This is a genomic window from Pseudomonas sp. CM27 (assembly GCF_013179515.1).
Taxonomy (GTDB): Bacteria; Pseudomonadota; Gammaproteobacteria; order Pseudomonadales; family Pseudomonadaceae; genus Aquipseudomonas.
On sequence record NZ_JABMCN010000002.1, the window covers coordinates 1 to 57,671 of the forward strand.

The window sequence follows — 57,671 nt, forward strand, 5'->3', positions numbered from 1 at the left end:
GGTCATGATCGGGTTCCAGTAACCCAGGAACATGTCCAGGCGTTTGTCGCGGATACCGGCAAAGATGATCTGCTGCGAAGCGCTGGTCTGTTTGGTCTGGTAGCCCAGGCCGTCGAGCAGCACCTGGGCCATGGCGCTGGTGGCAATGACGTCGGTCCAGTTGACCACCCCCAGGCGCACGTTCTTGCAGGCCGCAGGCTCTGCGGCAAAAAGCGGTGAGGTGGCGATGCTGCTCAGGGCAAGGGTCAACAGGCTGCGGCGGATCAAGCTGTGCATGGTGGCTCTCCATCGGCAGTGCATATTGTTATGGGTTTCGATCTCTGTGGATCGTGTGAACACGCTACGCTGCTGGCAGGGTGAAAAATCGCACCCTGGCGACCAACACTTGCACGGAGGCGACCACCTTTGCCGTGGAGCATTCAATGCCGCAAATCATTCATTTCCTGCTGCTGCCCGGGTTCTCCGCCATGGGCTTCATCAGTGCCCTGGAACCTCTGCGCGTGGCCAACCGGTTCAAGGGGCCGTCGTACCGCTGGCAGGTGCTGAGCCTGGATGGCGGCGCGGTGCAGGCCAGCAATGGCATGTCGGTGAACGCCGACGCGGCGCTGGCCGCAGCCGATCCGGGTGGCATCCTGCTGATCGTGGCCGGCTTCGAGCCGCTGGCCTGCTATGGGCCGGCGCTGCAGCAGGCGTTGCGCCGGCTGGACCATGACGGGGTGATTCTGGGTGGCATCGATACCGGCGCGGTGGTACTGGCCGAGGCCGGCCTGCTCGACGGCCACCGCGCCACCGTGCACTGGGAAGCGCTGGAGGCGTTCAAGGAAAACTACCCGGGCCTGCAGGTGACCCAGGAGTTGTTCGAAATCGACCGACGGCGCATTACCTGTGCCGGTGGCACGGCTTCGATCGACCTGATGCTCGACCTGATTGCCCAGGCCCACGGCGGCGAGCTGGCGGTGCAGGTGTCGGAGCAGTTCGTGCTCGGTCGCATCCGGCCACGTCAGGATCACCAGCGGATGCAGATTGCCTCTCGTTATGGCATCAGCAACCGCAAGCTGGTGCAGGTGATCGGTGAAATGGAAAAGCATACCGAGCCACCGCTGAGCACATTGGAGCTGGCAGCCCGCGCCAAGGTGACCCGGCGTCAATTGGAGCGCTTGTTTCGTTTGTATCTGAATGACACGCCGAGTGGGTTTTACCTTGGCTTGCGTCTGGACAAGGCGCGGCAGCTGCTGTGCCAGACGCAGATGAGCATCACACAGGTCAGCGTGGCGTGCGGTTTCGAGCTGCCGTCGTACTTCACGCGCTGCTACAAACGGCGTTTCGGCCATTGCCCGAGGGCAGAGCGACAGGCACTCAAGCCTCAGTTGGCTGATCAGATCTGATCGAGGTCTGACAGTGCCCTGAGCCGGGCCTCGATGCGTACGCGCTGGACCTCGAAGGCCTGGGGCAAGAGTCTGGCACCCAAGTGATCCAGGTGCAGGGTCAGGCGCGTTCGTGGGGTGTCTGCAGCAGTCGTACACCACAGGTGGAATACAAGCGCCACCGGGCTGTCAGGGTCATCATGGTCAAAACCGATGCGCATATGCGAGCTGGTTGATGTACTGCACAGGAGTGCAAGGTCAGGCTGCCGCAAGCCGTTGAGCACATCGCTTGCCACCCGCCTGAAGCTTTGGTTGCGGCTCTGAGGTGGTGGAATCCAGCCGGCGAAGACCTCCTCAAACACAGCATCCGTTGGGGTGCAGTTGAAGCTCTTGGTTGTTCGTTCGAACAGTTCGACACCGCAGTCTTCCAGGGTTTTCAGAAAAAAGCTGAACCACTGCTGGCCGTGTTGCTGACGGTCGTGGGCCAGGTTGGCATCCATTTGTGCCAGGCGCAGGCAGTCGTGAAGGTCTTCGAGGTGTTGGGGGGCAGGTGATGCGGGCATGGTTCAGGCCATTGTGTGTATGTAAATACCCGAAGATGGCGCCGCAGGCGGCGCCAAATCTGGCTTAGATGTCCAGTGCCAGGATGTCGGCCGCTTGACTGGCCAGCTTCAACCTGACGGCTTCGCGCATGGCACCGAAGTGGCGAACACTGAACGAACCTTGTTGCGAGGCTCGGTAGACACGGGTGTTCGATTTGTCGAGGATGCGGCCGGACGAGCCTGCGGCCTTCTCGGCTTTGTCATAGCTCAACTGAACACTGGTCATGTGCATGATCGGCAGGCCCTGTGGCGTCATTTCGCAGGCCGAAATCTGCACGGTGCTGGATTTACCCGAAACGCTCACGCTGCTTTCTTCAAGCAGTTGCTGTGCCTTTGGCGTTTTCACGATCACTTCGAAAGAGCGTCTGACACAGCGGCTCAGACGATGGTTATGGCCGATCTGGACGGTGACAATTTCAGGGGCCAGGGTTGCCAGCGTGTGAGTGTCCTTGTCCAGCGCCTCTTCGACGTGAGCGGCGCCGGTCAGTGTCCAGCCGAATTTGCCCAGGCCATCGTTGTAGAAGTTGTACCATTCGCGCTGCTGGGTTTCTTTGTCGAACTTCTTGTTTGCCGACAGGTTCATCAGGCGCATGCCATCCAGCACGTCTTCGGCAACTGTGGCCGGTACATCCGGGGCGAAAATGCAGACGGTGTTGGCGACCATTACAGCGCGTTCTTCGCCTTCTTTCTTCAGCGCGGCAATGGCGCTGTCCATGTCGGTTTTGCTGATGTTGGAAGTCATGTCTTGGTTTCCTTCAGTACAGTGCGACGCCTCGGCTGAGGCGTCTGGCGTGCACTGTGTTTCGGATTGCCAAGTCAGATAAGTTGCAAGCTTTTCCTAACGGGGTAACGTGTCTATTGCTGCCCAATCGCCTGCAAATACTCCGAGCGGTCATCACTGCGCTGCGCCACGCAGGTGTCCCACGCCGCCTGGAACGCTTTGCTGCCGGGCTTCTCGGCATAGGTCTCGACCTTGCAGTCGGCATCGCGCAGCTGCGTCCACAGCTGCTCTGCCGCATCCAGACGCGCGATCAGGGCCGTGGTCTGGTCACCCTCGTCGGCGTACTGGTCGCGGATGCGCTGGATCAGGTCGTCATAGGCCGCTTTCAACTCGCGCTCGGCGGTCTGCTTGTTGAACGCAGCGCAGGCGTAGGACTGCTGGTCGGTGTCGACGTTGTCGCACGGGGTGCTTTCTTCCTCGCCGGCCTGGGCGCCCGATACGACTGTCATCAATACCAGCCATGCCATTGATCTCATCCGCTTTCTCCTCAACAGGCTGACGAATGGCAGGGATTCTCGCTCAGCTTACGGCAAGGTGGTAGGTCCCTGACGAAATGTTCATGAAACGGCCGGATATGTCGTTATCGAGACTGTCTCTCATCGCCAGGCAGCATGCCAGAGGGCGCGATGTCGCGCATTGACGCTTTCGGCAAACCCCCTGTCGTTTTTGCATCGGGGCGCCTTTGGGCACAGGCATATGCTGGCCCCAAAGCGCCGGCAGAAGATTCGGCGCGGCCCAAATCAACAAAAGGGGACAGCCTGATGAGCCCAGCCGAACTTCACGCCGACAGCATCGTCATCGACGGCCTGATCATTGCCAAATGGAACCGTGAGCTGTTCGAGGACATGCGCAAAGGCGGGCTGACTGCGGCCAACTGCACGGTGTCGGTCTGGGAAGGTTTCAAGGCTACCGTCGACCAGATCGCCGCCAGCCAGAAGCTGATCCGCGACAACAGCGACCTGGTCATGCCGGTGCGCACCACCGCCGACATTCGCAAGGCCAAGGAGCTGGGCAAGACCGGCATCCTGTTCGGCTTCCAGAACGCCCATGCCTTCGAAGACCAGATCGCCTACGTCGACGTGTTCAAGCAGCTGGGCGTGGGCATCGTGCAGATGTGCTACAACACCCAGAATCTGGTGGGCACCGGTTGCTACGAGCGTGATGGCGGGCTGTCGGGCTTCGGCCGCGAGATCGTGGCGGAAATGAACCGTGTCGGCATCATGTGCGACCTGTCTCACGTCGGCTCGAAAACTTCCGAAGAAGTCATCCTCGAATCGAAAAAGCCGGTGTGCTACTCGCACTGCCTGCCGTCGGGCCTTAAAGAGCACCCGCGCAACAAGTCGGACGAAGAGCTCAAGTTCATCGCCGATCATGGCGGCTTCGTCGGCGTGACCATGTTCGCGCCATTCCTGGCCAAGGGCATCGATTCGACCATCGACGACTACGCCGAAGCCATCGAGTACACCATGAATATCGTCGGCGAAGACGCTATCGGTATCGGTACCGACTTTACCCAGGGCCACGGCCAGGACTTCTTCGAGTACCTGACCCACGACAAGGGCTACGCCCGCCGCCTGACCAGCTTCGGCAAGATCATCAACCCGCTGGGCATCCGCACCGTGGGCGAATTCCCCAACCTCACCGAGACCTTGCTCAAGCGCGGCCACTCCGAACGCGTGGTGCGCAAGATCATGGGCGAGAACTGGGTCAACGTCCTCAAGGACGTGTGGGGCGAGTAAGCCGCTCTCCAAGCCTGAAGCCCCTGCCAGCAACGCCGGGGCACCCAAACAAAAATTTTATGGAGTTGAGTTTCCATGGCCAAGATCGCCCCGCAATTGCCAATCGAAGTCGACAGCGAAACCGGTGTCTGGACCAGCGACGCCTTGCCGATGCTGTATGTGCCGCGCCATTTCTTCGTCAACAACCACATCGGCATCGAGGAAGTGCTGGGCGCCGACGCCTATGCCGAGATCCTCTACAAGGCCGGCTACAAGTCGGCCTGGCACTGGTGTGAAAAAGAAGCCGAGTGCCATGGCCTGGAAGGTGTGGCGGTGTTCGAGCACTACATGAAGCGCCTGAGCCAGCGTGGCTGGGGCTTGTTCGAAATCCAGGACATCGACCTGGACAAAGGCACCTGCAGCGTCAAGCTCAAGCATTCCGCGTTCGTGTACGTGTACGGCAAGGTCGGCCGCAAGGTCGACTACATGTTCACCGGCTGGTTCGCCGGCGCAATGGACCAGATTCTCGCTGCCCGCGGCAGCTCGATCCGCACCGTGGCCGAACAGGTCTACGGCGGGTCAGAAGAAGGCCACGAAGATGGCCTGTTCGTTACAAAGCCGTTGTAAGCCGGAGATAGCGTCATGGCATTCGAAGCAATGTTCCAGCCGATTCAGATCGGCAAGCTGACCATCCGCAACCGTGTGCTCAGCACCGCGCACGCCGAGGTCTACGCCACTGACGGCGGCATGACGACCGACCGCTACGTGAAGTACTACGAAGAAAAGGCCAAGGGCGGCATCGGCCTGGCGATCTGCGGCGGCTCGTCGGTGGTGGCCATCGACAGCCCGCAGGAATGGTGGGCGTCGGTCAACCTGTCGACCGACCGCATCATCCCGCACTTCCAGAACCTGGCCGACGCCATGCACAAGCATGGCGCCAAGATCATGATCCAGATTACCCACATGGGCCGTCGCTCGCGCTGGGACGGCTTCAACTGGCCGACCCTGATGTCGCCGTCGGGCATCCGTGAACCGGTCCACCGCGCCACCTGCAAGACCATCGAGGTGGAAGAGATCTGGCGGGTGATCGGCAACTACGCGCAGGCTGCGCGGCGGGCCAAGGAAGGTGGCCTGGACGGCGTGGAGCTGTCGGCCGTGCACCAGCACATGATCGACCAGTTCTGGAGCCCGCGGGTCAACAAGCGTACCGACGAATGGGGCGGCAGCTTCGAAGGCCGCATGAAGTTCGGCCTGGAAGTGCTTAAAGCCGTGCGTGCCGAGGTCGGTGACGACTTCTGCGTGGGCATGCGTATCTGTGGCGACGAGTTCCACCCCGATGGCCTCAGCCACGAGGACATGAAGCAGATCGCCGCGTACTACGACGCCACCGGTATGCTCGACTTCCTTGGTGTGGTCGGCTCGGGCTGCGACACCCACAACACCCTGGCCAACGTCATCCCCAACATGAGCTACCCGCCGGAGCCGTTCCTGCACCTGGCGGCCGGTATCAAGGAAGTGGTCAAGATCCCGGTGCTGCACGCGCAGAACATCAAGGACCCGAACCAGGCCACGCGCATCCTCGAAGGCGGCTACGTCGACATGGTCGGCATGACCCGCGCGCACATGGCTGACCCGCACTTGATCGCCAAGATCAAGATGGGCCAGATCGACCAGATCAAGCAGTGCGTCGGTGCCAACTACTGCATCGACCGTCAGTACCAGGGCCTGGATGTGCTGTGCATCCAGAACGCCGCCACCTCCCGTGAATACATGGGTGTGCCGCACATCATCGAGAAGACCACCGGCGTCAAACGCAAGGTCGTGGTGGTGGGGGCAGGCCCTGCCGGCATGGAAGCGGCCCGTGTGGCCGCCGAACGTGGCCACGACGTGACCCTGTTCGAGAAGAAAGACCAGATCGGCGGGCAGATCACCATTGCCGCCAAGGCGCCGCAGCGCGACCAGATTGCCGGCATCACCCGTTGGTACCAACTGGAACTTGCGCGGCTGAAAGTTGACCTGCGCCTGGGTACGGCAGCCAGCGTGGACGCCATCCAGGACCTGCGCCCGGATGTCATCGTGCTGGCGGTGGGCGGCCATCCATTCGTCGAGCAGAACGAGCACTGGGGCGCAGCCGAAGGGCTGGTGGTCAGCAGCTGGGACGTCCTCGACGGCAAGGTGGCACCGGGCAAGAACGTGCTGGTGTACGACACCATCTGCGAATTCACCGGCATGTCGGCGGCGGACTACATCGCCGACAAGGGCAGCCAGGTGGAGATCGTCACCGACGATATCAAGCCGGGCGTGGCCATGGGCGGTACCACCTTCCCCACCTACTACCGCAGCATGTACCCGAAAGAAGTGATCATGACCGGCGACATGATGCTGGAAAAGGTCTACCGCGAAGGCGACAAGCTGGTGGCGGTGCTGGAGAACGAATACACCGGCGCCAAGGAAGAACGCGTGGTCGACCAGGTAGTGGTGGAAAACGGCGTGCGTCCTGACGAAGAGCTGTATTACGCACTGAAGGAAGGTTCGCGCAACAAGGGCCAGATCGACGTGGAGGCGCTGTTTGCCATCCAGCCACAGCCGATCCTCAGCCAGCCGGGCGAAGGCTACCTGCTGTACCGCATCGGCGACTGCGTGGCCCAGCGCAACGTGCATGCGGCGATCTACGACGCCTTGCGCCTGTGCAAGGACTTCTGATCGAAACAAATCGTCGCCACCGGGCGTGGTCCCTGTGGGAGCGGGTTCACCCGCGAATGCGTCAGCGCTGACAACGCCGTTGCCTGACCGGGCGCATTCGCGGGTAAACCCGCTCCCACAGGGGCCAATCCCAGCTTCAGAGTGGTGCAAGAATCCAGCTGTTGTGGGAGCCTCCCATGTTGAACACCCTTCTACCCATCCTGCTGTTCGCTGCCCTTGGCCTGGCAGTGCTCGGCGCCCTGCGCCGGGTGCGCATGTGGCGTCGTGGCCGGGCCGCCAAGGTCGATCTGATCGGCGGCCTGCTGGCCATGCCGCGCCGTTACCTGGTGGACCTGCACCATGTGGTCGAGCGCGACAAGTACATGTCCAACACCCACGTGGCCACTGCCGGTGGCTTCGTGCTGTCGGCCGCGCTGGCGATCCTGGTGCATGGCTTCGGCCTGCAGAGCAAGATTCTTGGCTACGCGTTACTGGTGGCCACGCTAATCATGTTCACCGGTGCCTTGTTCGTCTTCAAGCGCCGCCTCAACCCGCCCTCGCGCCTGTCCAAGGGCCCATGGATGCGCTTGCCGAAAAGCCTGCTGGCATTCGCCGTGAGCTTCTTCATTGCCACCTTGCCGGTCGCCGGCATCCTGCCCGCGAACACCGGCGGCTGGGTCATGGTCGGTATCCTTGGCCTGGGCGTGCTGTGGGGCGTGTCGGAGCTGTTCTTCGGCATGACCTGGGGCGGCCCGATGAAACACGCCTTCGCCGGTGCCCTGCACCTGGCCTGGCACCGCCGCGCCGAGCGCTTCGGCGGTGGCCGTTCCACCGGCCTGAAACCGCTGGACCTGGAAGACCCGAACGCGCCGCTGGGCGTGGAAAAACCGGTGGACTTCACCTGGAACCAGCTGCTGGGCTTCGATGCCTGCGTGCAGTGCGGTAAATGTGAAGCGATGTGCCCGGCATTTGCCGCCGGCCAGCCGCTGAACCCGAAAAAACTCATCCAGGACATGGTCATCGGCCTGGCCGGTGGCACCGATGCCAAGTTCGCCGGCAGCCCGTACCCGGGCAAGCCAGTCGGCGAGCACGGCGGGCACCCGCACCAGCCGATCGTCAATGGCCTGGTCGACGCCGAAACGCTGTGGTCGTGCACCACCTGCCGTGCCTGCGTCGAGGAATGCCCGATGATGATCGAGCACGTCGATGCCATCGTCGACATGCGCCGCCACCTCACCCTGGAAAAAGGCGCGACCCCGAACAAGGGCGCCGAGGTGCTGGACAACCTGATCGCCACCGACAACCCCGGCGGCTTCGCCCCTGGCGGGCGGATGAACTGGGCCGCCGACCTCAACCTGCAACTGCTGTCCGAGGTGAACACCACCGAGGTGCTGTTCTGGGTGGGTGACGGTGCCTTCGACATGCGTAACCAGCGCACCCTGCGCTCGTTCGTCAAGGTGCTGAAGGCCTCGGGCGTGGACTTTGCCGTGCTCGGTCTGGAAGAGCGCGACAGCGGCGACGTGGCACGCCGCCTCGGCGACGAAGCGACCTTCCAGCAGCTGGCCAAGCGCAATATCCAGACCCTGGCCAAGTACAAGTTCCAGCGCATCGTCACCTGTGACCCGCACAGCTTCCACGTGCTGAAGAACGAGTACGGCGAGCTGGGCGGTGACTACCAGGTGCAGCACCACAGCACCTACATCGCCGAGCTGATCGCCGCGAAAAAACTCAACCTCGGTCAGCACAAGGGCGGCAGTGTCACCTACCACGACCCGTGCTACCTGGGTCGTTACAACGGCGAGTACGAAGCACCGCGCGAAGTCCTCAAGGCACTCGGTATCGAAGTGCGCGAAATGCAGCGCTCGGGCTTCCGTTCCCGCTGCTGCGGCGGTGGCGGCGGTGCGCCGATCACTGACATCCCCGGCAAGCAGCGGATTCCGGACATGCGCATGGACGACATCCGCGAAACCGAGGCCGAACTGGTGGCCGTGGGTTGCCCGCAGTGCACTGCGATGCTCGAAGGCGTGGTCGAACCGCGCCCACAGATCAAGGACTTGGCAGAGTTGGTGGCTGACGTGCTGATCGAAGAGGACGCGCCTGCCACCGCAAAGCCGCAAACGGCCAAACGTGAACCTGCGGAGGTGCACTGATGAGCGACATTATCCGCCGCGACCCACGCGCCGAGTGGATCGCCCGTAACCGCCTGCACCCGCTGCACGCGGCCATGCAGACACAGCAGACCAGCTGGATGGGGCCCAATGGCCTCATCCGCAAGAACCCCCATGCGATTGCCGCAGGCTTTATCGGCCCCGCGGGCATCAAGCGCATCGACCGCAGCGGCGCCCAGCAGGGCACCGGTGTGGGCGGGCGGCGTACGGCGGCGACCGAGGTCAAGCTGCCGCTGCACCAGGTGCCGGAGCCGGCGTTCTACATTGCCGTGGTGCCGGACATGGTCGGTGGCCGCCTGAGCAGCCACGACCGCGACCTGCTGGGCCTGGCTCACAGCCTGGCTGGCAGCGACGGTGCTGTGCTGGCGGTGGTGTTTGGCGAGCACAAGGAAAACAACTTTTCCACAGCCGGCGTCGACAGGCTGTTGGTCATCGAAGGGGAGGCCTTCGAAGGTTATGTACCGGAGCAGCTGGTACAGGGCCTGCGGGCTGTGGATAACCAGTTCACGCCACGCCACTGGTTGCTGCCAGACAGCCGCACCGGCGGCGGCGAACTGGGCCGGCGCCTCGGCGCAGCGCTGGGCGAGCGCCCGGCCACGCGGGTATGGCAAGTCAAGGATGGCCAGTGCGTAGGCCGCGCTGGCGCTGGCCAGCAAGACCTGCAACGCGCCGTGCCGCGTCTGATCCTGGCGGCGGCTGAGTGCGCCGAACCGGTCAGCGAAACCCGTCACGAAGCCTTGCCGGTGGAGTTGTCCACAAGCGTGGCGCGCAGCCTGTCGCGCATCGAAGACCTTGGTTCGGTGGCCGTGGACCCGGCCACCATTGCCATGGCCGAGGCCGAGTTCATCGTCTCGGGCGGCAACGGGGTCAAGGACTGGGACCTGTACCACCAGGCGACTGCGACGCTGGGCGCCACAGAAGGCGCCTCGCGGGTGGCGGTGGACGACGGCTTCATGCCGCGCAACCGCCAGGTGGGTGCGACCGGTACCTGGGTGACCGCGCGGGTCTACGTGGCTGTGGGTATCTCGGGGGCGATCCAGCACCTGCAGGGCATTGGCGCCTGCGACAAGGTGGTGGCGATCAATATGGACCCGGGCTGCGACATGATCAAACGGGCTGACCTGTCGGTGATTGGCGACAGCTCGGCGATTCTCAAGGCACTGATCGAAGCTGTGGACAACTACCGCAGCGGCGGCCAGCGCGACGCGGCATAAGGGCACGAGCATGAGTACGAAAGTGATCAGCCTGGTTTCCATCGGTGCCCACCCAAGCTCCGGTCGCGCTCGCCGCGCCGAGCAGGATGCTCGCGCCGTCGAACTGGGCTTGCAACTGGCTGGGGATAACTTGCAGGTGGTGCATGCCGGCGACCCGCAGGAAGAGGCGCTGCGTGCCTACCTGGGCATGGGGCTGGACCATCTGGATGTGCTGGAGCAGCCGGCCGGCGCCGATGTGCTGGGTGTGCTGGGCGATTACCTGCGCGATGCCGGCGCGCAACTGGTGCTGACCGGGAGCCAGGCGGAAACGGGCGAGGGGTCGGGCATGTTGCCGTTCCTGCTGGCTGAAAAACTCGGTTGGCCGTTGATTGTAGGGTTGGCCGAGGTGGAGTCGATCGACAACGGCACCGCCCAGGTATTGCAGGCGCTGCCGCGTGGTCAGCGGCGTCGGTTGAAAGTGCGCCTGCCGTTGCTGGCGACTGTGGATAACGCTGCGCCGAAACCGCGTCAGAGCGCCTTCGGCCCCGCACGCCGGGGAGTGCTGGCGGCGCGCAATGTGGCCATAGTCGACGACGAGCTGTTGGCCGATGCCGAGTTGCAACCGGCCCGTCCTCGGCCCAAGCGGTTGAAGGTGATCAAGGCCAAGAGCGGTGCTGACCGGATGAAGGCGGCGACGGCCAAGGCCAGTGGCGGCGGCGGCAAGGTGCTGAAGGATGTTTCTCCACAGGAAGGCGCCGAGGCGATTCTCAAGCTGTTGGTGGAAGAGGGCGTGCTCCGCTGACACTTGTACCGGCCTCAACGCCGGCAAGCCAGCTCTCACAGGGTCACCACTGCCTCCGGGGTCAGTGCAATACCTGTGGGAGCTGGCTTGCCGGTGATTGGCCCTGACAGGCTAATGATGCCCGCTGGCCACATTGAACGCCTAGGAGCCCAATCCCCCGCCCTCCATCGAACCACTTTACGGTTCCCTCTTGGCGCTGTGCATAAGTCACTTCTGAGTAATGCCAAAGTAGTGGTCATTACCCCATCACTTTTCTTCATTTCACGATACTGGCACAAATGTCGGGTGCGCCTCTGTTTTGCCCACCGAATCTGTTCGCCAAGGTGTGGATAAAGTGTTTGTGCTTCGCTGGAGGCCGCGTGGTTTACGGGCTTCATTGGTTTGATCAAAAAACAATCAATCCCCCCTCGGTCAGCGGTGGTGCTTTTTCAGGTTTCCCACAATTGCTGTTGGCCAGCCTGTGGGTAACATGTTCGTGCTCGCCTGTGAGGCCCGGGGCTCATGGGCTTGAAGCTATTGAGCAAATTATGAGCATTAGCGACTGAATGCATTGGAACTGTGATGCTGTCCCTCGCTGCACCATACAAACATGTGGATAAGTTGTGGGTACAAGCCACGCCGTGATCTGCGCAGGTAGGCGATGGAAGGAAAAAATCGGGCTGGTGGGCCTATCAGTTTTACCAGTATCTGAACCTGTCGGTCAGCGTTAATGTCGTCTTCAAAATCCTGTGTCAGAGCACTAACAGATGACGCGAGCCTCCTCACTCATTACAGATGCGCAGCGCTCGGTGAATACGGGATCACGCGATCAAAGATCCTCTGAAAGGACGTACACCTGTTATGGGCACTCGCCATCTGGCCCTGGTCCTCTGCCAGCGTTCGCAAGCGAGCGTCATGACCAGGTGACGGCCTGTTACCACCTTGGCAACGGGTACAGGCTCTATAGCCCCTCTCTGATGCGTTTTCTCAATCCCGATCGGTTGAGCCCCTTCGGCCGGGGCGGAATCAATAAGTATGCCTACTGTGCTGGAGACCCCATCAACAGAATCGACCCATCAGGTAGATTCTGGGAAGTGCTGACCTCCATCGAAGTTACCAGAGCGACGACAGTTGCTGCCTATACCGGTCTGAATATTGCCGCGTTGACGAGCAGAATTCAGAACCGCTCCGGAATTTGGGGCAATTGGCAACTCTTGGTTGAGTCGGCGCTGGTACTGACGGGAACGACTTTATTATTCACTGGCTCGGAAAGGCTGCAACCCGTCGCTTTAGGCATGATGAGTGTTGGCAACGTAACTTCCATTGCCAAGTCTGCCGTAACAATCGCCAGCAACCTGACCGGCGGCTTCAGGGGGGCTGCAGACGCAGCGTGGCAGAATATGCGTCTTATGACCGGTTATGCACAGTTGGGTGAGCAGGTACAGGTGTCGCCTTCTCAGCAAGCTTCGGGATCTGTCGTGATCAATATCAATCCGGGAGTGGTTAACATAAACATGGATTCATCATCATCACCATCACCTGCTGCAGCGCTCAAAAAAGTCAGAAGGAACTCCACAGGGTCCATCGAGGCTACTCGCCTATGATTCGGCACGGCCATCCACGTGGTTTCACCGCATATGGCGCCTCTAATGGGCTATCTGGGTCACGCTTGGCATTCTGCGGAGAGTACCGCGACTCAATGACAGGCCACTATCATCTTGGCAATGGCCATCGCACCTATAACCCGATACTCATGAGATTCCATGGTGCCGATGCGCTGAGCCCGTTCGGTATGGGTGGGATCAATACCTATACCTATTGCACAGGCGATCCAATTAATCGGGTCGATCGCAATGGCGGATTCTCCATGCCTAATGCGATTTTCCTGACCGGTTTGTTAGAAGGTGCACTGAATATTGTCGACGGCGTCTTGTCTGCGTTCAACCTGGTCGTTCAACGTAGGGGGGAGGCTGGTTCTTCGATTTCTTTTGCCAAGCAATTCCAGGTATGGGCCAAGACTCACAAGGGGACTTTGAAAGTTGCTGCCGCTGCTGTTGTCTGGAGTGAGCAGGGGGGACCATCGATGCCGTCCGTAACCGACAGTGTCGTGATAGGGGCGGCGGCAACAAGCCTCGGTATCACGGAGCGTTCATTGAACATCCAGCATCACGCGACTGAGGTGGGGGCCTACTTGACGCAGAATCCGGCCGAGATACCCGGTGTGGTCATGGAAACAGTGGGAATTCTGTCAGGAGTCACTCCGGTGCTGACGTTAGGCTGGGATGTTGTGCAGAAGATTCGTGGCGACTCGGTGCGGCCAAACGTTCATGCATGAAGTCAAGAACCGGGCAACCAATCGCTTGCCTGCCCGGTTCATCATTGATTACTGCGCCTGCACTTCCTTCAGATAAGGTGCCGGCTCCGCCCCCAGGTTCTCAAGAACCCGCTGGCTATACCAGTCAATGAAGTTGACCACACCAAACTCGTAAGTCTTCGAGTACGGGCCCGGCTGGTAAGCGGTAGAGTTGATCCCGCGCTGGTTCTCTTCCGCCAGGCGACGGTCCTGGTCGTTGGTAGCGTCCCACACTTTGCGCATGCGCTCAGGGTCGTAGTCCACGCCTTCCACGGCATCCTTGTGCACCAGCCACTTGGTGGTGACCATGGTTTCCTGGGCGCTGATCGGCCACACGGTGAAGACGATGATGTGGTCACCCATGCAGTGGTTCCACGAGTGCGGCAGGTGCAGGATGCGCATCGAACCCAGGTCCGGGTTCTTGATGCGGCCCATCAGCTTCTGGCAGGCCTGCTTGCCGTCCATGGTCATCGACACGGTGCCCTTGAGCAGCGGCATGCGCACGATGCGGTTACGCAGGCCGTGGCTTTTGTGCAGGTAAGGGATTTTCTCGGCTTCCCAGGCGGCGGCAGAGCTGGCCACGTGGTCCTTGAATTCCTGGCTGGCGCGCGGGTCGTTGGTGTCGTCCCACTCCAGCAGGGTTTGCAGCAGTTCCGGGTGCGAACCGCTACAGTGGTAGCACTCGCGGTTGTTTTCCAGCACCAGTTTCCAGTTGGCCTTTTCCATCAAGGTGGTGTGCACGGCCACCTTGGTGTTCTCCATGTCGTACGGTTCCATGTAGTGCTCGAGGGTGCCCAGGAACTCGTCGATGGCAGGCGGGTTTTCCGCCAGGCTGATGAAGATGTATCCGCCGGAAACCTTCACGTGTACCGGTTTCAGGCCGTACTCCTTCATGTCGAAGTCGGCGCCCATTTCGGTGCCGGCGAACAGCAGGCGGCCGTCCAGCTCATAGGTCCACTGGTGGTAGTGGCAGACCAGCTTGGCCACTTTGCCCTTGTCGCTCACGCACAGCCGCGAACCGCGGTGGCGGCATACGTTGTGGAAGGCATGCACCTTGCCTTCGGCACCGCGCACCACCAGGATCGGGTTCTTGCCGATCTGCAGGGTGATGTAGTTGCCTTTTGCCGGGATTTCGCAAGTCATGCCGGCGATCAGCCATTCTTTCTGGAAGATCTCCTGCATGTCGATCTGGAACAGACGCTCGTCGGTGTAGAAAGGCTGGGGCAGCGAGTAGGTGCGCTCGCGGGTCTGCAACATCTCGGCGGTGGCCTTGCGTGCAGGTTCCAGTGGATCGCCCAGGCTCAGGGTTGCGGTGACGTCCATCGTGTATTCCTCGGGGCCGTGTGCGGCCGGCAAAAGGTGGCTAATCGTTGTTGTGGTGCCGCAAGGTTGCTCTTGAAAAGCAGCTAGTTGTTTTGCCGTGGAGTGTGCGTCCGAAGACGCCGCGAACCGTATCCATGGACGACATGGCCGATTTGAATAACGACGCCCCAGCCCTTGTATTGCGGGGCTGGTCGCGATAAGCACGCCGATGTCGCTGGCAGGAATGTACGTCGCTCACGGGTTGAGCATTATCGGAGCCATGAAAAGGGCCATAGTCGGCCGCTGGAGATGAACATGTCCGATACCTTCCTCAATCCGGTCACCACCCAGACCTGGGCCAACGGCCGCCACATCGTGCGCTGCGTCAAGGTCATCCAGGAGACCTGGGACGTGCGCACCTTCTGCTTCATGGCAGACCAGCCGATCATGTTCTTCTTCAAGCCGGGGCAGTTCGTCACCCTCGAGCTGGAAATCGAAGGCAAGCCGGTGATGCGCTCGTACACCATCTCCAGTTCGCCGTCGGTGCCCTACAGCTTCTCGATCACCGTCAAGCGCGTGCCGGGCGGCCAGGTGTCCAACTTCCTGCACGACACCATGCACGAGGGCGCCGAGCTGCCAGTGCATGGCCCGGTGGGGTTGTTCAACGCCATCGACTTCCCGGCCGGCAAGGCGTTGTACCTGTCCGGTGGTGTCGGTATCACCCCGGTCATGTCGATGGCGCGCTGGTTCTACGACACCAACGCCAATGTCGACATGGTGTTCGTGCACAGCGCGCGTTCGCCGAAGGACATCATCTACCACCGCGAGCTTGAACAGATGGCCTCGCGCATTCCCAACTTCAGCCTGCACATCATTTGCGAGAAGCATGGGCTGGGCGAGCCGTGGGCCGGCTATCGCGGTTACCTGAACCAGCGGTTGATGGAGCTGATCGCGCCGGACTACATGGAGCGTGTGGTGTTCTGCTGCGGCCCGACGCCGTACATGACCGCCGTCAAGCGCATGCTCGAGGCGGTTGGCTTCGACATGAAGAATTACCACGAAGAATCGTTCGGTGCGACCCCGGCGGAGGCCAAGGCCGATGCGGTTGAGCATGCCGAGCAGGCGGCCGATGCGCCGGAGCTGGATGTTTCCGACCTGAACCTGGTGGAGTTCATCGGCAGCGAGAAGAGCATTCGCATTGCCCCGGGCGAGACCGTGCATGCGGCGGCGGCCAAGGTCGGGCTGATGATCCCGAAAGCGTGCGGCATGGGCATTTGCGGTACGTGCAAGGTGCTGAAGCTGGGCGGCGAGGTGGAAATGGACCACAACGGCGGCATTACCGAAGAGGACGAAGCCGAGGGCTACATCCTGTCGTGCTGCAGTGTGCCGAAAGGGGATGTGCGGATCGATTACTGATCTGAAGTTGCTGGGGCTGCTTCGCAGCCCATCGACGCGGTTCGTCGCCACGACAAGCGCGGCTCCCACAGGTACTGCACAAGCCAGGAGAGTTGCGCGGTCGGTGTGGGAGCTGGCTTGCCGGCGATGGGCCGCAAAGCGGCCCCGGCTTTTAGAAGTCAGGTACGGAAACGGGCTACCAGACCATTAAGGTCAACAGCCAGACGCGACAGCTCGGCGCTAGCCGCGCTGGTCTGATGCGCCCCGGTAGCACTCTGCACCGACAGGTCATTGATATTCACCAGGTTGCGGTCCACCTCCCGCGCCACTTGGGCCTGTTCTTCTGCCGCGCTGGCGATCACCAGGTTACGCTCGTTGATCTGCGCCACGGCACCGGCAATGGTATCCAGCGCCATGCCCGCACCACGGGCGATGTTCAGCGTCGATTCGGCGCGTTCGGTGCTGGTGCGCATCGACTCCACCGCTTCCTCCGTACCGCCCTGAATACTGCCGATCATCCGCTCGATTTCGCTGGTCGACTGCTGGGTACGGTGGGCCAGCGCCCGCACTTCATCGGCCACTACGGCAAAACCACGGCCCGCCTCACCCGCACGCGCGGCTTCGATAGCAGCGTTAAGCGCCAGCAGGTTGGTTTGATCGGCCAGGCCACGGATCACGTCCAGCACCTTGCCGATATCACGCGACTGCTCGGCCAGGTGGGTGATCAGCTTGGCAGTGGCTTGCACATCACCACTCATGCGGTCGATGGCGCCCACGGTTTCCATCACCAGGTCACGACCGTCACCGGTCGAGCGGCTGGCTTCACTGGACGCTTCGGAGGTGCTTACGGCATTACGTGCCACTTCTTCCACCGCACTGGTCATTTCCGTAACGGCAGTGGCTGCCTGTTCGATTTCGTTGTTCTGTTGTTGCAGGCCACGGGCACTTTCATCAGTGACTGCATTCAGCTCTTCGGCAGCCGACGCCAACTGGGTGGCGGAACCGGCGATCTGTTGCAAGGTGTCGCGCAGCTTGTCCTGCATGCGGGCCATGGCGCGCAGCAGTCGGGCGGCTTCGTCGGTGCCTTCGGCGCGAATGACGTGGGTCAGGTCACCGTCGGCAACCTGTTCGGCCGACTTCAGTGCCTCTTCAATGGGCCTGACGATGCTGCGCGTCAGCAGGAATGCGCAAAGGAAGGTCAGCACCGTGGCTGCAATCAGCAGCCCGATCACCAGGGCGAAGGCGGCGGCATACTGGCTGGCGGCTTTCGCGTTGGTGGCGCGGGTCTGGTCGGTGTTGATGCGCACCAGGGTGTCCATGACCTTGTTGATCTGCTCGGAGTTGGCCAGCAGGTCGCGGTTCAGCAGGTCGCGCAGCTCATCAAGGCGGTCGGCCTGGCTCAGGCTGCGCATGCGCGATTCCAGCTGGCGGTACTGGCTGAGCAATTGGCCGTACTGGTCGAACGCGGCCTGCTCGTCGGCGGCACCGATCATCGGCAGGTAAGCCTGGCGCGCTCGGTCGATCTGGGTGTTGCGCTGATCCAGCAGGTTGAGGGTATCGCGCTGGGTCTCTGGCTCGCGGTTGAGCAGCAGGCGGTAGGAAAGGGTGCGCATGCGCAGGTTCAGCGCGGTGAGTTCGTCGAGAATCTTGATACTCGGCACGCTGACCTGTTCGATGGCGACGCCGGCCTGGCGAATGTTGCCCATTTGTATCAGCGAGAAGATACCGAGGCCGAGCATCAGCACGCCGATGAGCGCAAAGCCGAGCAACGCGCGCGGGGCGATATTCATGTTGCGTAGAGACATGGAAGGGAGGATCCAGGCAAGGGAGAAAGAGTGCGCAAAAGTGCGACAAAACAAGACTTGCCGGGCTATCGGTCGTGACCGGTGAGTCTTGAGTGCGACAGGGTCAATTTTGTGAGGTGGCTATCTTTTTCCTGACCGGCGGTTGATCCAGATCGGAACAAGGGGGCAGATACCCTGTCAATCTGCGGGTTAGACACCTTATGAATCTGATATTTAATGGCGATGGGCCGTACTTTTCTTTATCGTGTGCGCCCCTCGCAACAACCTGAGATAGACCCATGCTGGAAGCATCCCTGAATCAAATCGAGCAACTGGTCAGCGACCTGATGCAGAAAAACGCTCAACTCACCGAGCAGAACTCCGCCCTTGGCCAGGAACTGGCCCAGGCCAAGGAAGAAAACGAAACCCTGCAGCTGTCGCTGATGGAGCAGGAAGAAAAGAACGGTGCTACGGCTGCACGCATCCAGGCTCTGGTTGAGCGTGCCAGCGCGGGTGTCGTCGGCGCATGAGACTGCAAGAGCAGCCGATCAATGTGGTGTCGATCCTCGGCATCGATTATTCGATCAAGGCACCCGAAGGCCAGGAAGAGACGCTTGCCCAGGCGGTGCGGATGCTCAACACCGCCTTGAACGAAACCAAGCGCCAGTATCCGACCTTGATCGGCGACAAGCTGCTGGTGCTGGCCGCTCTGAACCTGTGTTCCAAGCAGGTTGACCTGCAGAATGAACACCGCAAGACGCTTGAGCGCACCCAGGCGCAGATCGACGCTACCGTCGATGCCATCGTTCGGACCATCGCAGAGTTCTGATCGATAGCCGGGGGCGCCTGTGGGAGCGGGTTCATCGGTGCGCCGAACCCGCTCCTACAGGGCGCGCCTGATTGTCTTGGATCACTGGATTAACTGGATACGCAAGTGTATACACTTTCCGCACAACAATAATGTGCAGGGGAGTAGGCATGGGTATCTGGCGTAGAAGCATCCAGTGGCAGTTGATCACCAGCATGGGCGCCGCCCTGCTGGCGAGCATCCTGGTGGTAGTCATTATCTTCACGGTGGCGCTCAACCGCCTTACCGAGCGCTACCTGGTCGACACCGCGCTCCCGGCCAGCATCGAAGCTATCCGCAACGACATCGAGCGGATGCTCGGCCAGCCGCTCACGGCGGCGGCGGACATTGCCGGCAATACCCTGCTGCGCGACTGGCTTGCGACCGGTGAAGACCCCGCCCAGGCCCCTCATTTTCTCGAATACCTGCAAGCTGCCAAGCAGCGCAATCACGCCTTCACCACGCTGTTTGTGTCGACCGGAACCGGTCACTACTACAACGAGAACGGCCTGGATCGCACCCTCAGCCGCAGTAACCCCAAAGACAAGTGGTTCTATGGCTACATCGACAGCGGCGCCGAGCGCCTGATCAACATCGACATCGACGGTGCCACCGGTGAGCTGGCGCTGTTCATCGACTACCGCGTGGAAAAAAACGGCCAGCTTGTCGGCGTGGCTGGCATGGGTCTGCTGATGACCGAGCTGTCCAGGCTGATTCACGACTTCAGCTTCGGCGAGCACGGCAAGGTTTTTCTGGTGCGTAACGATGGCTTGATCCAGGTTCACCCGGACAACGCCTTCAGCGGCAAGCGCCAACTCACCGAGCAGCTTGGTGCGGATGCGGCCAAGGCCGTGATGACCGGCGGTGAAGGCCTGCGCAGTAGCCGTTTCAGCCGAGATGGCGAGCCCTTCCTGGCGCTTGGCCTGCCTTTGCGCGATCTTGACTGGACCCTGGTGGCCGAGGTGCCGGAGTCGGAAATCTACGCACAGATGCATCAGGCGGTGTGGCTGACCAGTCTGGTCGGTGGTGTCGTGGCTTTGGTGTCGCTGCTGCTGGTGGTGCTTCTGGCCCGTGGCCTGGTGAGGCCGTTACGCCGTGTCACCGCTGCGCTGGTGCAGATCGGCAGCGGCGCGGGTGACCTCAGCCACCGGCTGGATGATGCACGTCAGGATGAACTGGGCGACCTGGCCCGTGGTTTCAACCGCTTCCTCGACAGCCAGCGCGGCCTGATCAGTGAAGTGTTGAGTACCTCTGACCGGCTGCACCGTGCCGTGGAGCAGGTGACTCAGGTTGTGGACAACACCGCAGAGCGTTCCGGGCGGCAGCAGGAAATGACCGAAATGGTCGCCACCGCCGTACATGAAATGGGCCTGACCGTGCAGGACATCGCCCGCAATGCCGGCGACGCGGCGCAGGCTTCGCAGTCGGCGCGGGATGAGGCGTTGCAGGCGCGTGAAGTCGTACAGCGCTCGATCCGTGGTATCGAGGGTATGTCGGGCGATATTGGCAAAGCAGCCGATGCGGTCAGCCAGTTGGCCGATGAAGTCGCTTCGATCGATGAAGTTCTGGCGGTAATTCGCAGTATTTCCGAGCAGACCAACCTGTTGGCGTTGAACGCTGCCATCGAGGCTGCGCGTGCAGGCGAGATGGGCCGTGGGTTTGCCGTGGTGGCCGATGAGGTACGCACCCTCGCCCGGCGCACCCAGCTGTCCACTGATGAGGTACAGCAGATGATCCAGCGCTTGAAGCAGGGTGCGGGTTCGGCGGTGAGTTCGATGCAGGCGGGGCAGCAGGCGACCGGCAGCGGGGTGGAGTCGAGCCAGCGCACCGGGGCGTCGCTGGGCGCGATTACCGATCAGGTGGAACACATCAGCGACATGAACCATCAGGTGGCCACGGCGACCGAGGAGCAGTCGGCGGTGACCGAGGAGATCAACCGGACGGTGCAGGGGATTTCCGACCTGGCGCGGGAAACGGCCGCAGAAGTGCAGGGGTGCCGGGAGGAATGCCAGGCTTTGCGTGGCTTGGCCGATGACTTGGCGCGGCAGATGGGTGGGTTCAGGCTTTAGATAGTCGGGGCTGCTGCGCAGCCCATCGCCGGCAAGCCAGCTCCCACACCGACCGCACAGGATTCAAGCCCTGTGGGAGCCGCGCCAATGGGCTGCGGAGCAGCCCCAGCAATCTGTCAGGCAGTAATGATGCTGCGGATATCCGCCGCCAGCTCACGCACCCGCTCTTCCTCGGTATCCCACGAGCACATGAACCGCGCCCCACCGCTGCCAATAAAGGTATAGAACCGCCAGCCCTTGCCGCGCAGCGCTTCAATGGCCTGCTCAGGCATCTGCAGGAACACCCCGTTGGCCTCTACCGGGAACATCAGCTCCACGCCCGGCAGATCACTCACCAGCGAGGCGAGCAACTGCGCGCAATGGTTGGCATGGTTGCCATGGCGCAGCCAGGCGCCATCTTCGAGCAGCCCTACCCACGGCGCCGACAAAAAGCGCATCTTCGACGCCAACTGCCCAGCCTGCTTACAGCGGTAGTCGAAGTCCTCAGCCAGCTGGCGGTTGAAGAACAGAATCGCCTCACCCACCGCCATGCCGTTCTTGGTGCCGCCAAAGCACAACACGTCGACGCCGGCCTTCCAGGTCAGTTCGGCCGGGCTGCAACCGAGGAACGCGCAGGCATTGGTAAAGCGCGCGCCGTCCATGTGCAGGTTCAGGCCAAGCTCCTTGCAGGTGGCGCTGATCGCCTTCAGCTCATCGGGGCGATAGACGGTACCCACCTCGGTGGCCTGGGTAAGGGTGACCACACGCGGTTTGGGGTAGTGGATGTCCTGGCGCTTCAGCGCCACTTCGCGGATGGATTCGGGTGTCAGCTTGCCGTTGACGCTGGGCGCGGTCAGCAGCTTGGAACCGTTGGAGAAGAACTCCGGCGCGCCGCATTCATCGGTTTCGACGTGAGCGGTCTCGGAGCAGATCACGCTGTGGTAGCTCTGGCACAGCGAGGCCAGGGCCAGCGAGTTGGCGGCGGTGCCGTTGAAGGCGAAGAACACCTCGCAGTCGGTTTCGAACAGCTCGCGGAAGTACTGCGCGGCGCGCTCGGTCCACTGGTCGTCGCCGTAGGCGCGGTCGTGGCCGTGGTTGGCCTTTTCCATGGCAGCCCAGGCTTCGGGGCAGATACCGGAATAGTTGTCGCTGGCGAATTGTTGGCTCTTATCGGTCATGACCCTGTCCTGTGAACGACGCAGAACAGCACTCTAAACCATCGATTCAGCGGTTGCCTATACAAGCGGTGCATCGGTTGGTTTCAGCTTTGCCTGTACAGGCCCTATCGCCGGCAAGCCAGCTCCCACAGGCGCTCCACAAGGCCTGAGGGCAGCGCATTTTCTGTGGGAGCTGGCTTGCCGGCGATGGGGTCAGAGAGCCCAGTGCAAAACGAATGTCGTAAACGCGCCATTGCAAGGCGTGCGCAGGCATCTGACCTGCCCCGGCCAGTCATAACATCGCCACAAAGGGCCACAGTGCTCTACGACAAAAACGATCGCTGCCGGGAGATACACGATGTTCAGCAAGCAAGACCAGATCCAGGGTTATGACGATGCACTGCTGGCGGCGATGAATGCCGAAGAACAGCGCCAGGAAGACCACATCGAGCTGATCGCCTCGGAGAACTACACCTCCAAGCGTGTGATGCAGGCCCAAGGCAGCGGCCTGACCAACAAGTACGCCGAAGGCTACCCGGGCAAGCGCTACTACGGTGGCTGCGAGCATGTGGACAAAGTCGAGGCACTGGCCATCGAGCGCGCCAAGCAGCTGTTCGGCGCCGACTACGCCAACGTCCAGCCACACTCAGGCTCGTCGGCCAACGGCGCGGTGTACCTGGCCCTGCTGCAGGCCGGTGACACCATCCTGGGCATGAGCCTGGCCCACGGCGGCCACCTGACCCACGGCGCCAAGGTGTCGTCCTCGGGCAAGCTGTACAACGCTGTGCAATACGGCATCAACACCGATACCGGCCTGATCGACTACGACGAAGTCGAGCGCCTGGCGGTCGAGCACAAGCCGAAGATGATCGTTGCCGGCTTCTCGGCCTACTCCAAGACCCTCGACTTCCCACGTTTCCGCGCCATCGCCGACAAGGTTGGGGCGCTGCTGTTCGTCGACATGGCCCACGTTGCCGGCCTGGTTGCCGCTGGCCTTTACCCGAACCCGATCCCGTTCGCCGACGTGGTCACCACCACCACCCACAAGACCCTGCGCGGCCCACGTGGTGGCCTGATCCTGGCCAAGTCCAACGAAGAGATCGAGAAAAAGCTCAACGCCGCCGTATTCCCGGGCGCCCAGGGTGGCCCGCTGATGCACGTGATCGCCGCCAAGGCGGTGTGCTTCAAGGAAGCGCTGGAGCCTGAGTTCAAGGTGTACCAGAAGCAAGTGATCGAAAACGCCCAGGCCATGGCTCAGGTGTTCATCGACCGTGGCTACGACGTGGTGTCCGACGGTACCGACAACCACCTGTTCCTGGTCAGCCTGATTCGCCAGGGGCTCACCGGCAAAGACGCCGACGCCGCCCTGGGCCGCGCGCACATCACCGTCAACAAGAACGCCGTGCCGAACGACCCACAGTCGCCGTTCGTCACCTCGGGCCTGCGCATCGGCACCCCGGCCGTGACCACCCGTGGCTTCAAGGTTGCGCAGTGCGTGGCCCTGGCCGGCTGGATCTGCGACATCCTCGACAACCTCGGTGACGCAGACGTCGAAGCCGATGTGGCGAAGAACGTCGCGGCGCTGTGCGCAGATTTCCCTGTTTACCGCTGAGTGGAGTAAACGACCATGCAACGCTACTCGGGCTTCGGCCTCTTCAAACACTCCCTCAGCCACCACGAGAACTGGCAGCGCATGTGGCGCACGCCAACCCCTAAAAAGGTTTACGACGTGGTTATCGTCGGCGGTGGCGGCCATGGTCTGGCCACGGCCTACTACCTGGCCAAAGAGCACGGCATCACCAACGTCGCAGTAATCGAAAAGGGCTACCTGGGCGGCGGCAACACTGCCCGTAACACGACCATCGTGCGTTCCAACTATCTGTGGGACGAATCGGCGCAGCTCTATGAGCACGCCATGAAGCTGTGGGAAGGGCTGTCCCAGGACATCAACTACAACGTGATGTTCTCCCAGCGTGGCGTCTACAACCTGTGCCACACCCTGCAGGACATTCGTGACTCCGAGCGCCGCGTCAGCGCCAACCGCCTCAACGGCGTCGATGGCGAACTGCTGAACACCGCCCAGGTCGCGGCTGAAATCCCGTACCTGGACTGCTCGAAGAACACCCGTTACCCGATCCTCGGCGCGACCGTTCAGCGCCGTGGTGGCGTGGCTCGTCACGACGCCGTGGCCTGGGGCTATGCCCGTGCCGCCGACGCCTTGGGTGTCGACCTCATCCAGCAGACCGAAGTAATTGGCTTTCGCAAGGAAAACGGCGCGGTCATCGGTGTTGAAACCAACAAAGGCTTCATCGGCGCCAAGCGCGTCGGCGTGGTCACCGCCGGTAACTCCGGGCACATGGCCAAGCTGGCCGGCTTCCGCCTGCCGCTGGAGTCGCACCCGCTGCAAGCGCTGGTCTCCGAGCCTATCAAGCCGATCATCGACAGCGTGATCATGTCCAACGCCGTGCACGGCTACATCAGCCAGTCCGACAAGGGCGACCTGGTGATCGGTGCCGGTATCGACGGCTGGGTCGGCTACGGCCAGCGCGGTTCGTACCCGGTGATCGAGCACACCCTGCAGGCCATCGTCGAGATGTTCCCCAACCTCTCGCGCGTACGCATGAACCGCCAGTGGGGCGGCATCGTCGACACCTCGCCGGACGCTTGCCCGATCATCACCAAGACCCCGGTCAAGAACATGTTCTTCAACTGCGGTTGGGGTACTGGCGGCTTCAAGGCGACCCCGGGTTCGGGCAACGTCTTCGCCGCGAGCCTGGCCAAGGGCGAAATGCACCCACTGGCCGCGCCGTTCTCCATGGACCGTTTCTACAACGGCGCACTGATCGACGAACACGGCGCCGCCGCCGTCGCCCACTAACCGGAGACACCGTCATGTTGCATATTTTCTGTCCCCACTGCGGCGAGCTGCGCTCCGAAGAAGAGTTCCACGCCTCTGGCCAGGCACACATCGCCCGCCCGCTGGACCCTGCCGCCTGCTCCGACGAGGAGTGGGGTACCTACATGTTCTACCGTGACAACCCGCGCGGTATCCACCATGAACTGTGGGACCACGTTGCCGGCTGCCGCCAGTACTTCAACGTCACCCGTAACACCGTGACCTACGAAATTCTGGAAACCTACAAGATTGGCGAGAAGCCGCAAGTGACCGAAGGCGGCAAGCCAACCTGCGCACCGTCGACCGTCAAAGGCCAAGGGGAAAAAGTATGAGCCAGACCTATCGCCTCGCCAGCGGCGGCCGTGTCGACCGCAGCAAGGTCCTGAACTTCACCTTCAACGGCAAGACCTACCAGGGTTATGCCGGTGACAGCCTGGCCGCCGCGTTGCTGGCCAACGGCGTCGACATCGTTGGCCGCAGCTTCAAGTACTCGCGTCCGCGCGGCATCATCGCCGCCGGTACCGAAGAGCCGAACGCGATCCTGCAGATCGGCTCCAGCGAAGCCACCCAGATCCCCAACGTGCGTGCCACCCAGCAGGCGCTGTACGCCGGTCTTGTAGCCACCAGCACCAACGGCTGGCCGAACGTCAACAACGACGTCATGGGCATCCTTGGCAAGGTTGGTGGCAGCATGATGCCGCCGGGGTTCTACTACAAAACCTTCATGTACCCGAAATCGTTCTGGATGACTTACGAGAAGTACATCCGCAAAGCCGCAGGCCTTGGCCGTGCGCCGCTGCAGAACGACCCGGACAGCTACGACTACATGAACCAGCACTGCGACGTGCTGATCGTCGGCGCCGGCCCTGCTGGCCTGGCTGCCGCACTGGCCGCCGCGCGCAGCGGTGCCCGGGTGATCCTGGCCGACGAGCAGGAAGAGTTTGGCGGTAGCCTGCTCGACTCCCGCGAAACCCTCGACGGCAAGCCTGCCGCCGACTGGGTCAGCGCCGTGGTCAAAGAGCTGGAAAGCCTGCCGGAAGTGACCCTGCTGCCACGTGCCACGGTCAACGGCTACCACGACCATAACTTCCTGACCATTCACGAGCGCCTCACCGACCACCTGGGCGACCGCGCCCCGATCGGCCAGGTACGCCATCGCGTGCACCGTGTGCGTGCCAAGCGCGTGGTGCTGGCTGCCGGTGCCCACGAGCGCCCGCTGGTGTACGGCAACAACGACGTGCCGGGCAACATGCTGGCGGGTGCCGTTTCCACCTACGTTCGCCGCTACGGCGTGGCCCCGGGCCGCAAGCTGGTGCTGTCGACCAACAACGACCACGCCTACCGCGCCGCGCTGGACTGGCACGATGCCGGCCTGCAAGTGGTCGCTATTGCCGACGCCCGCCACAACCCGCGTGGCTCGCTGGTTGAAGAAGCGCGTGCGAAAGGCATCCGCATCCTCACCTCCAGCGCCGTGGTCGAGGCCAAGGGCAGCAAGCATGTGACCGGCGCCCGCGTGGCCGCCATCGACGTGCAGGCACACAAGGTCACCAGCCCAGGCGAAACCCTTGAGTGCGACCTGATCGCAACCTCCGGCGGCTACAGCCCGATCGTGCACCTGGCTTCGCACCTGGGCGGTCGCCCGGTATGGCGTGACGACATTCTTGGCTTCGTGCCGGGCGATGCGCCGCAGAAACGCGAGTGCGTGGGTGGCATCAACGGCGTCTACGCCTTGGGCGACGTAATTGCCGATGGTTTTGAAGGCGGCGCGCGCGCCGCCACCGAAGCCGGCTTCAAAGCCAGCGTCGGCACCCTGCCGAAAACCGTTGCGCGCAAGGAAGAGGCCACCGTGGCGCTGTTCCAGGTGCCGCACGACAAAGGCACCAAGGGGCCGAAGCAGTTCGTCGACCAGCAGAACGACGTGACCGCCGCCGGCATCGAGTTGGCCACCCGCGAAGGCTTCGAGTCGGTCGAGCACGTAAAACGCTACACCGCGCTGGGCTTCGGTACCGACCAGGGCAAACTGGGCAACATCAACGGCCTGGCCATTGCCGCCCGTTCGATCGGTATTACCATCCCGGAAATGGGCACCACCATGTTCCGCCCCAACTACACGCCGGTCACCTTCGGCGCGGTAGCGGGCCGCCACTGTGGTCACCTGTTCGAGCCCGTGCGTTTCACTGCCCTGCATGCCTGGCACGTGAAGAACGGTGCCGAGTTCGAAGACGTCGGCCAGTGGAAGCGCCCTTGGTACTTCCCGAAAGCCGGTGAAGACCTCAACACCGCGGTGGCCCGCGAGTGCAAGGCCGTGCGCGACAGCGTAGGCCTGCTGGACGCCTCGACCCTGGGCAAGATCGACATCCAGGGCCCGGATGCCCGCGAGTTCCTCAACCGCATCTACACCAACGCCTGGACCAAGCTCGACGTGGGCAAGGCCCGCTACGGCCTGATGTGCAAGGAAGACGGCATGGTCTTCGACGACGGCGTCACCGCCTGCGTCGGCGACAACCACTTCATCATGACCACCACCACCGGCGGCGCTGCACGCGTGCTGCAGTGGATGGAGCTGTACCTGCAAACCGAATGGCCGGAGCTGAAGGTGTATTTCACCTCGGTCACCGACCACTGGGCCACCATGACCCTGTCCGGCCCCAACAGCCGCAAGCTGCTCAGCGAGCTGACCGACATCGACATGGACAAGGAAGCCTTCCCGTTCATGACCTGGAAGGAAGGCAACGTCGCAGGCGTGCCGGCCCGTGTGTTCCGGATTTCGTTCACCGGTGAGCTGTCGTACGAAGTCAACGTGCAGGCCAACTACGCCATGGGCGTACTGGAAAAGATCGTCGAGGCAGGCAAGAAGTACAACCTGACCCCGTACGGCACCGAGACCATGCACGTACTGCGTGCCGAGAAGGGCTTCATCATCGTTGGTCAGGACACCGACGGTTCGATGAACCCGGACGACCTGAACATGAGCTGGTGCGTGGGCCGCAACAAGCCGTACTCGTGGATCGGCCTGCGTGGCATGAACCGCGAAGACTGCGTGCGCGAAAACCGCAAGCAGCTGGTCGGCCTGAAGCCGGTCGACCCGACCAAGTGGCTGCCGGAGGGCGCCCAGCTGGTCTTCGATCCGAAACAGCCGATCCCGATGGACATGGTTGGCCACGTCACCTCCAGCTACGCGCACAACTCCCTGGGCTATTCGTTTGCCATGGGTGTGGTCAAGGGCGGCCTCAAGCGCATGGGCGAGCGTGTCTACTCGCCACAGGCTGACGGCAGCGTGATCGAGGCCGAGATCGTGTCTTCGGTGTTCTTCGATCCGAAGGGTGAGCGGCAGAACGTTTGACTCCGGGCCCTGTGGGGGCAGGCCAGGCCCAATCGCCGGCAAGCCAGCGCCCACAGGATCGATGCAATTTTGAAGGTTGGTGAGGTCCCTGTGGGAGCTGGCTTGCCGGCGATGAGGCCGGTAGCCCCAACACAAAAGCGGCGTCGCATCGACGAACAAGAATTCAAGGCAGGTAAGAAATGAGCGCTATCAACGTCTACCAGCAAAACCCCGGCGCCGAGGCCAAGGCCCAGTCGCCACTGCACCATGCCGACCTGGCCAGCCTGGTTGGCAAAGGCCGCAAGAACGCAGGCGTGACCCTGCGTGAGAAGAAATTCCTCGGCCACCTGACCATCCGTGGCGACGGCCACAACCCGGAATTCGCCGCAGGCGTGCACAAGGCCCTGGGCCTGGAGTTGCCTGTGGCCCTGACCGTGGTTGCCAGCGGCGACACCTCGCTGCAATGGGTCGGCCCCGACGAGTGGCTGCTGATCGTGCCTGGCGGCCAGGAACTGGCCGTCGAGCAAAAGCTGCGCGCGGCCCTGGAAGGCCAGCACATCCAGGTGGTCAACGTCAGCGGCGGGCAAAGCCTGCTGGAACTGCGCGGCCCGAACGTGCGTGAAGTGCTGATGAAGTCCACCAGCTATGATGTTCATCCGAACAACTTCCCGGTGGGCAAGGCTGTCGGCACCGTGTTCGCCAAGTCGCAGCTGGTGATCCGCCGCACCGCCGAAGACACCTGGGAGCTGGTGATTCGCCGCAGCTTCGCCGACTACTGGTGGCTGTGGCTGCAGGACGCTTCGGCCGAATACGGCCTGAGCATCGAAGCTTAAGGAGAAGAACATGAGTCGGGCACCGGATACCTGGATTCTCACCGCCGACTGCCCGAGCATGCTCGGCACCGTCGACGTGGTGACGCGTTACCTCTTCGAGCAGCGCTGCTACGTGACGGAGCACCACTCCTTCGATGACCGGCTGTCGGGGCGCTTCTTCATTCGCGTGGAGTTCCGCCAGCCGGACGATTTCGACGAGGTCGGCTTCCGCGCCGGCCTGGCCGAGCGCAGCGGTGCGTTCGGCATGGCCTTCGAGCTGACGGCGCCCAAGCACCGCCCCAAGGTGGTGATCATGGTGTCCAAGGCTGACCATTGCCTTAACGACTTGCTGTATCGCCAGCGCATTGGCCAGCTGAGCATGGACGTGGTGGCAGTGGTGTCCAACCACCCCGACCTCGAGCCCTTGGCGCAGTGGCACAAGATTCCCTACTACCACTTCGCCCTCGATCCCAAGGACAAGCCTGCGCAGGAGCGCAAGGTGATCCAGGTGATCGAAGAAACCGGGGCCGAGCTGGTCGTGCTTGCCCGTTACATGCAGGTGCTGTCGCCGGAGCTGTGCCGGCGCCTGGATGGCTGGGCGATCAACATCCACCACTCGTTGTTGCCGGGGTTCAAGGGCGCCAAGCCTTATCACCAGGCGTACAACAAGGGCGTGAAGATGGTTGGCGCCACGGCGCACTACATCAATAACGACCTGGACGAAGGGCCGATCATTGCCCAGGGCGTCGAAGTGGTGGACCACAGCCATTACCCGGAAGACCTGATTGCCAAAGGGCGTGATATCGAATGCCTGACCCTGGCGCGGGCTGTGGGTTATCACATCGAGCGGCGAGTGTTCCTTAACGCCAATCGGACTGTAGTTCTGTAATAACCTGCACCGGCCTCTTCGCGGGTGAACCCGCTCCCACAAGTACTTCGCCAGCCTTGAAGCTTGCGCCGAACCTGTGGGAGCGGGTTCACCCGCGAAAAGGCCAGAACAGGTAACCACCTCTGTTACATCCCCCATGTCCTTCAACGACAAGCCTGCCGCTAAAAGGCATCTCCCTGTCGCTCCCAGTCAGTGCATCCGGCCGCATCAGGCCCACAATCCCCTCATTCCAGAAACACATGCCGCCCATGGATGGCGGCGCGTTCCACCACCGCTGCATCAATAAAAATCAAGCGAGGTAAGAGCATGTCTGGCAATCGTGGAGTGGTGTATCTCGGCGCTGGCAAGGTCGAAGTACAGAAGATCGACTACCCGAAAATGCAGGACCCGCGCGGCAAGAAGATCGAGCACGGCGTGATCTTGAAGGTGGTCTCCACCAATATCTGCGGCTCCGACCAGCACATGGTCCGCGGCCGCACCACTGCCCAGACCGGCCTGGTGCTGGGCCATGAAATCACCGGTGAGATCATCGAGAAAGGCAGCGACGTCGAGCGCATGCAGATCGGCGACCTGGTCTCGGTACCCTTCAACGTCGCCTGCGGCCGTTGCCGCTCCTGCAAAGAGATGCACACCGGTGTCTGCCTCACCGTCAACCCGGCCCGCGCTGGCGGCGCCTACGGCTACGTCGACATGGGCGACTGGACCGGCGGCCAGGCCGAGTACGTGCTGGTGCCGTATGCCGACTTCAACCTGCTGAAACTGCCAGACCGCGACAAGGCCATGGAAAAGATCCGTGACCTGACCTGCCTGTCCGACATCCTGCCAACCGGCTACCACGGCGCCGTCACTGCCGGCGTAGGCCCAGGCAGCACCGTCTACGTTGCCGGCGCCGGCCCGGTCGGCCTGGCCGCCGCTGCCTCCGCGCGCCTGCTGGGCGCCGCCTGCGTGATCGTCGGTGACCTCAACCCACTGCGCCTGGCCCACGCCAAGTCGCAGGGTTTCGAAGTGGTCGACCTGTCCAAGGACACCCCGCTGCACGAGCAGATCGTCGACATCCTCGGCGAGCCGGAAGTGGACTGCGCCGTTGACGCTGTAGGCTTCGAGGCCCGTGGCCATGGCCATGAAGGTGCCAAGCATGAAGCCCCGGCCACCGTGTTGAACTCGCTGATGCAGGTTACCCGCGTTGCCGGCAACATCGGTATCCCGGGCCTGTACGTGACCGAAGACCCGGGTGCGGTGGATGCCGCCGCCAAAATCGGCGCACTGAGCATCCGCTTCGGCCTGGGCTGGGCCAAGTCGCACAGCTTCCATACCGGGCAGACGCCTACCATGAAGTACAACCGCCAGCTGATGCAGGCGATCATGTGGGACCGTATCAACATTGCCGAAGTGGTGGGTGTGCAGGTGATCAACCTGGATCAGGCGCCGGAAGGGTATGGCGAGTTTGATGCAGGGGTGCCGAAGAAGTTTGTGATTGACCCGCACAAGATGTGGGGTGCTGCGTAACAAGCATCGCGTAAGTAGAGCCCCTCAAAAGAGGGGCTTTTCACGACGGTAACATTGGTTTCGGTGCCTATACGACCAGTTGCAGGAGCATGTAAGAAGGCCTGTTGGCGACAGGTGCAGCATAGATATTTATTCTGAGGGGGCGTGGTTTTATGAATTTAGGGCTAACGCGTCTAGTCAACGAAATTCCAACCCTGCTTCTCCCGCTTCTGCTTTTTGCTGACTCCAATCGTAGGGCCTGTAGGTTTATTACGGTCAAATTTTTTCATTTCTTTCATTGCGGCTATCGCTTTCCTGTTATCTATTTCTACACGGATAATGTTGATCGTTTCATTGATGGTGGTCAATGTTTGGGTGTCTTGAGTGAGAAGTTTGATTTTGTGTTTTAGCGCGTAGTTAGTTGTATTTTTGCTGATCGCTTGAACCGCAGGCAGTCTTTGTTTTTCAAGGATTAATTGATTTGCCATAGCGTTAAGATCGGATATGGATCGGGCGCTCTCAATTTGCTCTGTATTTGGGATGGTTATTTCTCTTAGAGTTTTATTGAGCTTGTCAGTTGCGCTTTGGAATGATTCGATCTTGGCTCGTAGTTTTACTATTCTGTTTCTGAAAGTATTTGCAAACCATTTTAAAGGGCTGTGCCCTGACGGGTCGATTGCATTAATCGGATCATTGGCGCAGTAGGCGTAGGGATTAAACCCTCCGGCGCCGAAAGGGCTTATATTGTCGGGGGATAAAAAGCGCATCAGCGTCGGGCTAAACCCCCGATGGTAACCCGTGCCAAGTAGATAGAATTGTGATAATGTTTCCAAGTGCTCGCTATTGAAGCCTAGTAAAATTTCCAGCGCCGACAGGTCTTTTGAGTGGCCATAGGCTGTATAAGTCAGTCTGTTCTCATTTGAGTTTCCAAAGAGTGATATAGAGCCTTTATCGTCTGTTGCGAGCAATTCTGTTTTATTTATAGCAGTGTTGCGACGTTCTGCAACGGCCGTGCCAGCAGCCCAGCAAATTGTTCGTTGACTAGCGTTCTTCTGCACCCTCGCGAGTTTTTCATTCAGGTAGAAGTACTGAGTGCCGTTCGTCTTCATCGTCGGTGTCTCCTGGTATGGCAATGAAATTGGTAAGAGCTTCTCCGGGATATTGATGAAGAGAGGTCTGTAAGGCTACTGGTAAAAATGATAGTTATTTACCATGTTTTCAGCGGACGTAACCGATTCTGCGTATCCCGATGCATGGTGTGGAACAAAATCCCAGCCCATCACTCAAATCCCTCGTTTCCCAAGGCCATCCCGGCCCACGAGGTTCCCTCCCGATGAAAGCATTTACTCTGGCAACCCTTATGACCCTGGCCGCGAGCCCGGTGTTCGCCTTCAACCTCAGCGACGCCGCCAACGCCGTATCCGCCATGCAGAACCAGAAGCAGCAAGGCCAGGTGCAGGCGCCCGAAGCTCAGGCGAATTTGCTCAATACGTTGGGCAGCGAATTGAAGATCACCCCCGAACAGGCCGTTGGCGGGGCGGGGGCGATGTTGGGGTTGGCGCGTAACAATCTCAGCAGTGACGACTATGGCCAGCTAACCAAGGCGGTGCCGGGGCTGGACCTGCTTGCAGGGGCCAATGCCTTAGGCGGGCTGAGCGGGTTGGGTGAAATGCTCGGAAAGAACAGTGAGAGCCAGTCGGCGTTGAGCAATGCGCTGGGCAACAATGTGGAGAACCGCAGCGACCTGGACAGTGCGTTCAAGGCGCTGGGGATGGATACCGGGATGATCGGGCAGTTTGCGCCGTTGCTGCTGCAGTACCTTGGGCAGCAGGGGATTGCCGGGTCGTTGTTGCAGAATCTGGGGAGTTTGTGGACTGCTCCCGCTCCGTTAGGTCAGCCATCGGTGTGATTGACTATTTGGCAACTACCCCTCCTTGAACGAAGCGATTGAACCTCACCTGTTTGGAGCCCGTTTGAGAATAGGGCTTCAAGCGGGCGAATTATTTAATTCTGAGTACTGCGTGTTTGGCTGTTAAGTTCTTTTGGAGTTGGCTGTTTGGTGCTGATGAACGTTTCTTTGCCTTTCGAAAGCCTATAAACCAAGCCGGCGTCTAGTGATGCCATATGCGAAGCTCTTTCCTCCTCTGCGATTTTTAAATTGGTTGTGATTTTCATAGATAGTGATGAGTCTTTCTGTTCTATGGCTGTTTTAAGTTCTGAGTGCAGGCTTTTTATATGATTATTGTATCGAGTCGTCATGTTGTTGTATTGTTGTAAGCTCATTGAGCCGTCGCTTATGGAAGCAGGTTGGTTGCTTTGCGTCGTACGCATCGAAAATTGTTCTCCGAACACTGCTGGTAGCAAATTGGGGCTGGATCCGCTTCGGTTAGTCTGAGGGGGCAAGTTAAGTTTTGATGCTGATGAGCCAGGTTGAGTTGCGCGAGAACTATTCGGCATATGCCCACTAGGGTCACTATTATTGATAGGGTCGCCGTCACAATAACAATAAGGGTTCAATACACCCCCGAATGGGCTAAAACTATCGGGGGATCGGAACCGCATCAGAGATGCGCTGTAGTCTCGATACCCGTTCCCTAGCAGATATCCTTCAATAGGCTGCTCGAACCACTCGCCGGTGTAAGCAATCGTCGACTTGGCTTGCGCAGAAAAACGATATCCATAAGGTGTATAGCTAGGGGCACTACCAACGTTCATCCCGTAGGTTGAATCCTGAACATCGCAGATCAGTGGAACGCCCTGCCGGTCATGTAACAAGGCAAGTGGTTGGCGCTTATTGCGCAAGATGCGTTCGATTCGATTTCCGACCAATACGAGAGAGAGGTAAGAGCCCTGATAGAACCGAAGAGTTCTTGAATTGAAGTGCGCCATTTGCACAGTCCCTACAGGCCAATCTGGTCTTTAGCTTGAGGCTGTGTCCAAGTAGAGGCAACTGGCAGAAATGATAGGGCTTTTCAGCAGATGGCCGTCCGTGGCCATTTAGATTCAAGCAGCTTCGGTAAAGTCCACCAAGCGTACCGGGCGGCGGAAGCCGGCGGTCAGGACTGCCAAATATGCAAGGCCCAGGGCAAACCAGGACAGGCCAATCACCAACGTCAGTGCCGACAGGCTGGTCCACAGCCACAGTGTCAGCCCCAAACCTACCAGCGGCACCAGGCCATAGCACAGCAGCCCCTTGAGGTTACGCTGGGCACCAGCGTCCATCAGGTGCGTCTTCACCACCGCCAGGTTCACCGCTGAAAACGCCACCAGCGCGCCAAAACTGATCAGCGAGGCGAGGGTAGCCAGGTCAATCACCAGCGCCAGCAGCGAAAACGCCGACACCAGCAAAATGGCAAACACCGGCGTACCAAACCGCGACGACAGGTAACCAAAGCTGCGCCGCGGCAGCACGTTGTCCCGCCCCATGGTGAACAGAATGCGCGACACCGCCGCTTGCGAGGCCAGCGCCGAACCCATGCTGCCGGCCACGTACGCGGCGGTGAAGAAGTTGGCCAGGAACTGCCCGCCCGCCTTGAACATCACCTCGTTGGCCGCTGCATCGGCATTGGCGAAGCTGCTGCCCGGCAAGACCAGCTGGCTGACATAGGCCAGTACGGTGAACAGCACGCCGGCGAACAGCGTGGTGAGGATGATCGCCCGTGGCACGTCGCGGCGGGCATCGCGGCATTCCTCGGCCAGGGTGGAGACAGCATCAAAGCCGAGGAACGACAGGCACAGTACCGCCGCGCCGGCCATGATCGCGCCGAAGCCAGGCTGCGAGCCGTCGCCCATCAGCGGCGACAGCAGGTCCAGCGGCTGGCCGGCCAGCGACTGGCAGGACAGGGCGACGAACACGCCGATGAAGACGATCTGCGCGCCGACGATCAGGTTGCTGGTCTTGGCCACCGAGTGAATGCCGATCACATTCAGCACGGTCACCAGGGCAATCGAGGCGAGTGCGATGGACCACGCCGGGATGGCCGGGAAGGCGATGTTGAGGAACAGGCCGATCAGCAGGTAGTTGATCATCGGCAGGAACAGGTAGTCGAGCAACAGCGACCAGCCGGCGAGAAAGCCGACGTTGGGGCCGAAGGCCATGTTGGTGTAGGAATACGCCGAGCCCGCGACCGGAAAGCGCTTGACCATGAAGCTATAGGACGCGGCGGTGAACAGCATGGCCACCAGTGTGACCATGTAGGCGCTGGCGGTGCGGCCACCGGTGAGTTCGGTGACGATGCCGTAGGTGGTGAAGATGGTCAGCGGGACCATGTAGACCAAGCCGAAGAACACCAGGGCGGGGAGGCCCAGTACGCGACGAAGTTGGGCGGGGGCGGAGCTGATTGGGTTGGCCATCGTTCGATCCAGAGCGTTCTTGTAGTTGTGCTTTGGTCGATTTTTATCCAGTTAGGTAGTAGAAGACAAAAAAGTAATCCTTATGCTGATTATTAGCGCAGGTTTTAATCGGGAATCTGCTGTGGGTTTTCTGGCCAATCGCCGGCAAGCCAGCTCCCACAGGTACAGCGCAAGCCTTGAACACTGCGGGCATCCTGTGGGAGCTGGCTTTCCGGCGATTGGGCCAGTACAGGCGATACAGACCTCAGCCCATTTCCACCCGCAGCTGCTCGATCCGCTCGTCCTTCTCCACCCATAACTGGTTCACCCAAGCCTGCACAGTCTGGCGGAATTCAGGATCATTCTCGTAATCCCCCGCCCACAGCGCCGGGTCAAGCTCGCGTACCTGAATGTCGATAATCACCCGGCTGATGCTGCCATCGAGCAAATCCCAGAACCCCGGCGCCGTGTTGCCGGGGTAGACGATGGTCACGTCCAGCAACGCATCCAGCTGCTCGCCCAGCGCCGCCAGCACGAATGCCACACCACCCGCCTTGGGTTTGAGCAGGTGGCGATAGGGCGACTGTTGTTCCAGGCGCTTGGCCTCGGTAAACCGAGTACCTTCCAGGTAGTTGACCACCGTCACTGGCTGGCGCTTGAACAGCTCACACGCCGCCTTGGTGATTTCCAGGTCCTTGCCCTTGAGCTCCGGGTGCTTTTCCAGAAACGCCTTGCTGTAGCGCTTCATGAACGGGTAGTCGAGCCCCCACCAGGCCAGCCCCAGCAGTGGCACCCAGATCAGTTCCTTCTTCAGGAAGAACTTGAAAAACGGCGTACGGCGGTTGAGGCTTTCGATCAGCGCGGGGATATCCACCCAGGTCTGGTGGTTGCTCACGGCCAGGTACGAAGTGTCCTTGCGCAGGTTCTCGACACCGCGAATGTCCCACCGGGTAGGGATGCACAGGGCGAAGATGGCCTTGTCGATTTCCGACCATGCTTCGGCAACCCACATCACCGCGGCGGAGGCATAGTCGCGGCCGCTGCCCGGCAGCACCAGTTTCAGCAGGGCGAAGACCAGTAGCGGGCAGATCATCACCACGGTGTTGATCAGCAGCAAAGTGGCCGTAAGAATGCCGGTAAGCAGGCGACGCATAAAGAAACTCTTGTTGTGGGAAATAAACAGTTGGCAATGATAAGCAGGGCCGTGCCCATCGCCAAACATCCAATGCCCGGAGGCGGGTACAAATGTTTCACAACATGTTGTTTACCCTTGGCACAGCGAACCTATCCTGCCAGTGCAGTCTAAGCACTGACCCTTTTCAAGGAAGCCTGCCTGTGAAACCTCTGCTTGCCCTGTTGTCGCTGTTGGCGCTGCCGGTAATGGCCGCCGAACCCACGCTCTACGGCCGTTACGAGAACATAGCCCTGCCGGAACTGGGCGAAACCCTGAAGGCCAAGATGGACACCGGTGCCTTCACCGCGTCGCTGTCGGCCAAGGACATCGAGCTGTTTACCCGTGATGGTGACGAGTGGGTACGCTTCCGCCTGGCGACCAAGGAGTCCGATGGCAAGGTGTACGAGCACAAGGTCTCGCGCATCAGCAAGATCAAGGGCCGTGCAGATGAAGAAGAGGACGGCGATGCGCCGGAGATATCCAAGCGCCCGGTGGTGGACCTGGAGCTGTGCCTGGGTGATGTGAAGCGCACCGTCGAAGTGAACCTGGTTGACCGCAGCAGCTTCAACTACCCGCTGCTGATCGGCTCCAAAGCGCTGCGCGAGTTCAAGGCTGCAGTGAACCCGGCGAAGAAATTCACCGCCGGCAAGCCTGACTGCTGACAGAGCAAACCTCCTGCACAGGCCTCATCGCCGGCAAGCCAGCTCCCACAGGTGATGTACAAGGCTCAAGGCCTGCTCTGTACCTGTGGGAGCTGGCTTGCCGGCGATGGGCCGCCAAGCGGCCCCACTATCGCAGCGTTGATGCAGATATTGCCGGGGCCGCTCTGCGGCCCTTTCGCGACCCAAGGCCGCTCCTACACAATAGAGCGTCGCCATAGAGCTCTGCACAGGCCGCTCGCCATGCCTCATATCCTCATTGTCGAAGACGAAGCCGCCATCGCCGACACCCTGGTCTACGCCCTGCAGGCCGACGGCCACACTACCGAATGGGTGACCCTGGGCAGCGCCGCACTCGAGCAGCAACGCCAGACCCCGGCCGAGCTGATCATCCTCGACATCGGCCTGCCTGATATCAGCGGCTTCGAAACCTGCCGCCAGCTGCGCCGCTTCAGCGAGGTACCGGTGATGTTCCTCAGCGCCCGCGACGGCGAGATCGACCGGGTGGTGGGCCTGGAAATCGGCGCCGACGACTACGTGGTCAAGCCCTTCAGCCCGCGTGAGGTTGCCGCGCGTGTACGGGCGATCCTCAAGCGCATGGCCCCTCGCGCCGAGCCCGCCAGTGAAACGACACTGTTCCAGCTTGATACCCTGCGCATGCAGATCAGCTACCGTAGCCAGCCGCTCACGCTGACCCGCCACGAATTCCGCCTGCTGCAATGCCTGCTCGAACAACCCCAGCGGGTATTCAGCCGCGAACAGCTGCTCGACGCGCTGGGCGTGGCTTCCGACGTGGGCTACGAGCGCACCATCGACACCCACATCAAGAGCCTGCGCGCCAAGCTGCGCCAGGTGGCAAGCGACGCCGAGCCGATCCAGACCCATCGCGGCCTCGGCTACAGCTACAGCCCGGACCATGCCTGATGCGCCTGGGCATCCGGATTTTCCTGGTGTACTTCCTGTTCGTCGGGCTGGCGGGCTACTTTCTGCTCAACACGGTGCGCGAGCAGATTCGCCCGGTGGTACGCCAGTCCTCTGAAGAAACGCTGGTAGACACCGCCAACCTGCTGGCTGAAATCCTGCGCGATGACGTCAAGGCCGGCACCCTCAACCAGAGCCGTTTGCCGGAGGTGCTCAAGGCCTACGGCTTGCGCAGCCCGGGTGCGCGAATCTGGGGACTGGCCAAGAACCAGGTCAACCACCGCATTTACGTGACCGACGCCAAGGGCATCGTGCTGCTGGACTCCAGCGGCGAGGACGTGGGCAAGGATTACTCGCAGTGGAACGATGTGCTGCGGACCCTGCGCGGTCAGTACGGCGCCCGCTCCACCCGTAGCGACCCCAACGATGAAAGCACCTCGGTAATGCACGTGGGGGCGCCGATCATCGACGATGACAAGATCATCGGCATGGTCACCGTCGCCAAGCCCAACAGTTCATTGCAACCGTACATCGACCATTCCGAACAGCGTTTGCTCACTTTGGGCCTGGGCCTGATCGGCCTTGGCTTGCTGATCGGCGCGGCGTTGGCATGGTGGCTGGCGCGCTCGCTGCGCAAGTTGGCGCGTTATGCCCAGGCTGTCAGCGAGGGAGAGCGTGCGGAGCTGCCGCATTACAAGGGCGGTGAGCTGGCGAACCTGGCCCAGGCCGTTGAGCGCATGCGCAACCAGCTGGAGGGCAAGGCCTACGTCGAGCGCTATGTGCATACCCTGACCCATGAGCTGAAGAGCCCGTTGGCGGCCATTCGCGGGGCTTCCGAGCTGTTGCAGGAGGACATGCCGAGCGAACAGCGGGCGCGCTTTGCCGGCAATATCGAGCGCGAGAGCGAGCGCTTGCAGCAGATGATCGAGCGGCTGCTGAACCTGGCCCGGGTCGAGCAGATGCAGGCGCTGGAAGATGAGCAACAGGTGGCGCTGGCGGCGCTGGTGGACGAGTTGTTGCTGGCCCATGCGGCGCGCATCGAAAGCGCGAACTTGCAGGTGCGCCAGCGGGTCCCGGCCGGTTTGCGCCTGCTGTGCGATCCATTCCTGATGCGCCAGGCGCTGGCCAACCTGCTCGACAACGCGCTGGACTTCACTCCCGCTGGTGGCGCGCTGCTGTTCGACCTGGAGCGCGATGGCGAGCGGGTGGCGTTGAGCCTGTTCAACCAGGGGCAGGCGATACCGGCGTATGCCATCGGGCGGGTCAGCGAGCGGTTTTACTCGCTGCCGCGGCCGGGGAGCGGGCGCAAGAGCACCGGGCTGGGGCTGAATTTTGTGGCCGAGGTGATGCAGCTGCATGGCGGGGCATTGGCTGTGGATAACGTTGATGGCGGGGTGCGGGTGAGGTTGTGGCTGCCGGTGCGGCGGATCAGCTGAGATTGCCGGGGCTGCTGCGCAGCCCATCGCCGGCAAGCCAGCTCCCACAGGGATCGCATCAGGGCTGACAGAGGGTCGAATCAGGGGTGACAGATGCGATCCGTGTGGGAGCTGGCTTGCCGGCGATGAGACCCTCGAATTACACACAATCTCCACACAGTCTCCCCAAGGCCTCCATGCAAGGCGCAGACACTGCGCCCACTGCCACAGGAGGCCCCATGAACAAGACCCTCGGTTTCAAACTCGGCATGATCGCCGTGCTGATAATGCTGCTGCTCATCCCGCTGTCGCTGATCAACGGCCTGATCGACGAGCGCCAGATGCTGCGTGACAACGTGCTGCGCGACATTGCCCAGAGCGCCAGCTTCGACCAGCAGCTCAGCGGCCCGCTGCTGGTGGTGCCATACCGCAAATACCAGCGCCGCTGGATTGAAAAGGACGGCGAGCGCACCCAGGAAACCAGCACCGTCGCCGGCCACCTGTACTTCCTGCCGGAAACCTTCGATGCCGACCTGGGCGTGGATACCGAACTGCGCGCCCGCGGCATTTACCAGGCCCGCCTGTTTCACGCCAAGGGGCGCATAAGTGGCCGCTTCAAGCTCCCGGAGCGCTGGGGTATCGATAAGGATTTCGACGATTACCGCTTCGACAAGCCGTTCCTGGTGGTGGGCATCAGCGATATCCGCGGCATCGAGAATGGCCTGGAGCTGAGCATGGATACGCAGAAAGTACCGTTCGAAGCGGGTACCGGACTCGACTGGATGCGCGGTGGTGTACACGCCAGCCTGCCAGGGCTGGACGGGCAACAGGCGCGCGAATTCAGCTACGGTTTCGACCTTGCGCTGCAAGGTACCGGCCAGTTGCATGTGCTGCCGGTGGGCCGTACCAGCAGCGTGGACATGCGCGCCAACTGGCCACACCCGAGCTTCGTCGGCAACTACCTGCCCAGCCGCCGCGATATCGATGCGCAGGGCTTCAGCGCCCACTGGCAGACCTCGTTCTTCGCCACCAACCTGGAGGACGCCCTGCGCCAGTGCGCCACTGCCGGGCAGTGTGCAGAGTTCGGCGAGCGCAGCTTTGGGGTTAGCTTCGTCGACCCGGTGGACCAGTACCTGAAGAGCGAGCGGGCGATCAAGTACGCCTTGCTGTTCATCGCCCTGACCTTTGCCGGCTTCTTCCTGTTCGAGGTGCTGAAAAACCTCAGCGTGCACCCGGTGCAGTACGTCCTGGTGGGTGTGGCGCTGGCGTTCTTCTACCTGCTGTTGCTGTCGTTGTCCGAGCACATCGGCTTCGGGCTGGCGTATGGGCTGTCGGCTGCGGCGTGTGTGCTGCTGATCGGCTTCTACCTGAGCCACGTGTTGCATAGCCTGGGGCGCGGGGTCGGCTTCGCGGTGGGGTTGGCGGCGTTGTATGCGCTGCTCTACGGGCTGCTGAGTGCAGAGGACTATGCGCTACTGATGGGCTCGCTGCTGTGCTTTGGCTTGCTTGGGGTGTTCATGGTGCTGACCCGCCGGCTGGACTGGGCGCGGGTGGGGAGGGCGGCATGAGGGAGGACAGAGAGATCGGGCGCTGGCTGGCCTGGAGGATCGGGCAGCTGTTTCCTGTGATACCGAGGTGAGGTGGGGCTGCTTTGCAGCCCAATCGCCGGCAAGCCAGCTCCCACAGGTAAAGCACAAGACTCAAGAACTGTGGGGGCTGGCTTGCCGGCGATAGCGGCCTGTCAGGCGGTCGGTGCTGTTGCAACCATCGACGGCCGCTTGGCCACCTCGGCATACCAGGCAGCCAGCCCAGGCTGGCGCTCACGCCAGCCGAACTCCGGTTGGCGCAAATCCAGATACCCCAACGCACAAGCCACGCCAATCGCCGCCAGGTCGAAGCCGGACATCAGCTCGGGCAAATGCTCCTGCTCCAGGTTGGCCAGGCTCCGAGCAATCTTGTCGCCCTGCGCCTGTAGCCAGCCGTCCCAGCGCTTGTCCTCAGGCCGCAGGAAGCTCTCATACCGGCTCGACACAGCCGCATCCATGATCGCATCGGCTTGCGACACCAGCGTCATGCGCCGCCAGCGCGCGGACCCTTCACGCGGGAGCAATGGCAGGCCGACGTGCTGCAGATCGAGATACTCGCAGATCACCCGGCTGTCGTGCAGCACGGTGCCGTCGTCCAGGCGTAGCGCCGGGATCTTGCCGATCGGGTTGTCCTGGTTCAGCTGCGGGTTGCCGCTGACCGGGCTGATGTTCACCGGCTGCAACGCCACACGCCCAAGCTGGCCGGTCTCGTGCAACACCACCATGACCTTGCGCACGAACGGCGACAGTGGCGAGTGAAACAGCGTCATCGTGCTCATGCTTCAGTTCCCTTGCAGGCTCGGTGGCAGGCACACGCCGGTGCCGCCGATGCCGCAGTAGCCCTGCGGGTTCTTGGCCAGGTACTGCTGATGGTAGGCCTCGGCGAAAAACACGGTCGGCGCCTGGTCGATTTCGGTGGTGATTTCACCAAAGCCGGCTTTGCTCAGTTCGGCCTGGTAGGCGTCGCGGCTGGCCTTGGCCTGTTCCAGTTGTTCGGGGCTGGTGCAATAGATGGCCGAACGGTACTGGGTGCCGACGTCGTTGCCCTGGCGCATGCCTTGGGTGGGGTTGTGCAATTCCCAGAACATCGCCAGCAATTCGCGGTAGCTGACTTTGTCCTTATCGAAGACCACCAGCACCACTTCGGTGTGGCCGGTCAGGCCCGAGCAGACTTCTTCGTAGGTGGGGTTGGGGGTGATACCGCCGGCGTAGCCGACCACGGTGCTGACCACGCCTTCGCGTTGCCAGAAGCGGCGTTCAGCGCCCCAGAAGCAGCCCAGGCCGAAGATTGCGAAGTCGATGGCACCTTCGAAGAACGGGCCGAGCAGTGGGGTGCCTTTGAACACGTAGTGGAACTCGGGCAGGCTCATTGGCGTTTCGCGGCCAGGCAGGGCCTGTTCCGCAGTAGGCAGGACGTTTTTGTTCACCAGGATTTCCGAACGCAGGACCATGGCCGTTCCTCTGTGGTTATTCAGTTGGATAGGGTTGGGGCCTTCGCGGGTGAACCCGCTCCCACAGGTAATCCACAGATTCTGAAGGTGGTGCAATACCGGTGGGAGCGGGTTTACCCGCGAGAGGGCCCGAATGGTTTCCATATTGCCCGAGGTCAGGCCACCGGTCCACGCGGATAACGCTTCAACCGCTCGGCCAGCTCGCGCCCCGGAATCGGCCGGTCGAACAGGTACCCCTGGCCCACGTCGCAGCGGTGCCGGCGCAAGAATGCCAGCTGCGCCGGCGTCTCGATGCCCTCGGCCACCACCTTCAGCTTCAGGTTGTGCGCCATGGCCACCACGGCCGAGGTGATTTCCATGTCGTCCTGGTTGTCCGGGATTTCGTTGATGAAGCTGCGGTCGATCTTGAGGATGTCGATCGGAAACTTCTTCAGGTAGCTCAGCGACGAATAACCGGTGCCGAAGTCATCCATGGCCAGGGTCAGCCCCAGGGCTTTCAACTCGTCCAGCTGGCGGTGGGTGTCTTCACTGGCTTCCAGCAGCAGGCCTTCGGTCAGCTCCAGCTCCAGCAGGTGCGGGGGCAGGGCTTCTTCCTTGAGGATGGTGCTGATCGACGCCACCAGGTCCGGGTCGGAGAACTGCTTGGGCGACAGGTTGATGGCCACGTGCAGGTTGCCCAGGCCGGCTTTGCGCAGTTGCTGGCTCATGCAGCACGCCTGGCGCACCACCCATTTGCCGATGGGGATGATCAGGCCGGTTTCCTCGGCCACGCTGATGAACTGGTCCGGGCGGATCATGCCGCGCTCGGGGTGGTTCCAGCGCAACAGCGCTTCCAGGCCCAGCAGCCGACCGCTGCGCAGGCAGATCTTGGGCTGGTAGAACACTTCCAGCTCGTTCTGGGTCAGGGCGCGGCGCAGGTTGTTCTCTACGAACAGTTTGTAGCTGGCTTCGGCGTTCAGCACTTCGGTAAACACCTGTACCTGATGCTTGCCGTTGGCCTTGGCCTTGTGCAGCGCCAGGCCGGCGTTTTTCATCAGGCTCGCCGGGTTGACGCCGTGCAGCGGGGCGCAGGCCAGGCCGACCGAGGCGGTCACGTTGATCAGCTGGTTATCGACGAACATCGGCTTGTCGAGGGTACGCAGCAACTGCAGGGCAACGCCTTGGCCGTCTTCCAGGCTGGTGTCATCGAGCAGCACGGCGAACTCGTTGCTGGCAAAGCGCGCCAGGATGCCCCCGGCGTGCAGGCTGTTGCGCAGGCGCCGGGCCAGGCTGATCAGCAGCTTGTCGCCGGTCTGGTGGCCGAGGCTGTCGTTGATGCGCTTGAAGTTGTCGATGTCGACCAGCAGCAGGCACATCGACTTTTCGCCATCGTGGGCGAAGCGCTCGTCCAGGCTGCGGATGAACGCAGGGCGGTTGCCCAGGTTGGTCAGGTTGTCGGTGTAGGCCAGGCGCTCGATGCGTTGCTGGGCCAGCTTGGTCTGGGTGACGTCTTCGTAGATGCCGATGTAATGGGTCAGCTCACGGTTGTCGCCATACACCTTGGAAATCGACAACTGGCCCCAGTACGGCTCCAGGTTCTTGCGCCGGCTTTTGAATTCGCCCTGCCAGCTGTTGCCCATGGCCAGGCTCGACGGTGAGTCGAACAGCAGTTCGCTGAGGTTTTCCAGCGCCGGCAGCTCGCCCAGGTGGCGGCCTTGCACTTCATCGGTGCTGTACTGGGTAATGGCGGTGAAGCTTGGGTTGACGTACTCCACCCGGCCGTCGCGGTTCACCAGCAGGAAGGCGCTGGCGCTTTGCTCGACCGCGCGCTGGAACAGATGCAGGGCGCTGGCCGCAGTACGCCGGTTGTGGTTGGTGATGACCTGGGCGAACTGGTCGGCCAACTCGCCGGCGAAGGCGATTTCATCCGACTGCCAGGCCCTTGGCTGGCCGGTCTGTTCCAGGCACAGCACGCCCACGACCTGCCCATCGACGCGGATACTGGCGTCGAGCATGGCTTTGTTTTCCGGTCGCAGGCTTTTTGCCAGGGCGCGGGTGCGCGGGTCGTGGTTGGCGTTGTGGGCGTCGATCGCGCGGCTGGCGTGCAGCGCATCGAGGTAGTCCGGGAAACGGCTGGCATCGATGGCTTCGGGCTGACGGTGCTTCTGGGCGTCGCGGTACCAGGCAGTGATCGGCTCCAGGCGCTGCTCATCCAGGTGCCAGATGCTGGCGCTGTCGACCTTGTAGATCTCGCAGGCGCTGCGGGTGATCAGCTGGGCGGCCTCCAGCAGCGAGTTCTCGGCGCTGTAGCGCTGGCGGGCCAGGCGCAGGATAAGGTCTTGCTGGCCGTGTACACGTTCCAGGTGTTCAAGTTGCTCTTGCTGGGCGCGTTGGTTCAGTTGCAGGGCCAGTTGCAGGCGGTTGTTGCGCGATTCCAGCTCACTGGCTTCGCTTTCGCCTGCGTCTTCAAGCGGTTCGTCCAGCACACTCAGGTAGCCACGCAGCAGCTGGCGGTTGTGCTGTTTGTAGGCCTCACCGGCTTCCAGCAGGCGCAGCGATGCGGTTGGGGTGTGCAGGGTGTAGCGCACCCGGTAATAGCTGCGCTTGGCCAGTTGCAGCTGGATCTCGTCGTGCAGCCGGTAGCGTGCCTCGGGCTCCATCAGGCTGGCGTAGGGCGCGTCGACCAAGGCGCACAGGTCGCCGGCCAGCAGGCCGAACTGGCGCTCGCAGGCAGCGTCCAGGTAGAGCATGGCCCAGGTGGCTTCGTTGAGCCTTTCGAAACGCAGCATGCCGAGCCGCGAGGGCACGGGTAGCTGCGTGACGACCTCGGCCGCCACACGGCTGGCGGCATCGGGTTGGCTTTTCATCGAAGACTCGCTTGAAGAGGGGGCGCGGCCTTGGGGCGGCGGCGGTTCTGGCAAGGTTGCATCATGTCCCGAGGGCTGGCAAGCGGCCATGTGGGATGCTGTGGACGGGTTATCGGCTGTTTGGCCGGAAATGTTAGTTCGCCTTGAGAATTTTGGCGTCTGGGAGATCGAGCGCCGCGCGGGCGGCGCTGGGTTTCCCAGGCGCTGAAACTCTACCGGCGGACAAAAAAAGCCCCGCCAGTTGGCGGGGTTGAGGTACGAGCGTGGCAGCTCGAAAAGGGTACTGCCCCTGCACGCAGGGGCAGTGTGCAGCTTTACAGCAGCATGGTGCGGATATCGCCCAGCACGTCGCCCAGGCGCTTGGTGAAGCGCGCAGCGGCAGCGCCGTTGATCACACGGTGATCGTACGACAACGACAGCGGCAGCATCAGCTTAGGCTGGAAGGCCTTGCCATCCCAGACCGGCTGCATGGTCGCCTTGGAGACGCCCAGGATAGCCACTTCCGGCGCGTTGACGATCGGCGTGAAGCCGGTGCCGCCAATGTGGCCGAGGCTGGAAATGGTGAAGCAAGCGCCTTGCATCTCGTCAGCCGACAGCTTCTTGGTGCGGGCTTTTTCGGCCAGCGCAGCAGCTTCGGCAGCCAGTTGCAGCAGGCTCTTCTGGTCGACGTTCTTGATCACAGGGACCAGCAGGCCGTCCGGGGTGTCCACGGCGAAGCCGACGTTGACGTACTTCTTGCGGATGATGGCCTTGCCGCTTGGTGCCAGCGAGCTGTTGAAGTCCGGCAGTTCCTTCAGCAGGAACGCGCAAGCCTTCAGCAGCAGCGGCAGCACGGTCAGCTTGACGCCAGCCTTCTCGGCCACGGCCTTCTGCGCAACGCGGAAGGCTTCCAGCTCGGTGATGTCGGCGGAGTCGAACTGGGTGACGTGTGGCACGTTCAGCCAGCTGCGGTGCAGGTTGGCAGCACCGACCTGCATCAGGCGGGTCAGGGCCACTTCTTCCACTTCACCGAACTTGCTGAAGTCCACGGCAGGGATCGGCGGGATGCCAGCACCACCGGTTGCACCGGCGGCGGCCGGCGCTTCCTTGGCCTTCTGCATCATCGCTTTGACGTAGACCTGCACGTCTTCTTTCAGGATGCGGCCGTGCGGGCCGGTGGCGGCAACAGCGCCCAGCTCGACACCGAATTCACGGGCCAGTTGGCGTACCGCCGGGCCTGCGTGAACCTTGGCGTTGTTGCCGGCAGCCGGTGCAGTAGCAACCGGTGCAGCGGCAGCAGCCGGGGCGGCAGCGGCAGGTGCGGCAGCAGGTGCAGCCTCAGCCTTGGCCGGGGCAGCAGCGGCAGGCGCCGGTGCGGCAGCCGGGGCAGCGCCCGCGACTTCCAGCTTGAGGATCAGGTCGCCAGTGCCGACTTCGTCGTCCAGCTTGCAGATCACTTCCTTGACCACGCCAGCGGCAGGCGAAGGGATTTCCATGGAGGCCTTGTCGGACTCCAGGGTAATCAGCGACTGGTCGGCTTCGACGGTGTCGCCGGCCTTGACCAGTACTTCGATGATCTTGGCCTTGCCCGACGAACCGATATCCGGCACGTGGATGTCCTGCACGCTGGCGGCAGCCGGGGCTGCTGCCGGAGCAGGCGCTGGTGCGGCTTCAGCGGCAGGCGCTGCAGCAGCCTGGGCCGGGGCAGCGGCAGGCGCCTCAGGCGCCGCAGCAGCGGCGCCCTCGGCTTCCAGTACCAGCAGCTCGTCGCCTTCTTTCAGGCGGTCGCCCAGCTTGACCTTCAGTTCCTTGATGACACCGGCCTTGGGGGCCGGGATCTCCATGGAGGCCTTGTCGGACTCCAGGGTCAGCAGGCTCTGGTCAGCCTCGATACGGTCACCGACCTTGACGAACAGCTCGATGATTTCACCTTCACCGCTGCCGATGTCAGGTACGCGAATGAGTTCGCTCACTTAAAAATACTCCTCAGCAGTCCAGTGGGTTGCGCTTGTCCGGGTCGATGCCGAACTTGACGATGGCGTCAGCCACAACCTTGGGTTCGATCTCGCCACGGTCAGCCAGGGCTTCCAGGGCAGCCAGCACCACGAAGTGGCGGTCGACTTCGAAGAAGTGACGCAGCTTCTTGCGGCTGTCGCTGCGGCCGTAACCGTCGGTACCCAGTACCTTGAACTCTTTGCTCGGTACCCACTGGCGAATCTGTTCGGCGAACAGCTTCATGTAGTCGGTAGAAGCGATGACCGGGCCTTTGCGACCGTTCAGGCACTGCTCGACGTAAGTCTCCTGTGGCTTCTGGCCAGGCTTCAGGCGGTTTGCGCGTTCCACGGCCAGGCCGTCGCGACGCAGTTCGTTGAAGCTGGTGACGCTCCACACGTCGGCACCGACGTTGAACTCTTCACGCAGGATCTTCGCCGCTTCGCGGACTTCGCGCAGGATGGTGCCGGAGCCCATCAGCTGAACGTGGTGCGCGGCTTCGCGGGTGTCTTCCTCGAGCAGGTACATGCCCTTGATGATGCCTTCCTCGACACCGGCCGGCATGGCTGGCTGCTGGTAGGATTCGTTCATCACGGTGATGTAGTAGAAGATGTCCTGTTGCTCTTCGGTCATCTTCTTCATGCCGTCCTGGATGATCACCGCCAGCTCGTAGCCGTAGGTCGGATCGTAGGTGCGGCAGTTCGGGATGGTGCCCGCCATCATATGGCTGTGACCGTCTTCGTGCTGCAGGCCTTCACCGTTCAGGGTGGTGCGCCCGGCAGTACCGCCGATCAGGAAGCCACGGGTGCGGCTGTCGCCAGCGGCCCAGGCCAGGTCGCCGATACGCTGGAAACCGAACATCGAGTAGAAGATGTAGAACGGCAGCATCGGCTGGTTGTGGCAGCTGTACGAGGTACCGGCAGCGATGAACGACGACATGGCGCCGGCTTCGTTGATGCCTTCCTCGAGGATCTGGCCCTTCTTGTCTTCGCGGTAGAACATCACCTGGTCTTTATCGACTGGCTCGTAGAGCTGGCCGACCGACGAGTAGATGCCCAGCTGGCGGAACATGCCTTCCATACCGAAGGTACGGGCTTCGTCCGGGATGATCGGGACGATGCGCTGGCCGATGTCCTTGTCCTTGACCAGCTGCGCCAGAATACGCACGAAGGCCATGGTGGTGGAGATTTCGCGGTCGCCCGAGCCGTCCAGGATCGCTTTCAGCGTTTCCAGTGGCGGGGTCGGCACGCTGAAGCTCTTGGCGCGGCGCTGTGGCACGAAGCCGCCCAGGGCTGCACGGCGCTCGGCCAGGTATTTGGCTTCGGCAGAACCTTCTTCCGGCTTGAAGAACGGCAGGTTCTCCAGGTCGGCATCCTTGACCGGGATGTCGAAGCGATCACGGAAGTGACGCAGGCTGTCGACGTCGACCTTCTTGGTGTTGTGCGCGGTGTTCTTGGCTTCGCCAGCACCGGTGCCGTAACCCTTGATGGTCTTGGCCAGGATGACGGTCGGCTGCTCTTTATGGTTCACAGCCTGGTGGTACGCCGCGTAGACCTTGTACGGGTCGTGGCCGCCACGGTTGAGCTTCCAGATCTCGTCGTCGGACAGGTCTTCGACCATGGCCTTGAGCTCTGGGGTGTTGAAGAAGTTTTCACGAACGTACGCGCCGTCTTTGGCTTTGTAGTTCTGGTACTCGCCGTCGATGACTTCGTCCATGCGGCGCTGCAGGGCACCGTTGGTGTCCTTGGCCAGCAGTGGGTCCCAGAAGCGGCCCCAGACGACTTTGTTGACGTTCCAGCCACCGCCACGGAACACGCCTTCGAGTTCCTGGATGATCTTGCCGTTGCCGCGAACCGGGCCGTCGAGGCGCTGCAGGTTGCAGTTGATGACGAAGATCAGGTTGTCCAGCTTCTCGCGGCCGGCCAGGGCGATTGCGCCCAGGGATTCCGGCTCGTCGCACTCGCCGTCGCCCATGAAGCACCAGACCTTCTGCTTGCCGGCCGGGATGAAGCCACGGGCTTCCAGGTACTTCATGAAGCGCGCCTGGTAGATGGCCTGGATCGGGCCCAGACCCATCGATACGGTCGGGAACTGCCAGAAGTCAGGCATCAGCCATGGGTGTGGGTACGAAGACAGGCCTTTGCCGTCCACTTCCTGACGGAAGTTGTTCATCTGCTCTTCGTTGATGCGGCCTTCCATGAAGGCACGGGCGTAGACGCCTGGCGAAGCGTGGCCCTGGAAGAACACCAGGTCGCCGCCGTGTTCATCGGTCGGGGCCTGGAAGAAGTAGTTGAAGCCGATGTCGTACAGGGTGGCGCTGGAGGCGAAGCTGGAGATGTGTCCGCCCAGGTCCGAGTCTTTCAGGTTGGTGCGCATGACCATGGCCAGGGCGTTCCAACGCACCATCGAGCGAATGCGGCGTTCCATGAACAGGTCGCCAGGCATGCGTGCTTCGTGGGTGACAGGGATGGTGTTGCGGTATGGCGTGGTGATCGCATACGGCAGCTGGGAGCCACTGCGGGTGGCCAGCTCGCCCATACGGGTCATCAGGTAATGAGCGCGGTCTTCGCCTTCTTTGTCGAGGACCGACTCCAGGGCATCCAGCCATTCCTGGGTTTCGATTGGATCGAGGTCTTGCATGGCTTGCTCCAGGGCGGAAAGGCAACCAGAATCGATTGCCTGAGATTGCGACTGGCCTTATGGGCAGACGTCGTGAATTCTTGGATTACCGGGGTGTCATCCGGCGCCGTGTAGTTTTACTACATTTGCTTCCGCATTTCATGCTTTTACACGACATGAGTAGTAGTAAAACTACATTTGTGCGACGTTTGGTCGCACCTTGGCTTGTGAGGAAAAACGTTCATGTTGGTTGGCATTGTGTCGCGAACGGGTGGTTCTTGATGTTTGTTGCCAGATTTTCGTTTTTTTCAGCTATTTCCAACTTTTGTACGACAGTCCAACCGTGGTCCGGCTTTCCCTTGGCCGCTTTTTCCCTTCTATTTCACGCCGATCAAGGATAGACCATGCGCCTACCTTTGCCGCCAGACCTGCCCACCAGCCTGCAGCCGCTGGTCACTCGCAACCAGCAGTTCCTCGGCGATGCCGTGGCTGGCCACCCCGAACTCGACCTGAGCAGTTGGAGCCCGGCCCATCGGCAACAGTTCGATCAGGTTGCCGCCGCCAGCGACTTCGTCCTCGGCCTGGTCCAGCGCGAGCCCGCCATGCTCTGCGCGTTGTTGGCCAGCGGCGAGCTGGAGCGGCGTTACGCAGCGGGTGAACTGCGCGGCCATATTGCCGCGACCGCCCGCGCGGCGCAGAGCGAGGACGAGCTGGCGCGCAATCTGCGCCGCGAGCGCAACCGCCAGCAGCTGCGCATCATCTGGCGCGACATCACCCGCCAGGCCGAGCTGGGCGAAACCTGCCGCGATCTGTCCGACCTGGCCGATGCCGCCATCGACGAAGCCTACCAGTGGCTGTACCCGCGCCATTGCCAGCAGTTCGGCACGCCCATCGGCAACCGCAGCGGCCAGCCGCAGCACATGGTGGTGCTGGGCATGGGCAAGCTGGGCGCGGTGGAGCTGAACCTGTCGTCGGACATCGACCTGATCTTCGGCTTCCCTGAGGGCGGCGAAACCGAAGGGGTCAAGCGCTCGCTGGACAACCAGGAGTTCTTCACCCGCCTGGGCCAGCGCCTGATCAAGGCGCTGGACCCGGTTACCGTCGACGGCTTCGTGTTCCGCGTCGACATGCGCCTGCGTCCTTACGGCTCTGCGGGCGCGCTGGTGCTCAGCTTCAATGCGCTGGAGCAGTACTACCAGGACCAGGGTCGCGACTGGGAACGCTACGCGATGATCAAGGCACGAGTGGTGGCCGGCGACCAGGCGGCAGGTGCGCAGCTGCAGGAGATGCTGCGCCCGTTCGTGTACCGCCGCTACCTGGACTTTTCTGCGATCGAAGCGCTGCGCACCATGAAGCAGCTGATCCAGCAGGAAGTGCGGCGCAAGGGCATGGCCGACAACATCAAGCTGGGTGCCGGTGGCATTCGCGAGGTGGAGTTCATTGCCCAGGCCTTCCAGCTGATCCACGGCGGGCGCGACCTCAGCCTGCAGCAGCGGCCGTTGCTCAAGGTGCTGGCCACCCTGGAAGGCCAGGGTTACCTGCCCCCAGCCGTGGTCGCCGAGCTGCGCGAAGGCTATGAATTCCTGCGCTACACCGAACACGCCATCCAGGCCATCGCCGACCGCCAGACGCAGATGCTGCCCGACAGCGAGCTCGACCAGGCGCGGGTTGCCTACATCCTCGGCTTTGCCGACTGGCAGGGTTTCCACGACCAGTTGATGTACTGGCGTGGCCGCATCGACTGGCACTTCCGCCAGGTTATCGCCGACCCGGATGATGAAGACGGCGAGGGCGAGCTGGTAGTGGGCGGCGAATGGTCGCCGCTGTGGGAGCAGGCACAGGATGAAGAGGCCGCAGGGCGGCAGCTGCAGGAGGCCGGTTTCAAGGAGCCCGTCGAAGCGCTGCGGCGCCTGGCCGCATTACGCTCCAGCCCGCAATTGCGCTCGATCCAGCGTATCGGCCGTGAACGCCTGGACGCCTTTATCCCGCGTTTGCTGGCCCAGGCCGTCGAGCATGACAACCCCGACCTGGTGCTTGAACGGGTGTTGCCGCTGGTGGAGGCGGTGGCGCGGCGTTCGGCCTACCTGGTACTGCTGACCGAAAACCCTGGAGCCCTGCGCCGCCTGCTGACCCTGTGCGCCGCCAGCCCCTGGATCGCCGAGCAGATGGCCCGCTACCCGCTGCTGCTCGATGAACTGCTCAATGAAGGCCGCCTGTTCAGCCCGCCGCTGGCGCCGGAGCTGGCCAGCGAGCTGCGTGAACGGCTGACGCGAATCCCCGAGGACGACCTGGAACAGCAGATGGAGGCGCTGCGTCACTTCAAGCTGGCCCACAGCCTGCGGGTGGCCGCCTCGGAAATCAGCGGCAACCTGCCCTTGATGAAAGTCAGCGACTACCTGACCTGGCTGGCCGAAGCCATCCTCGACCAGGTGCTGGCCCTGGCCTGGCGCCAGACCGTGGCCCGGCATGGCCAGCCCAAGCGCAGTGACGGCAGCTTGTGCGACCCGGGCTTCATCATCATCGGTTATGGAAAGGTGGGTGGCCTGGAGCTTGGGCACGGCTCGGACCTGGACCTGGTGTTCATCCACGACGGCGACCCGCAGGCGGAAACCGACGGTACCAAGCCCATCGACAGCGCCCAGTTCTTCACCCGCCTGGGCCAACGTATCATCCACCTGCTGACCACCCAGACCAACTCGGGGCAGCTGTATGACGTCGACATGCGTCTGCGCCCCTCGGGTGCCTCGGGCCTGCTGGTGAGCTCGCTGGGCGCGTTCGAGCGCTACCAGCAGAACGAAGCCTGGACCTGGGAACATCAGGCCCTGGTGCGAGCCCGTGTGCTGGTGGGTTGCAAGCAGGTCGGCACGGCGTTCGAAGGTGTGCGTGCCAAGGTGCTGGGCCAGGCCCGTGACCTGGAAAAACTGCGCACCGAAGTGAGCGAAATGCGCGCCAAGATGCGCGGTAACCTCGGCACCAAGGCCACGGCTGCCGGTACTGCGGCCAATGCTTTCGAAGCCGGTGTACCCTTCGATATCAAGCAGGATGCCGGCGGTATCGTCGATATCGAATTTATGGTGCAATACGCCGCTTTGGCCTGGTCCCACGACCACCCGGCCATACTCCGATGGACCGATAACATCCGCATTCTGGAAGAGCTGGAGCAGGCAGGTTTGATGCCGGCCAGTGACGCGGTGCTGTTGCGTGAGGTGTACAAGGCGTTCCGCTCGGCCTCGCACCGCCAGGCCTTGCAGAAGCAGGCCGGGGTGATCGACGCGGCGCAGTTTGCCGACGAACGCCGTGAGGTGCGGCGCATCTGGGGTGAGTTGGGCCTGACTTGAGACTGTCGGGGCGGCAAAGCAGCCCCAAAGGCTCATGGTCCACCACCGGTGTTACACTGTCCGCCACATAGCCTGAATATAAAGAGGGGAGGCCAGGCTGTACCGCAGCCTGTAGCCTCCCCGAGCGTTTCTGGACTAAGCATGAGAATACTGATCATTGGCCCCAGCTGGGTCGGCGACATGGTGATGGCGCAGACCCTGTTCCAGTGCCTGAAACAGCAGCACCCCGACTGCGTGATCGATGTGCTGGCCCCCGAGTGGAGCCGGCCGATCCTCGAACGCATGCCCGAGGTGCGCCAGGCCTTGAGCTTCCCGCTCGGCCACGGCGCGCTGGAGCTGGCCACGCGGCGGCGCATCGGCAAGTCACTGGCCGGCCAGTACGACCAGGCCATCTTGCTGCCCAACTCGCTGAAGTCGGCGCTGGTGCCGTTCTTTGCCGGCATCCCCAAACGCACCGGCTGGCGCGGCGAAATGCGCTTCGGCCTGCTCAATGACGTGCGCAAGCTGGACAAGGCCCGCTACCCGCTGATGATCGAGCGCTTCATGGCCCTGGCCTATGCGCCCGGCGCCGAGTTGCCGCAGCCGTACCCGCGCCCCAGCCTGCAGATCGAAGCGCAGAGCCGTGAGGCCGCCCTGGCCAAGTTTGGCCTGGAGCTGGACCGCCCCGTGCTGGCGCTGTGCCCAGGTGCCGAATTCGGCGAGGCCAAGCGCTGGCCGGCCGAGCACTATGCCGCTGTAGCCGATGCAATGATCCGCCAGGGCTGGCAGGTGTGGCTGTTCGGTTCGAAGAACGACCACCCGGTGGGTGAGCAGATCCGCGACCGGCTGATCCCGGGTTTCCGTGAAGAATCATCCAACCTGGCCGGCGAAACCTCGCTGGCCGAGGCCATCGACCTGATGTCCTGCGCGCATGCCGTGGTGTCCAACGACTCCGGCCTGATGCACGTGGCGGCTGCGCTGAACCGCCCGCTGGTGGCGGTGTACGGCTCGACTTCGCCAGGTTTCACACCGCCGCTGGCCGAGCAGGTGGAGGTGGTGCGCACCGGTATCGAGTGCAGCCCGTGCTTCGACCGTACCTGCCGCTTCGGCCACTACAACTGCCTGCGCCTGCTTGAGCCGGGCAAAGTCATTGCCGCCCTGCACAGCCTGAGCGGCCCGGATTTGATCGATACCGTGGCCGAGGTCGACTAAGTGCGGGTACTGATCATCAAGACCTCGTCGCTGGGTGATGTGATCCACACCCTGCCGGCCCTTACCGATGCCGCCCACGCCATCCCGGGCATCCGTTTCGATTGGGTGGTGGAAGAAGGCTTTGCCGAAATCCCCAGCTGGCACCCCGCGGTCGACCAGGTGATCCCGGTGGCGATACGCCGTTGGCGCAAAAACCTCTGGCAAACCATCAAGAGTGGCGAGTGGAAGGCGTTCAAGCAGCGTGTGCGCGAGCGCAAATATGACCTGGTGATCGATGCCCAGGGCCTGGTCAAGTCGGCCTGGCTGACCCGCCTGGTGAAAGCCCCGGTAGCCGGGCTGGACCGCTACTCGGCCCGCGAAGGCTGGGCCAGCCGCTTCTATGACCGGCGCCTGTCGGTTGCCACGGGGCAGCACGCCGTGGAGCGGGTGCGCCAGCTGTTCGCGATGGCCCTGGCCTACGACCTGCCGGAAGGCCTCGGCGACTACGGCCTCGACCTGCAGCGCCTGCAACTGCCGCCGGCCGCCCCGTACGTGGTGTTCCTGCATGGCACCACCTGGGTGACCAAGCACTGGCCCGAAGCCTACTGGCGCGAACTGGCCGAGCGCATGGGCCGGCGCAAGCTGGAAGTGCGCCTGCCCTGGGGCAACCCGGCCGAAAAGGCCCGCGCCGAGCGCATCGCCCAGGGCTTGAACAACTGCCAGGTACTCCCCAAATTGAACCTTGTCGGGGTTGCTCGCGTACTGGCGGCGGCAAAGGCCTGCGTGGCGGTCGATACCGGCCTTGGCCACCTGGCGGCGGCACTCGATGTACCCACCATTTCGCTGTTCGGCCCGACCAACCCGGGCCTGACTGGCGCCTACGGACGGACCCAGATTCACCAGGCCAGTGACTGGCCTTGCGCTCCCTGCCTGCAGAAGAAGTGCACCTACAAACCGAGCGCCGATGACCTGCGCCGGTTCGATCTGAATCGCGAGTGGCCACTGTGCTTCACTCGCCTGAATCCCGAGCATGTGGCGAGCCGCTTGAGCGCGTTGCTGCTGGCTGAGGATGTCCGTTGATGCAACTGGCTTTCGTGCTTTACAAATATTTCCCCTTCGGCGGGCTGCAGCGTGATTTCATGCGCATTGCCCTGGAATGCCAGAAGCGGGGCCACCAGATCCGTGTCTACACGTTGATCTGGGAGGGCGACATTCCGCCGGGCTTCGAAGTGCTGGTGGCGCCGGTGAAGGCGATTTTCAACCACCGCCGCAACGAGAAGCTCAGCGCCTGGATGGCCGCCGACCTGGCCAGGCGCCCGGTCGACCGGCTGATCGGTTTCAACAAGATGCCCGGGCTGGACGTGTACTACGCCGCCGACGGCTGCTTCGAGGACAAGGCGCAAACCTTGCGTGGTGGCCTGTACCGTCGCTGGGGCCGTTACCGGCACTTTGCCGAGTATGAGCGTGCCGTGTTCGCCAAGGACGCGCATACCGAAGTGCTGATGATTTCCGAAGTGCAGCAGCCGCTGTTCATCAAGCACTACGGCACCCCGGTGGAGCGCTTCCACCTGCTGCCGCCAGGCATTTCCCAGGACCGCCGCGCACCGGCCAATGCCGCCGAGATCCGCGCCGGGTTCCGCAAGGAATTCAACCTGGATGACGACGACCTGCTGCTGGTGCAGATTGGCTCGGGCTTCAAGACCAAGGGTGTGGACCGCAGCCTCAAGGCCCTGGCGGCACTGCCGTCGGCCCTGCGCAAGCGCACGAAGTTGATGGTGATCGGCCAGGACGACCCCAAGGTATTCCAGCTGCAGAGCGCCACACTGGGCCTGGGCGACCAGGTGCAGTTCCTCAAGGGCCGCAGCGATATCCCGCGTTTCCTGTTGGGCGCCGACCTGTTGATTCACCCGGCGTACAACGAAAACACCGGCACGGTGCTGCTCGAAGCGCTGGTGGCTGGCCTGCCGGTGCTGGTGTCCAGGGTGTGCGGCTATGCCCATTACATCGCCGAGGCCGACTGCGGCCTGGTGCTGGACGAACCGTTCGAGCAGGAACAGCTCAATAGTTACCTGCAGCGCATGCTCGAAGACCCGCAGGCCCGCGCCGACTGGGCGCGCAATGGCCTGGCCTTCGCCGACACGGCAGACCTGTACAGCATGCCGCAGCATGCCGCCGATGTGATCCTGGGGCAGGAGACCGCATGAAGCTGATACTGGCCGAACCGTTCAAGCGCCTGTGGGCCGGGCGTGATGCCTTCGACGCCGTCGAAGGGCTGCAAGGCGAGGTGTACCGCGAGCTGGAAGGGCGCCGCACGCTGCGCACCGAAGTGGCGGGCGAGGGCTTTTTCGTCAAGATTCACCGCGGCATCGGCTGGGGCGAGGTTTTCAAGAACCTGTTCACCGCCAAGCTGCCGGTGCTCGGCGCGGGCCAGGAGTGGCGCGCCATTCAGCGCCTGCATGAGGTTGGTGTGCCGACCATGACCGCCGTCGCCTATGGCGAGCGTGGCAGCAATCCTGCCACCCAGCACTCGTTCATCATCACCGAGGAACTGGCGCCGACCGTCAGCCTGGAAGACTTCAGCCTCGACTGGGTCCGGCAGCCGCCCGAGCC

General features: G+C 62.1%; 46 protein-coding genes and 1 pseudogene (1 of these 47 running past the window's edge). 31 read left to right on the forward strand and 16 right to left on the reverse strand.

The annotated features are described in order from the left end of the window. On the reverse strand, nt 1-276 hold a 276-nt coding region (locus HP547_RS00525), incomplete at its 3' end, for a glycine betaine ABC transporter substrate-binding protein (RefSeq protein WP_306139517.1). A 146-nt stretch (nt 277-422) separates the two neighbouring features. Here HP547_RS00525 and HP547_RS00530 point away from each other — a divergent pair. Continuing rightward, complete coding sequence (locus tag HP547_RS00530; RefSeq protein WP_172227254.1) at nt 423-1,385, forward strand: GlxA family transcriptional regulator; 963 nt, start codon at nt 423-425, stop codon at nt 1,383-1,385. Here HP547_RS00530 and HP547_RS00535 read toward each other — a convergent pair. The 3 genes from HP547_RS00535 to HP547_RS00545 all read right to left on the reverse strand — a co-directional run bounded on the left by HP547_RS00535 (nt 1,376) and on the right by HP547_RS00545 (nt 3,223). Continuing rightward, nucleotides 1,376-1,927 carry a hypothetical protein gene (locus HP547_RS00535; RefSeq protein WP_172285245.1) on the reverse strand — a complete coding sequence of 184 codons (552 nt, stop codon included), beginning with the start codon at nt 1,925-1,927 and terminating at the stop codon, nt 1,376-1,378. The genes HP547_RS00530 and HP547_RS00535 overlap by 10 nt on opposite strands. Nucleotides 1,928-1,991: 64 nt before the next feature. Continuing rightward, entirely contained in the window at nt 1,992-2,708 is a 717-nt protein-coding gene (locus HP547_RS00540; RefSeq protein ID WP_256676230.1) for a hypothetical protein, read from the reverse strand. Between the two features lie 113 nt (nt 2,709-2,821). After that, on the reverse strand, nt 2,822-3,223 hold the full coding sequence (locus HP547_RS00545; RefSeq protein ID WP_172285246.1) for a lysozyme inhibitor LprI family protein: 402 nt from the start codon (nt 3,221-3,223) through the stop codon (nt 2,822-2,824). 285 nt (nt 3,224-3,508) lie between these two features. Here HP547_RS00545 and HP547_RS00550 point away from each other — a divergent pair, with 285 nt between their 5' ends. The 8 genes from HP547_RS00550 (at nt 3,509) to HP547_RS29855 (ending at nt 13,624) form a co-directional block, all read left to right on the forward strand. Beyond that, on the forward strand, nt 3,509-4,486 hold the full coding sequence (locus HP547_RS00550) for a dipeptidase (protein WP_172227248.1): 978 nt from the start codon (nt 3,509-3,511) through the stop codon (nt 4,484-4,486). A 75-nt stretch (nt 4,487-4,561) separates the two neighbouring features. Continuing rightward, a complete protein-coding gene (locus tag HP547_RS00555) occupies nt 4,562-5,092 on the forward strand; it encodes a DUF5943 domain-containing protein (protein WP_016497619.1) in 531 nt (176 codons plus the stop codon). Nucleotides 5,093-5,107: 15 nt separating this feature from the next. After that, entirely contained in the window at nt 5,108-7,168 is a 2,061-nt protein-coding gene (dgcA, locus tag HP547_RS00560; protein ID WP_172285247.1) for a dimethylglycine demethylation protein DgcA, read from the forward strand. Between the two features lie 176 nt (nt 7,169-7,344). Continuing rightward, a complete protein-coding gene (dgcB, locus tag HP547_RS00565) occupies nt 7,345-9,297 on the forward strand; it encodes a dimethylglycine demethylation protein DgcB (RefSeq protein WP_172285248.1) in 1,953 nt (650 codons plus the stop codon). Next, complete coding sequence (locus tag HP547_RS00570; RefSeq protein WP_172285249.1) at nt 9,297-10,529, forward strand: electron transfer flavoprotein subunit alpha/FixB family protein; 1,233 nt, start codon at nt 9,297-9,299, stop codon at nt 10,527-10,529. The genes dgcB and HP547_RS00570 overlap by 1 nt, the downstream gene beginning before the upstream one ends. A gap of 10 nt (nt 10,530-10,539) precedes the next feature. Next, a complete protein-coding gene (locus HP547_RS00575; protein WP_172227241.1) occupies nt 10,540-11,310 on the forward strand; it encodes an electron transfer flavoprotein subunit beta in 771 nt (256 codons plus the stop codon). A 788-nt stretch (nt 11,311-12,098) separates the two neighbouring features. Continuing rightward, the gene (locus HP547_RS29850) at nt 12,099-12,893 is read left to right on the forward strand and encodes an RHS repeat-associated core domain-containing protein (protein WP_372242843.1); all 795 of its coding nucleotides are present in this window, start codon (nt 12,099-12,101) and stop codon (nt 12,891-12,893) included. Then, the gene (locus tag HP547_RS29855; RefSeq protein WP_172285251.1) at nt 12,890-13,624 is read left to right on the forward strand and encodes an RHS repeat-associated core domain-containing protein; all 735 of its coding nucleotides are present in this window, start codon (nt 12,890-12,892) and stop codon (nt 13,622-13,624) included. The genes HP547_RS29850 and HP547_RS29855 overlap by 4 nt, the downstream gene beginning before the upstream one ends. A 48-nt stretch (nt 13,625-13,672) precedes the next feature. On the opposite strand, the gene gbcA is transcribed toward HP547_RS29855, so the two are convergent. Beyond that, the gene (gene gbcA, locus HP547_RS00590) at nt 13,673-14,965 is read right to left on the reverse strand and encodes a glycine-betaine demethylase subunit GbcA (protein WP_172285252.1); all 1,293 of its coding nucleotides are present in this window, start codon (nt 14,963-14,965) and stop codon (nt 13,673-13,675) included. A 294-nt stretch (nt 14,966-15,259) separates the two neighbouring features. Between gbcA and gbcB the strand changes: the two genes are divergently transcribed. Continuing rightward, nucleotides 15,260-16,360, forward strand: a complete 1,101-nt coding sequence (gbcB, locus tag HP547_RS00595) for a glycine-betaine demethylase subunit GbcB (protein ID WP_172221449.1) — start codon at nt 15,260-15,262, stop codon at nt 16,358-16,360. 158 nt (nt 16,361-16,518) lie between these two features. Here the strand turns inward: gbcB and HP547_RS00600 are convergent, their stop codons facing one another. Further along, nucleotides 16,519-18,144: a methyl-accepting chemotaxis protein gene (locus HP547_RS00600; protein ID WP_172285253.1), complete on the reverse strand. Its 1,626-nt coding sequence runs from the start codon at nt 18,142-18,144 to the stop codon at nt 16,519-16,521. A 278-nt stretch (nt 18,145-18,422) separates the two neighbouring features. On the opposite strand from HP547_RS00600, the gene HP547_RS00605 reads away from it, so the two are divergent. From HP547_RS00605 to HP547_RS29865, 4 genes and pseudogenes are all read left to right on the forward strand, one after another. After that, nucleotides 18,423-18,653, forward strand: a complete 231-nt coding sequence (locus HP547_RS00605; RefSeq protein WP_172221455.1) for a hypothetical protein — start codon at nt 18,423-18,425, stop codon at nt 18,651-18,653. Continuing rightward, complete coding sequence (locus tag HP547_RS00610) at nt 18,650-18,952, forward strand: cell division protein ZapA (protein WP_172285254.1); 303 nt, start codon at nt 18,650-18,652, stop codon at nt 18,950-18,952. Before HP547_RS00605 ends, HP547_RS00610 begins: the two co-directional genes overlap by 4 nt. 194 nt (nt 18,953-19,146) lie before the next feature. After that, nucleotides 19,147-20,175 (forward strand): annotated as a pseudogene (locus tag HP547_RS29860) (cache domain-containing protein); the annotation flags it as partial. A gap of 135 nt (nt 20,176-20,310) precedes the next feature. Continuing rightward, nucleotides 20,311-21,039 carry a methyl-accepting chemotaxis protein gene (locus HP547_RS29865; protein WP_371257959.1) on the forward strand — a complete coding sequence of 243 codons (729 nt, stop codon included), beginning with the start codon at nt 20,311-20,313 and terminating at the stop codon, nt 21,037-21,039. 116 nt (nt 21,040-21,155) lie between these two features. On the opposite strand, the gene HP547_RS00620 is transcribed toward HP547_RS29865, so the two are convergent. Then, nucleotides 21,156-22,196: a low specificity L-threonine aldolase gene (locus HP547_RS00620; protein ID WP_172221464.1), complete on the reverse strand. Its 1,041-nt coding sequence runs from the start codon at nt 22,194-22,196 to the stop codon at nt 21,156-21,158. 337 nt (nt 22,197-22,533) lie between these two features. Between HP547_RS00620 and HP547_RS00625 the strand changes: the two genes are divergently transcribed. From HP547_RS00625 to fdhA, 7 genes are all read left to right on the forward strand, one after another. Next, on the forward strand, nt 22,534-23,787 hold the full coding sequence (locus HP547_RS00625) for a serine hydroxymethyltransferase (protein ID WP_172221467.1): 1,254 nt from the start codon (nt 22,534-22,536) through the stop codon (nt 23,785-23,787). 15 nt (nt 23,788-23,802) lie between these two features. Then, nucleotides 23,803-25,053: a sarcosine oxidase subunit beta family protein gene (locus HP547_RS00630; protein ID WP_016484536.1), complete on the forward strand. Its 1,251-nt coding sequence runs from the start codon at nt 23,803-23,805 to the stop codon at nt 25,051-25,053. A gap of 14 nt (nt 25,054-25,067) precedes the next feature. Continuing rightward, nucleotides 25,068-25,403, forward strand: coding sequence for a sarcosine oxidase subunit delta (locus HP547_RS00635; RefSeq protein ID WP_172221470.1), 336 nt, complete (start codon nt 25,068-25,070; stop codon nt 25,401-25,403). Further along, nucleotides 25,400-28,414 (forward strand): sarcosine oxidase subunit alpha, encoded by a 3,015-nt coding sequence (locus HP547_RS00640; protein ID WP_172221472.1) that lies wholly within the window; start codon nt 25,400-25,402, stop codon nt 28,412-28,414. Before HP547_RS00635 ends, HP547_RS00640 begins: the two co-directional genes overlap by 4 nt. Nucleotides 28,415-28,593: 179 nt before the next feature. Continuing rightward, nucleotides 28,594-29,226: a sarcosine oxidase subunit gamma gene (locus HP547_RS00645; protein ID WP_172221475.1), complete on the forward strand. Its 633-nt coding sequence runs from the start codon at nt 28,594-28,596 to the stop codon at nt 29,224-29,226. A 10-nt stretch (nt 29,227-29,236) separates the two neighbouring features. Beyond that, nucleotides 29,237-30,094 carry a formyltetrahydrofolate deformylase gene (purU, locus tag HP547_RS00650; protein WP_172221478.1) on the forward strand — a complete coding sequence of 286 codons (858 nt, stop codon included), beginning with the start codon at nt 29,237-29,239 and terminating at the stop codon, nt 30,092-30,094. A gap of 306 nt (nt 30,095-30,400) precedes the next feature. Beyond that, nucleotides 30,401-31,600, forward strand: a complete 1,200-nt coding sequence (gene fdhA, locus HP547_RS00655) for a formaldehyde dehydrogenase, glutathione-independent (protein ID WP_172221481.1) — start codon at nt 30,401-30,403, stop codon at nt 31,598-31,600. A 173-nt stretch (nt 31,601-31,773) separates the two neighbouring features. Here fdhA and HP547_RS00660 read toward each other — a convergent pair whose 3' ends face one another. After that, nucleotides 31,774-32,688: an RHS repeat-associated core domain-containing protein gene (locus HP547_RS00660; RefSeq protein WP_172221483.1), complete on the reverse strand. Its 915-nt coding sequence runs from the start codon at nt 32,686-32,688 to the stop codon at nt 31,774-31,776. A gap of 224 nt (nt 32,689-32,912) precedes the next feature. On the opposite strand from HP547_RS00660, the gene HP547_RS00665 reads away from it, so the two are divergent. Beyond that, on the forward strand, nt 32,913-33,488 hold the full coding sequence (locus tag HP547_RS00665) for a DUF2780 domain-containing protein (protein ID WP_172221486.1): 576 nt from the start codon (nt 32,913-32,915) through the stop codon (nt 33,486-33,488). Nucleotides 33,489-33,583: 95 nt separating this feature from the next. Here HP547_RS00665 and HP547_RS00670 read toward each other — a convergent pair whose 3' ends face one another. The 3 genes from HP547_RS00670 to HP547_RS00680 form a co-directional block, all read right to left on the reverse strand. Beyond that, complete coding sequence (locus tag HP547_RS00670) at nt 33,584-34,468, reverse strand: RHS repeat-associated core domain-containing protein (protein WP_172221489.1); 885 nt, start codon at nt 34,466-34,468, stop codon at nt 33,584-33,586. A 114-nt stretch (nt 34,469-34,582) separates the two neighbouring features. Beyond that, complete coding sequence (locus HP547_RS00675; protein ID WP_172285256.1) at nt 34,583-35,932, reverse strand: APC family permease; 1,350 nt, start codon at nt 35,930-35,932, stop codon at nt 34,583-34,585. A 244-nt stretch (nt 35,933-36,176) separates the two neighbouring features. Next, nucleotides 36,177-37,064 (reverse strand): acyltransferase, encoded by an 888-nt coding sequence (locus tag HP547_RS00680; protein WP_172221495.1) that lies wholly within the window; start codon nt 37,062-37,064, stop codon nt 36,177-36,179. 182 nt (nt 37,065-37,246) lie between these two features. Between HP547_RS00680 and HP547_RS00685 the strand changes: the two genes are divergently transcribed. The 4 genes from HP547_RS00685 (at nt 37,247) to creD (ending at nt 41,648) form a co-directional block, all read left to right on the forward strand. After that, complete coding sequence (locus HP547_RS00685; protein ID WP_172221498.1) at nt 37,247-37,747, forward strand: ATP-dependent zinc protease; 501 nt, start codon at nt 37,247-37,249, stop codon at nt 37,745-37,747. A gap of 240 nt (nt 37,748-37,987) precedes the next feature. Further along, a complete protein-coding gene (gene creB / locus HP547_RS00690) occupies nt 37,988-38,668 on the forward strand; it encodes a two-component system response regulator CreB (protein WP_172285257.1) in 681 nt (226 codons plus the stop codon). Then, on the forward strand, nt 38,668-40,101 hold the full coding sequence (gene creC, locus HP547_RS00695) for a two-component system sensor histidine kinase CreC (RefSeq protein ID WP_172285258.1): 1,434 nt from the start codon (nt 38,668-38,670) through the stop codon (nt 40,099-40,101). Before creB ends, creC begins: the two co-directional genes overlap by 1 nt. Nucleotides 40,102-40,319: 218 nt before the next feature. Continuing rightward, on the forward strand, nt 40,320-41,648 hold the full coding sequence (creD, locus tag HP547_RS00700) for a cell envelope integrity protein CreD (RefSeq protein WP_172285259.1): 1,329 nt from the start codon (nt 40,320-40,322) through the stop codon (nt 41,646-41,648). 173 nt (nt 41,649-41,821) lie between these two features. Here the strand turns inward: creD and HP547_RS00705 are convergent, their stop codons facing one another. The 5 genes from HP547_RS00705 to aceE form a co-directional block, all read right to left on the reverse strand. Then, complete coding sequence (locus HP547_RS00705; protein ID WP_172285260.1) at nt 41,822-42,445, reverse strand: glutathione S-transferase; 624 nt, start codon at nt 42,443-42,445, stop codon at nt 41,822-41,824. A gap of 3 nt (nt 42,446-42,448) precedes the next feature. Continuing rightward, nucleotides 42,449-43,117 carry a peptide-methionine (S)-S-oxide reductase MsrA gene (gene msrA, locus HP547_RS00710; protein WP_172285261.1) on the reverse strand — a complete coding sequence of 223 codons (669 nt, stop codon included), beginning with the start codon at nt 43,115-43,117 and terminating at the stop codon, nt 42,449-42,451. A gap of 155 nt (nt 43,118-43,272) precedes the next feature. Beyond that, nucleotides 43,273-45,963 (reverse strand): bifunctional diguanylate cyclase/phosphodiesterase, encoded by a 2,691-nt coding sequence (locus tag HP547_RS00715; RefSeq protein WP_172285262.1) that lies wholly within the window; start codon nt 45,961-45,963, stop codon nt 43,273-43,275. A gap of 314 nt (nt 45,964-46,277) precedes the next feature. Beyond that, entirely contained in the window at nt 46,278-47,915 is a 1,638-nt protein-coding gene (gene aceF, locus HP547_RS00720; RefSeq protein WP_172227485.1) for a dihydrolipoyllysine-residue acetyltransferase, read from the reverse strand. 13 nt (nt 47,916-47,928) lie between these two features. Continuing rightward, entirely contained in the window at nt 47,929-50,574 is a 2,646-nt protein-coding gene (gene aceE / locus HP547_RS00725; protein ID WP_172227487.1) for a pyruvate dehydrogenase (acetyl-transferring), homodimeric type, read from the reverse strand. A gap of 383 nt (nt 50,575-50,957) precedes the next feature. Between aceE and glnE the strand changes: the two genes are divergently transcribed. The 5 genes from glnE to rfaP all read left to right on the forward strand — a co-directional run. After that, a complete protein-coding gene (gene glnE / locus HP547_RS00730; protein ID WP_172285263.1) occupies nt 50,958-53,891 on the forward strand; it encodes a bifunctional [glutamate--ammonia ligase]-adenylyl-L-tyrosine phosphorylase/[glutamate--ammonia-ligase] adenylyltransferase in 2,934 nt (977 codons plus the stop codon). Between the two features lie 141 nt (nt 53,892-54,032). Further along, nucleotides 54,033-55,082, forward strand: coding sequence for a lipopolysaccharide heptosyltransferase II (waaF, locus tag HP547_RS00735; protein ID WP_172285264.1), 1,050 nt, complete (start codon nt 54,033-54,035; stop codon nt 55,080-55,082). Then, nucleotides 55,083-56,141 (forward strand): lipopolysaccharide heptosyltransferase I, encoded by a 1,059-nt coding sequence (gene waaC, locus HP547_RS00740; protein WP_172227493.1) that lies wholly within the window; start codon nt 55,083-55,085, stop codon nt 56,139-56,141. Next, nucleotides 56,141-57,265 (forward strand): glycosyltransferase family 4 protein, encoded by a 1,125-nt coding sequence (locus tag HP547_RS00745; protein ID WP_172285265.1) that lies wholly within the window; start codon nt 56,141-56,143, stop codon nt 57,263-57,265. Before waaC ends, HP547_RS00745 begins: the two co-directional genes overlap by 1 nt. Beyond that, on the forward strand, nt 57,262-57,671 hold the 5' portion of the coding sequence (gene rfaP / locus HP547_RS00750) for a lipopolysaccharide core heptose(I) kinase RfaP (RefSeq protein WP_172231222.1). The gene runs 397 nt beyond the window's last position; only the first 410 of its 807 coding nucleotides appear in the window; its start codon is at nt 57,262-57,264; its stop codon lies off the right edge, out of view. Before HP547_RS00745 ends, rfaP begins: the two co-directional genes overlap by 4 nt.

Excerpts from the sequence above, each read along its gene's own strand:
- HP547_RS00530 (WP_172227254.1), top strand. The coding sequence starts at position 423 with ATGCCGCAAATCATTCATTTCCTGCTGCTGCCCGGGTTCTCCGCCATG.
- HP547_RS00535 (WP_172285245.1), bottom strand. The coding sequence starts at position 1,927 with ATGCCCGCATCACCTGCCCCCCAACACCTCGAAGACCTTCACGACTGC.
- HP547_RS00540 (WP_256676230.1), bottom strand. The coding sequence starts at position 2,708 with ATGACTTCCAACATCAGCAAAACCGACATGGACAGCGCCATTGCCGCG.
- HP547_RS00545 (WP_172285246.1), bottom strand. The coding sequence starts at position 3,223 with ATGAGATCAATGGCATGGCTGGTATTGATGACAGTCGTATCGGGCGCC.
- HP547_RS00550 (WP_172227248.1), top strand. The coding sequence starts at position 3,509 with ATGAGCCCAGCCGAACTTCACGCCGACAGCATCGTCATCGACGGCCTG.
- HP547_RS00555 (WP_016497619.1), top strand. The coding sequence starts at position 4,562 with ATGGCCAAGATCGCCCCGCAATTGCCAATCGAAGTCGACAGCGAAACC.
- dgcA (WP_172285247.1), top strand. The coding sequence starts at position 5,108 with ATGGCATTCGAAGCAATGTTCCAGCCGATTCAGATCGGCAAGCTGACC.
- dgcB (WP_172285248.1), top strand. The coding sequence starts at position 7,345 with ATGTTGAACACCCTTCTACCCATCCTGCTGTTCGCTGCCCTTGGCCTG.
- HP547_RS00570 (WP_172285249.1), top strand. The coding sequence starts at position 9,297 with ATGAGCGACATTATCCGCCGCGACCCACGCGCCGAGTGGATCGCCCGT.
- HP547_RS00575 (WP_172227241.1), top strand. The coding sequence starts at position 10,540 with ATGAGTACGAAAGTGATCAGCCTGGTTTCCATCGGTGCCCACCCAAGC.
- HP547_RS29855 (WP_172285251.1), top strand. The coding sequence starts at position 12,890 with ATGATTCGGCACGGCCATCCACGTGGTTTCACCGCATATGGCGCCTCT.
- gbcA (WP_172285252.1), bottom strand. The coding sequence starts at position 14,965 with ATGGACGTCACCGCAACCCTGAGCCTGGGCGATCCACTGGAACCTGCA.
- gbcB (WP_172221449.1), top strand. The coding sequence starts at position 15,260 with ATGTCCGATACCTTCCTCAATCCGGTCACCACCCAGACCTGGGCCAAC.
- HP547_RS00600 (WP_172285253.1), bottom strand. The coding sequence starts at position 18,144 with ATGTCTCTACGCAACATGAATATCGCCCCGCGCGCGTTGCTCGGCTTT.
- HP547_RS00605 (WP_172221455.1), top strand. The coding sequence starts at position 18,423 with ATGCTGGAAGCATCCCTGAATCAAATCGAGCAACTGGTCAGCGACCTG.
- HP547_RS00610 (WP_172285254.1), top strand. The coding sequence starts at position 18,650 with ATGAGACTGCAAGAGCAGCCGATCAATGTGGTGTCGATCCTCGGCATC.
- HP547_RS29865 (WP_371257959.1), top strand. The coding sequence starts at position 20,311 with ATGGTCGCCACCGCCGTACATGAAATGGGCCTGACCGTGCAGGACATC.
- HP547_RS00620 (WP_172221464.1), bottom strand. The coding sequence starts at position 22,196 with ATGACCGATAAGAGCCAACAATTCGCCAGCGACAACTATTCCGGTATC.
- HP547_RS00625 (WP_172221467.1), top strand. The coding sequence starts at position 22,534 with ATGTTCAGCAAGCAAGACCAGATCCAGGGTTATGACGATGCACTGCTG.
- HP547_RS00630 (WP_016484536.1), top strand. The coding sequence starts at position 23,803 with ATGCAACGCTACTCGGGCTTCGGCCTCTTCAAACACTCCCTCAGCCAC.
- HP547_RS00635 (WP_172221470.1), top strand. The coding sequence starts at position 25,068 with ATGTTGCATATTTTCTGTCCCCACTGCGGCGAGCTGCGCTCCGAAGAA.
- HP547_RS00640 (WP_172221472.1), top strand. The coding sequence starts at position 25,400 with ATGAGCCAGACCTATCGCCTCGCCAGCGGCGGCCGTGTCGACCGCAGC.
- HP547_RS00645 (WP_172221475.1), top strand. The coding sequence starts at position 28,594 with ATGAGCGCTATCAACGTCTACCAGCAAAACCCCGGCGCCGAGGCCAAG.
- purU (WP_172221478.1), top strand. The coding sequence starts at position 29,237 with ATGAGTCGGGCACCGGATACCTGGATTCTCACCGCCGACTGCCCGAGC.
- fdhA (WP_172221481.1), top strand. The coding sequence starts at position 30,401 with ATGTCTGGCAATCGTGGAGTGGTGTATCTCGGCGCTGGCAAGGTCGAA.
- HP547_RS00660 (WP_172221483.1), bottom strand. The coding sequence starts at position 32,688 with ATGAAGACGAACGGCACTCAGTACTTCTACCTGAATGAAAAACTCGCG.
- HP547_RS00665 (WP_172221486.1), top strand. The coding sequence starts at position 32,913 with ATGAAAGCATTTACTCTGGCAACCCTTATGACCCTGGCCGCGAGCCCG.
- HP547_RS00670 (WP_172221489.1), bottom strand. The coding sequence starts at position 34,468 with ATGGCGCACTTCAATTCAAGAACTCTTCGGTTCTATCAGGGCTCTTAC.
- HP547_RS00675 (WP_172285256.1), bottom strand. The coding sequence starts at position 35,932 with ATGGCCAACCCAATCAGCTCCGCCCCCGCCCAACTTCGTCGCGTACTG.
- HP547_RS00680 (WP_172221495.1), bottom strand. The coding sequence starts at position 37,064 with ATGCGTCGCCTGCTTACCGGCATTCTTACGGCCACTTTGCTGCTGATC.
- creB (WP_172285257.1), top strand. The coding sequence starts at position 37,988 with ATGCCTCATATCCTCATTGTCGAAGACGAAGCCGCCATCGCCGACACC.
- creC (WP_172285258.1), top strand. The coding sequence starts at position 38,668 with ATGCGCCTGGGCATCCGGATTTTCCTGGTGTACTTCCTGTTCGTCGGG.
- creD (WP_172285259.1), top strand. The coding sequence starts at position 40,320 with ATGAACAAGACCCTCGGTTTCAAACTCGGCATGATCGCCGTGCTGATA.
- HP547_RS00705 (WP_172285260.1), bottom strand. The coding sequence starts at position 42,445 with ATGAGCACGATGACGCTGTTTCACTCGCCACTGTCGCCGTTCGTGCGC.
- msrA (WP_172285261.1), bottom strand. The coding sequence starts at position 43,117 with ATGGTCCTGCGTTCGGAAATCCTGGTGAACAAAAACGTCCTGCCTACT.
- HP547_RS00715 (WP_172285262.1), bottom strand. The coding sequence starts at position 45,963 with ATGAAAAGCCAACCCGATGCCGCCAGCCGTGTGGCGGCCGAGGTCGTC.
- aceE (WP_172227487.1), bottom strand. The coding sequence starts at position 50,574 with ATGCAAGACCTCGATCCAATCGAAACCCAGGAATGGCTGGATGCCCTG.
- glnE (WP_172285263.1), top strand. The coding sequence starts at position 50,958 with ATGCGCCTACCTTTGCCGCCAGACCTGCCCACCAGCCTGCAGCCGCTG.
- waaF (WP_172285264.1), top strand. The coding sequence starts at position 54,033 with ATGAGAATACTGATCATTGGCCCCAGCTGGGTCGGCGACATGGTGATG.
- HP547_RS00745 (WP_172285265.1), top strand. The coding sequence starts at position 56,141 with ATGCAACTGGCTTTCGTGCTTTACAAATATTTCCCCTTCGGCGGGCTG.